This window comes from Streptomyces racemochromogenes (assembly GCF_044129415.1).
GTDB classification, from domain to species: domain Bacteria; phylum Actinomycetota; class Actinomycetes; order Streptomycetales; family Streptomycetaceae; genus Streptomyces; species Streptomyces racemochromogenes_A.
The window spans coordinates 56740-114410 of record NZ_JBBDHD010000005.1 but is presented as its reverse complement, the minus strand read 5'-3'; the positions used below and the strand labels follow the sequence as shown (position 1 = coordinate 114410).

Here is a 57671-nt window from a genome sequence, read left to right as displayed (position 1 = left end):
CCTCGTTGAGGGACTGGCGCTCCCAGCCGTTGGGCACGGCGATCGTGAAGTGCGCGGGGTCCTGCTGGAGGGTGTAGCCGTCGGGGGCCTGCTGCGCGGGCGGCTGGCCGCCGGAGGGCGGGGCGGCCGGGGACGGCGACTGCTGCGGGGGCTTCCGGGTGCCGGACGGGGCCGAGGAGGGGGGCGCCGGGCTCTGGGCGGCCGTGTGCTGCTGGGACCGGCCGGCCTCCTGGTCGTCGGAGCCCGGCAGGAACAGCATCGCGTACCCCACCCCGGCCGCGAGCAGCGCCAGGACCCCGACCAGCAGGGTCCGGCCGAGGGAACGCGGCGTGCGGGGGGCGTCGGGGTTGCGGTGGCGGCCGTGCAGTTCCCCGCGCCGGCGCACCTCGGGCAGGCGGGCGGGGTCCGGCTCCGGGAGCGGGAAGACGAAGTCGCCCTCGGGTTCGGGGGCGGAGCGGACCAGTGAGCGCAGCCAGCCGCGCAGCTCCTCGAAGTCGGGCCGCTCGGTCGGGTCCTGGCGCAGCAGGGACTCCACCACGGGGCGCAGCGGCCCGCATTCCTCGGCGAAGGCGGGGGGCTCGGCGCAGACCATGTCCACGAGCTCCGCGACGCTCTCCTCCGGGTACGGGGCGTGGCCCTGGACGGCCCGGTACAGCAGGGCGCCGAGGGCCCAGAGGTCGGTGGCGGGGCCGACGGGCGCGGCCAGCTGCCAGGGACCGCCGTGGACGGGGCCGCCCTGTTCGGGGGCCCAGCGCTCGGTGACGGCCCCGACGACGGCCATCCGGGTCTGCCGGGCCCGCTCCGCGTCGAGCCCGGTCCGGGGCCCGCCGCCGCCCTGTCCGGGGCTGCCGCCCCAGGCCCCGGCGGCGGGGCTCCGCGGGACGACGGGCAGCGCGGCGGTGGTCTCGGACGGGTTCCCCCCGGAGCCGCCGCTGCCGGGCCGCTCCCGGCCCTCGCCCGGGCGGGCGGCGGGCGCCGGGGGGTCGGCCTGGTGGTACCCCTGCGGGAGGGTGAGGGCCGCCGGCAGCGCGGGGCGGTGCGGCTCGGCGGGGGGCTCGGGCGGGGAGGGGCTCCCCTCCGGCTGCCGGGGCTCCGGCCGCGGTTGCGGCGGCTGGTCGGGGTCCGCCGGGCGGCGGGGGGCGGCGCCGTGCCAGGGGGTGGCGGCGGTGTCCGGACCGCCGTAGGGGTACGCGTACTCCTGGGGCAGGTTGGCCCCGGTCGGCGGGAGCTTCGGGACGACCACCGGCCCCCGCGCCCCGCGCTCCTGGGCCACCTTCTCGGCGGCGGCCCGGGAGCCGGCCCGGTAGGCGGCGATGGTCCCGGCGCGGGCGGCGGCCAGGGCGTCGTCACGGGTCCCGGCGGGCCGGGCGGGGGGCCCGGACGGGGCCGGCGGGGCCGCCTCGGGGGGTGCGGCGGGCGGGGCCGGCTCGGGGAGGACGTGGTCGGAGTGGCGCGGCCCGGTGTCGTACCCGGGCGCCACGAGCGGGGCGTACGCGGGTTCCCGTCCGCCGGGGCCGTGGGGCGGTGCCTCCCAGGGCGCGGCGGGGCCCGTACCGCCGCCGTCGCCGGGCTCCTCTTCCGGGACGGGGTCGTAGCCGCACAGGGCGTCCTCGGCGGCTCCGGCCGCGAGCCCGGTGAGGACGACCCGGCCGTCCTCGCATATCAGGACCGTGCGGACGGTGATGTTGCGGTGCGTCCAGCCGTGCGCGTGCAGCACCCGCAGCGCGGTCAGCACGTCCGAGGCGACCTCCGCCGCCCGGTAGGGGTTCAGCGGTTCGTCGGCGATCAGCGCGGCCAGCGGCCTGGCGGGGACGAGTTCGCTCACTATCCACAGCGAGCCGTCCTCGGCGAACACGTCGAAGACCTGGTCGAGGCGCGGATGGTCCGGTACGGACGCGGCGGCCTGTGCGGCGGCGATCGCCCGCCGCACCGCGGGGAGTTCCCCGGTGGCGGCCGGTGCCGCACGGGTCCCGTCGAGCAGTTCGGCGTCCACGACCTCGGGCAGCGGCACGTGCCGGACGAGGACCTCCTGCCCGGTGCGGGTGTCGAAGGCGCGGGTCTCCACCAGCTCGTACGCGTCGGACGGCGGCAACGGCAGACGGTAGCGGTCGGCCAGGATCCGGCCGGCGTAGTCCTCCACATCGCCTCCCCCGAGTGCGGTGGGTCCCCCCGGGGCACCCGCTGACACGATACGTCGCCGGGGCCGCCCGCGTCCCGGGCTTGCGAGGGCCGTCAGCCCAACTGCTGGAAGGTGTCGAAGGCGGTGTTGCGGATCTGCGTGCATTCGGGGCCGTCCCACTGGTCGGCCGGGCAGCTGATCATGATGGCGTAGCCGTTCCTGGCGTCCGCCCTGAAGCCGCGGTCCAGCACGCGGACCTTCATCCCCTGCTCCTCGCGCTCGAACTCCAGGTCCGCGACGGTCGGGTAGCCGCGGTACTCGACGGGTTCGAGGCGGATCTGGTGGTAGTTCCTGCTGCTGCCGGACAGGCCCGGGACCATCTCGGCCCAGGCGGCGCGGGCGTCGCGGCCCGGGGTGTTGGTGTGGTCGACCTGGATGCGGGGGTAGCCGCCGGAGCGGCTGTATATCGCACCCGAGTTGTCGCCGGCGATGCCCGTCTGGTGGAAGCCCTCGGGCATCGCCATGGCGAACTGGAAGCTCAGGTCCGTCACCTTGGTGAACCCGGCGGGCAGTGCGCCGCCGGAGCCGGAGCCGCCCGGGCTGGCGCCCTGGCCCTGGCTCTGGCCCTGGCCCTGGTTCTGGGCGGGGTCGGCCCCGGGGCTCGCGCCGGACGCGGCCGGGCCCGGGCTCGCGACCCCGGCCGGGGTCGGCGCGGGCGAGGAAACCTGTGACGCGGCCGGCGAGTTGCCCGGGGACCGGGCGGCGGAGGCCGACGGGGTGGCGCCGCCCTTGCCCTCGTTCTTCCGGCCGCCCTCGTCGTCCTGGCCGCTGACCGCGTAGGCGATGAGCGAGCCGATGACCGCCAGGACCACGAGCACGCCGGCTATGGCGAGGGCGATGGTGCGGCGCGGCATCACGTCGGTGAGGGACGCCGGGGCCACCGTCGAGGGCCGCTGCGGGGCCTCGGCGGCGGAGGCGGCCGCGGCCTGGGCCGCCGCCGCCTTGCGGGTGGCCTTCAGCGCGGCGCGCGCACGGTCGCGCTGCTCGCGCTCGCGGCGCTCGCGCTCCTTCCTCGCCGCCTTCTCGGCGGCCTTGTCCGCCTCCGTCTCGGCCTTGGTGAGGGAGATCGGCCGGGTCTCCTCGACGGCCGGGACGGGCTCGGGCACCGGCGCGGGCTCGGGGGCGTTGATCACGGCGGTGAGCATCGACCGGGCGCGGTCCTCGTCGAGCCGCAGCGCCGGGTCCTTGACCAGCAGCCCGTAGATGACCTCCGTCAGCGCCGGACCGGCGTTCTTCGGCGGGTCGACGGCCTCGGTCATCACCGCGGTGAGGGTGGCGAGCGCGGAACCCTTGTCGTACGGGGGCACCCCCTCGACGGCGGCGTACAGGAGTCCGCCGAGGGACCACATGTCGGCGGGCGGGCCGGGCTTGTACCCGCGGGCGCGCTCGGGGGAGATGTACGAGGGGGCGCCGACGAGCATGCCGGTGGAGGTGATGGAGGGGTCGCCCTCGACCTGGGCGATGCCGAAGTCGGTGAGGACGACGCGGCCGCTGGCGGCGATGAGCACGTTGGAGGGCTTCACGTCGCGGTGCAGGATGCCCTGGCGGTGCGCGGCGCGCAGGACGTCGAGCACGGCGAGGCCGACCTCGGCGGCGCGGCGCGGGGTCAGGGGGCCGTTCTCGCGGACGAACTCGGCGAGGGAGGGGCCCTCGATGAGCTCCATGACGATCCAGGGCCGGGCGTCTTCGTCGACGACGTCGTAGACGGTGACCGCGCCCTCGTTGCGGATGCGGGCGATGGCCTTGGCCTCGCGAAGGGTGCGGGTGATGAGGCGGCGCTTCTCGTCCTCGTCGACGCCGCTGCTGAAGCGGAGTTCCTTGACGGCGACGGTCCGGCCGAGCACCTCGTCCTCGGCCCGCCACACGGTGCCCATGCCGCCCTTGCCGAGCACGGCCCCGAGCCGGTAGCGGCCCGCGAGCAACCGCCCCCTGCGCTCTCCGTCGGCGGGGCCCTCCGGGTCCGCGCCGGACGCGCCGTCCTCGTCCCGCGCCGCCGAAGCGCCCTTCCCGGCCGCGGCCCGCTTCCCGGACGGGGACGGCCCGGCGGGCGCGGTCTCCGCCTTCGGCTGCGCCGCGGGGGGTATGTCCGTCGCGGCGTCAGGAGCCTTGTCCGCGACGGGCGGCGCGTCCTCGGGCTCCTCGGACGCGGACGTGGCGGACCTCGGCCGGGGCACGGACGCGGCGGACCGCCCCCCTTCCGCCGCTTCGGTGGAGCCGGCCCGCACGGCGTCAGAATCGGGCCCGGCGGGCGACTTGGCGGCTCCTCCGCCCCCGGAGGCACCCGCACCCTCGGGCTTCGCCGCAGGCGTGCCGGCAGGCGGCCCGGCAGGCGCCTCGGCAGGCGACTCGGTGTGCTCCGGCTTCGACATGCGTCCCCTCTGCGATCGTGCAGCCTGCCCCGGCTGCCCCCGGCAGCCACCGGGGGCAAGGTAACCCACCCCGGCAGAAACCTCATTGTTGCTCACTCCGCATCGGACGGGAGCCCCGGGTCCGGCGGTTCCCCCTTCCGGATCCGGAGTCACAACGGCACGATGTCGGGCGCTCCGAGCCGTGCCGCGTCTGCCGTCTGGTCGTCCGGCTGGCGCTGGGATTCGCGTTCCGCCTGCACCCGCTTCTCGTAGTGCTCCACTTCGTTCTCGATCTGCCTCTTGTCCCACCCCAGCACCGGAGCCATCAGTTCCGCGCACTCGCGCGCCGACCGCGTCCCCCGGTCGAAGGTCTCGATCGAGATCCTGGTCCGCCGGGTCAGGACGTCGTCCAGATGCCGGGCGCCCTCGTGCGACGCGCCGTAGACGACCTCCGCCCGCAGGTAGTCCTCCGCCCCGGTCAGCGGCTCCCCCAGCGCGGGGTCGTCCGCGATCAGGGCGAGCAGTTCCTCCGTCAGGGATCCGTACCGGTTCAGCAGGTGCTCCACCCGCACCACGTGCAGCCCGGTCCGCACGGCGATCCGGGCCCGGCCGTTCCACAGGGCCCGGTAGCCCTCCGCGCCCACCAGCGGCACGTCCTCCGTGACGCACTGGGCCACCCGCTGGTCCAGCCCGTGCACCGCCTCGTCGACGGCGTCCTTGGCCATGACCCGGTACGTCGTGTACTTGCCGCCGGCCACCACCACCAGCCCCGGCACCGGATGGGCCACCGTGTGCTCGCGGGAGAGCTTGCTCGTGGCGTCCGACTCGCCCGCCAGCAGCGGCCGCAGGCCCGCGTACACCCCCTGGACGTCGTCCCGGGTCAGCGGCACCGCCAGCACCGAGTTGACGTGCTCCAGCAGGTAGTCGATGTCGGCGCTCGACGCCGCCGGGTGCGCCTTGTCCAGGTCCCAGTCCGTGTCCGTGGTGCCGACGATCCAGTGCCGGCCCCACGGGATCACGAACAGCACCGACTTCTCGGTCCGCAGGATCAGGCCGCTGTTCGAGTGGATCCGGTCCTTCGGCACCACGAGGTGGATCCCCTTGGACGCGCGCACGTGGAACTGTCCGCGCTCCCCGATCAGCGCCTGGGTGTCGTCCGTCCACACCCCGGTGGCGTTCACCACCTGTTTGGCGCGGATCTCGTACTCCCCGCCGCCCTCCACGTCCCGCACCCGGGCCCCGACCACCCGTTCGCCCTCGCGCAGGAAGCCGATCACCTTCGCCCCGTTGGCGCAGTGCGCCCCGTAGGCGGCGGCCGTCCGGACCAGCGTCGTCACGTAGCGGGCGTCGTCCATCTGGGCGTCGTAGTACTGGAGGGCGCCCACCAGGGCGTCCTTGCGCAGGGCCGGCGCGATCCGCAGTGCCCGCTTGCGCGACAGGTGGCGGTGGGTGGGCAGGCCGCGCCCGTGCCCGCTGGAGACCGACATCGCGTCGTACAGGGCCACGCCCGAGCCCGCGTAGAACCGTTCCCACACCTTGTGCCGGAGCGGGTAGAGGAACGGCACCGGCTTCACCAGGTGCGGGGCGAGGCGCTCCAGCAGCAGTCCGCGCTCCTTGAGGGCCTCACGGACCAGGGCGAAGTCGAGCATCTCCAGATACCGCAGGCCGCCGTGGACGAGCTTGCTGGAGCGGCTCGACGTGCCCGACGCCCAGTCCCGCGCCTCCACCAGCCCGGTCGACAGGCCCCTGGTCACCGCGTCGAGCGCGGTGCCCGCACCCACCACCCCCGCGCCGACGACCAGCACGTCCAGTTCCCGCTCGGCCATGCCGGCGAGGGCTTCCGCGCGCTGCGCGGGCCCCAGTGTCGCTGTCCTCACGGCTGCCTCCCGTTGGTGCGGGCCGATCCCGCTCGGTGCGGGTGATCCCGCTCACATCTCCCGATTTCCGATTCTGACCGGCCGCACCGACATCAGCCACCGGCTGTGGACAACACAGGGTGGCCACAACCCCACAATGCGACATATCTGTCATATATACGCCTAGTCTGACATTGCGCCAGCTCCATTCGTCCACAGGACTTGCGCGCACCGCCCCCTCATGCATGCCAGGGAAGGGAAGGGACGGCCCCCCATGCCCGCAGATCTCGCCGTCATCGGACTCGGCCACCTCGGCCTCCCCCTCGCCCAGGCGGCCGTCGCCGCCGGGATCGAGACCGTCGGCTACGACAGCGGCCCCGCGACGGACAGCCCCCTCACCGCCGCCGAGATCCGACGCATGTCGGCGGCCGGCTTCCGGGTCACCACCAACCCCGCCGAACTCGGCCGGGTCCGCACCGCCGTCATCTGCGCCCCCACCCAGCTCGGCCCCGACCGGGCGCTCGACCTCGGCGCCGTCGGCACGGCCGGCCGCACCCTCGCCGCCCGCCTGCGGCCGCACACCACCGTGATCCTGGAATCCGCCGCCCACCCCGGGGTCACCGAGGACTACCTGCGGCCCATTCTCGAAGAGGGCTCCGGCCTGCGCGCCGGCCGCGACTTCCACCTGGCCTACTCCCCCAGCCGCCTCGACCCCGGCAACCGGACCCACACCATCGCCAACACCCCCAAGGTCATCGGCGGCCTCACCCCCGCCTGCACCGAGTCCGCCCACGCCTTCTACGCCCGCCTCACCGAGAAGGTCGTCCGGGCCCGCGGACTGCGCGAGGCCGAGACCGTCCAGCTCCTGGAAACCAACTACCGGCATGTGAACATCGCCCTCATGAACGAGATGGCGGTCCTCTGCCACGACCTCGGCGTCGACCTCTGGGACGTCATCCGCTGCGCCGAGACCAAGCCGTACGGGTTCCAGGCCTTCCGCCCCGGCCCCGGCGTCGGCGGCCACGGCGTCCCCCTGGACCCGAACTACCTCCCCCACACCACCCGCACACCCGGCCACCCCCTGCGCATGGTCGGCCTGGCGCAGGAGATCAACGACCGGATGCCGCAGTACGTGATCCAGCGCTGCGCCACCCTGCTGAACGAGCACGGCAAGTCCGCCCGCGGCGCCCGCGTCCTCCTCCTGGGCGTCACCTACAAGCCGGACCTCCCGGACCAGGAGGGCTCACCCGCCCCGGAGATCGCCAGCCGCCTCCTCGACCTGGGCGCCCTGATCAGCTACCACGACCCGTACATCCCGGGCTGGCGGGTCCGCGACCGGCCCGTCCCCCGCGCCGACTCCCTCTACGAGGCCGCGGCCAACGCCGACCTGACGATCCTCCTCCAGCACCACCGCACGTACGACATGCAGGGCCTGGCGGTGAAGGCCCAGCTCCTCCTCGACACCCGGGGCGCCAGCCCAGCGGGCGCGGCCCACCGCCTCTGAGCAGGTACTTCCCTCCCGGACCGGCTCCCCGGAACCCCTGTCGGAATCCGCTGCGCCGGTCATATGATCCGCCGCGTGTCTGCTCTCACGCCGCCGGGCCACCGGCCGCTCACCGAACCCGCCGAGTACTTCCGGGACCTGGCCGCACTGCGCTCGGCAGTCCGGCTCCGCGACGCCGGGGCCGTCGCCGCCGCCTTCGACGCGCTCACCGACGAGGACGACCGCGCCCTCGCCTCCTGGACCGTGGCCGAGACCGCCGACTGCGGGGACTTCCTCCGCGAGGCCTCGGCCGGCCGGCCCGGCGAGCCGCTCTTCCGCACCCTGTACGCCCACCACCTGATCCGGACCGGCTGGAACATCCGCAGCGGCGCGCGCGCCGAGCACGTGAGCCGGCAGCAGTTCGACTCCTTCCACGCCCACCTGCGGCGGGCGGAGGTCCTGCTCATCGACGTCTGCGCCGAGTACCCGGCGTACGCCCTCGCCTGGTACCTGCGCGTCACCACCGCCCGCGGGCTGGAACTGGGCCAGGGCGAGGCCCGGCGCCGCTACGAGCGCCTCGCCGAACACCACCCCCACCACTACTCCGGCCAGTCCCAGCTGCTCCAGCAGCTCTGCCCGAAGTGGAGCGGCAGCTGGGAGGAGGCCGAGGGCTTCGCCCGCGCCTGCGCCGAAGCCGCACCCGAGGGCGGCCCGCAGGGGGCGCTGGTCGCCATCGTCCAGCTGGAGCGGTACCTGGAGATCGAGCGGGACCAGAACACCCGCGCCGCCGAAACGTACCTGCGCGAGCCCGAACGGCACACCGCGCTGCGGGAGGCCGCCGCCCGCTCGGTCCTGCACCCGGCCGCCCGCACCGGCGCCTTCCAGTACGTCGGCGCCCACAACGCCTTCGCCGCCGCCCACAGCGCGGCGGGCCGCCCCGCCGACGCCGCCCCGCACTTCCGCGCCCTCGGCGACCGCGCCACCGAGTTCCCCTGGGGCTACGTCGACGCGGACCACTCGGCCGCCTTCGCCCGCCACCGCAAGAACGCCCTGGCCAAGGGCTGAGGAAGACCACCATGACCACCGACACCCCGCCGCGGCACGTCACCGAAGACGGCGTCACCCACACCACCGTCGACGGCATCCGGACCGTCCTCGCACCCGGTTCCGGTCCCGTGACCGCAGGCCTGCTCTTCCGCGTCGGCCGCGCCGACGAGACCCTCGCCACCAGCGGCGTCACCCACCTCGTCGAGCACCTCGCCCTCCACCAGCACGGGCTGGGCGACCTGCACTACAACGGGGCGACCGCCTCCGCCTACACCCACTTCCACGTCACCGGCACCCCCGCCGACGTGGTCGAGTACCTCAACGGCGTCTGCGCCGCCCTGCGCAACCTGCCCCTGCACCGGCTGGCGACCGAGAAGGAGATCCTGCGCACCGAGGCCGCCCACCGCTCCCAGGGCCCCGCGCACGACATGCCCCTGTGGCGCTACGGCTCCCGGAGCTACGGCCTGACCAGCTACGCCGAGACCGGACTGCCGGGCCTCACCCCCGCCGACGTCCACGACTGGGCCGCCACCTGGTTCACCGCCGAGAACGCCGTCCTGTGGATCACCAGCGACACCCTCCCCGAGGGGCTCGACCTCACCCTCCCCACCGGCCAGTGGCGCCCCGCGCCGCAGCCCACCTCCGCCCTGCCCGCCACGCCCGCCTACTTCCAGGGCCCCGACGGCGTGGCCGTCCTGACCTCCGTCATCCCCCGCTCGACCGCGGGCAGCCTGTTCGCCGAACTCCTCGGCAAGGAGCTCTTCCGCGCACTGCGCCAGAAGGGCGGCTACTCCTACACCGCGGCCGCCGACTACAGCCCGCGCGACACCGACTGGGCGACCGTCACCGCGTACGCCGACGCCCTGCCCGAGAAGCAGGACGCGATGATCGGCGCTTTCATCGACGTCCTCGCCACGCTCCGCGCCGGCCGCATCGAGCAGGCCGACCTGGCGGCCGTACGCACCTCCGTGCTGAGCCAGTTCGACCATCCGGAGCCGGCCGTGGCCAAGCTCCCCTCCGAGGCGATGAACCTGCTGCTGCGCCACCCCTCCCTCAGCTACGCCGAGTCGCGGGCGGAGATCGAGGCCGTCACCGTCGCCGACCTCCAGCGGGTCGCGCGCGAAGTGTGGGCGAACGCCCTGATGCAGGTCCCGGGCCGGGGCGTGGACTGGGCGGGGCTCACCGAGGCCCCCACGCAGTCAACCGACCTGGTCACCGGACGGCGCTACTCCGCGCTGGACGACCGCAGGACCAGCCTGCTCGTCGCGGGCGACGGAATCAGCCTGGTCCGCCCGAACGGCCACCTCACCGTCCGGTACGCCGAGTGCTCCCTGATGCAGGTCTACCCGGACGGCGCGCGCCACCTCATCGGCCACGACGGCTTCAGCATCGCGGTCGAGCCGACCCTGTTCGGGATCACGGCGGCCGAGCTGGCCCCCGTCGACGCCGGCGTCCCGCCCACCGCCGTGGTCCGCATGCCGCCCCGCGACCCCGCCCGCATCCCGCGGCCCCGCCCGGCGGAAGCGGGCGCGCCGAAGGGACCGCAGCCCCGCAAGGCCTGGCTCACCGCGGTCCTCTGGCTGCTCGGGATACCCGCGCTGCTGTCCGGCGCCTTCGCGGCCATCGGCGTCCTCGCCGCCCTCTCCGAGCCGGACGCCCAGACCTCCGACGACTGGGTGGGCCTGGCCGTCATCTGCGTCTTCGCGGCGGTGATCCTGATCCCGTGGGGCGTCCTGCTGCGCCGCCGGCAACGCGGACTCGGCTGAGGTACGCCGGAGGGGGGGGGGCCCCCCCGCGGGGGGGGGGCCCCCGCGGGGGCGCGGGGGCCGGACGGGGGGGCGGCGGGGGGGGGGGGGGGGGGGGCGGGGGGGGGGGGGGGGGGGGGGGGGGGGGGGGGGGGGGGCGCGGGGGGGGGCCGCCCCCCCCCCCCCCCGGTGCGGTCAGGGCGGTCGCGGCCGGGCCGCCGACGGCCAGTGCGATGCCGAGGAGTACGGCGGCCGCGCGGGGGGGCACGCCGCGCGCGGGGGTGAGAGGAGGCACGGGTGGAGCCTTCCTGGGCGGGAGAGGGAGAGTGGGAGCGCTCCCAATCAAGCCAGCGGCTGGACGGGCCCGTCAAGTGGCGGTGCACGTACGGTCGTTGGCGCCCCTCCGCTGCGCATGGCCGCCGGCGCACGGGCTGCCGGCCGGAGCGCGGAAGCGCAGCGGGTCGAGGCCGGCCGCCACCGCGGTACCGGCGTCGCGCATCGGCGCCGCATGGCGTGCCCACCGGGCGGGTCGCGCCCTGCGGGCGGCGTGCGGCGCCGGGACCCCCGCCCGGCCCCGGCCGCGCGACTGCGGGTGCCGGGCCCCGGGGCGGCCTCCGGGAGGCGCACCGGCTCCACCGTCCGCCCCGGCCCGGCCCGCCCCGGCCGGTCGCCCGGAGGCGCCGCCTCTCCGACGCCACGCCGGCGAGGCGGCGCCCGCGCACCGCACGAGGCGGCACACGGGGTGGCACGAGCGGGCGCGCGGCCTCAGCTTCCCGCAGTGCGGGAGGCGTTGCCGTAGTAGGCGTCCGGTCCGTGCTTGCGGGTGAAGTGCCGCTCCAGGAGGTGCCTCGGCGGCTCGGAGGCACCCCCGAGGCGGAACCCCAGCGCCAGCGTGTGCAGCGCCATCTCCGCGACGGCCTCGCAGACGATGGCGTTCTCCAGCGCGGCCTTCGCGTCGGCACCCCAGGTGAAGGGGCCGTGCCGCGAGACGAGCGCGCCGGGGACCTCGTCGGCCCGACGGGCGTCGCCGTCGAGCCGGGCGACGATCACCTGGCCGGTGTTGTACTCGTAGTCCTTCGCGCACTGCGCGGCGGTGAGGTCCTCCGTCACGGGGACGGGGCCGTTGAAGGTGTCGGCGTGCGTGGTGCCGAGCACGGGGATCGGCCGGCGCGCCTGGGCGAAGGCGACCGCGTGCGCCGAGTGCGTGTGGGTGACGCCGCCGATGGAGGGGAAGGCCCGGTAGAGGCACCGGTGGGTCTCGGCGTCGGTGGACGGCCTGAGGCGCCCGTCGACGACCTTCCCGTCCTCCAGCGCCACCACCACCAGGTCCTCCTCGGTGAGGTCGGCGTAGGAGACCCCGGACGGCTTGATGACGAACACCCCGGCGTCCCGGTCCACTCCGCTGACGTTTCCCCAGGTGAGAGTGGCCAGACCGGCCTCCGGGATGCGGAGGTTGGCCGCGAGTACCTCGCGACGGAGCTTCTTGAGTCGGGTCTCGCCCACTGCGTCCTCACCATCTTTCCGCCGCTGGACTGATCGCAGGCAATTGTGAGCGCTAACAAGCGGTAAGCTCAAGAGAATACGAGAAGATTCCCGCCCACTCCTCGCGAAGAACGCTGCATAATGTGAGCGCCAACATCGACACCCGTCGACCATCTCCCGATCGGTCCGGGACGTGTGCGGGCCGTGGCCGGTTCGGTACCTTGGGGGAAGGCCGCTCGATGAGGAAAGGAAGAGAGTTGACGCAGCTCCCGGACGTCTCGCGAGCGCCCACGATGACGGACGTCGCCCGCGTCGCCGGCGTGTCCCACCAGACCGTGTCGCGCGTGCTCAGCGACCACCCGAACGTCAGCGCCAAGACCCGGGCCGCGGTGACGCAGGTCATCGAGCAGCTGGGGTACCGGCGCAACTCGGCAGCCCGGGCCCTGGCCACGCGCCGGACCCACACGCTGGGTGTCATCGCGGTGAACACCACTCTGCACGGACCCGCCAGCACCGTGGCGGGAGTGCAGGAGGCGGCCCGCGACCGCGGCTATCTGACGTCGGCCGTCACGCTCCGGACGGCCACCCAGACGGCCCTCGCCGAAGCCATGCAGCACCTCGCCGGGTGGGGGGTGGAGGGGATCGTCGCCGTCACTCCGCAACGCGCCGCGGTGAGGGCGCTGGCGGCGCTGGAAGCACCGTGCCCGGTGGTGACCGTGGAGGGCGGCCACACGCTGGCCCTGCCCGGGGTGTCGCTGGACCAGAACCTCGGCGCCCGTATGATCACGGAACACCTCCTCGCCTCGGGCCACTCCACCGTGTGGCACGTCGCGGGCCCTTCGGACTGGCTTGAGAGCGAGGCCCGCACCCAGGGCTGGGAGGACGCACTGCGGGATGCCGGAGCCGAGGTGCCGCCCCTGCTGCGCGGCGACTGGAGCCCCCTGTCGGGATACCAGGCCGGCCAGCAGCTGGCGGGGCGGGTACGGGCGTCCCGCGGAGGCGGAGCGGGCCTCACGGCGGTGTTCGTCGCCAACGACCAGATGGCCCTCGGAGTCCTGCGGGCCCTGCGGGAAGCGGGACTGCGCACGCCCGAGGACGTGGCGGTCGCCGGCTTCGACGACATCCCCGAGGCGGAGTTCTTCCCGCCCCCGCTGACGACGATCCGCCAGGACTTCGCCTCGCTCGGCCGCGACAGCATCGGACTGCTCCTGGACCACATCGAGGGCCGGGCGCAGGAGCCGACGCACCTGGTGGTGGCGCCCGAGCTCATCGTGCGCGCCAGCACCGCCCGGAGGATCGCGCTGCCCGGCGCGTGACCCCGGCATGCCCGGTGCCCGGCCCTCCTGCGAGGAGCCGGGCACCGGGCTCAGCGCGCGGCGTGACGGCGGCCGCCCATCAGGCGTTGCAGCACGATGAACACGAGCAGCAGGGCGCCGATGACGATCCGGGTCCACCAGGAGCTGAGCGTGCCCTGGAAGTTGACCAGCGTCTGGATCATTCCGAGGACCAGCACGCCGAGGGCCGTGCCCAGGACGAAGCCGGAACCTCCGGTCAGCAGCGTGCCGCCGATCACGGTGGCGGCGATCGCGTCGAGTTCCATGCCCATGGCGTGGAGGGCGTAGCCGGAGAGCGTGTAGAAGGTCAGCAGCAGTCCGCCGAGCGCGGAACACAGGCCGCTGACTCCGTATGCCGCGATCTTGGTGGTGCCCGTCGGCAGGCCCATCAGGCGTGCGGAGGACTCGTTGCCGCCCAGCGCGTAGAGGTTGCGGCCGAAGCGCGTGTGGTGCAGGACCACGAAGGCGGTCAGCAGCACGGCCACGGCGACGAGCACGGGGATCGAGACGAACAGTCCGCCCGGGCCGTAGAGCCTGGTCTGGGCGACGGCCGTCGTGGCGGGATCGGTGATCGTGACGGATTCGGTGCTGATCGTGTAGCAGAGCCCGCGGGCGAGGAACATGCCGGCCAGGGTGACGATGAACGGCTGGATCTCGAAGGTGTGGATGACCCAGCCCATGAGCGCCCCGCCGGCGGCGCCGACCAGCAGGACCAGGGGAATCACGGCGGCCAGGGGCCAGCCGTGCGACTCGACCAGCCACGCGGTCAGCATGGTCGAGAGGGCCACCATGGAGCCGATCGACAGGTCGATGCCCCCGGTGAGGATGACGAAGGTCGCGCCGACCGCGACGACGAGCAGGAATCCGTTGTCGATCAGCAGGTTCAGCACGACCTGCGCGGAGAGGAACCCGTCGTAGCGCACGGATCCGACGGCGAACATGACGGCCAGCAGGACCGCGGTGACGATCAGCGGGACACGGGCCCGGGTGCCCGGGGAAACGGCCGCCACGCGGCGGGCCGGTCGTGCGGCGGCGTTCACGGTACCGGTACTCATGCGCGTACTTCCTGCTCCTGGGGGGTGGCGCCCGCCGTGGCGGGGGGCCGGGGAGTGGTCGCCCTCCGGCGGCGTATGACCTTGGCCCGGAACACCGGGGACTGCACGAGGCAGACGATGACGACGACGAAGGCCTTGAAGACCAGGGTGGTCTCGGGCGGGACGCCGAGGGTGTAGACGGTGGTGGAGAGGGTCTGGATGACCAGGGCTCCCAGGACGGTCCCGCCGAGGGAGAAGCGCCCTCCGGTCAGAGCGGTCCCTCCGACGACGACGGCGAGGATCGCGTCGAGCTCGATCCACAGGCCGGCGTTGTTGCCGTCGGCGCTGGAGACGTTCGAGCTGATCATCAGCCCGGCGACGGCGGCGCACAGGGCACTGAAGACGTAGACCAGGGCGAGCAGGCCGCCGGCCCGGATGCCCACCAGGCGGCCGGCGGTGGGATTGCCGCCGACGGACTCGATCAGCATGCCGAGGGCACTGCGGCGGATGACGAAGGCGGTGAGTGCGACGAGGACGGCGGCCAGCAGGACGGCGAACGGAAGGAGCAGCCAGTAGCCGCCACCGATCGTCTTGTAGGGGGCGCTGGTCACCGTGACGATCTGACCGTCCGTGATCAGCTGGGCGACCCCGCGGCCCGCGACCATGAGGATCAGGGTCGCCACGATGGGCTGCACCCCCAGCCCGGACACCAGCAGGCCGTTGGCCAGGCCCAGTACGAGGGCGACCGCGAGCGCGAGCGCGACGGCCGTGAGCGTGGTGGCGACACTGTCCGGCCGCGCCGCGGTGGAGAGGTGCCCGCAGGCGAGGGCGCCGGCGATGGCGACGGTGGAACCCACCGAGAGGTCGATCCCGCGGGTGGCGATGACCAGGGTCATGCCGAGCGCCACGAGGACGAGGGGCGCGCCGAACCGCAGGATGTCGACGAGGCTGCCGTAGAGGTGGCCGTCGCGTACGCGGACCGACAGGAAGTCGTGGTGGAACGCGAGGTTGCCGAGGAGCAGGGCGAGCAGGACGAGCGCGGGCCACAGCAGGCGGTGGCCGGCCGGCCGTCGCCCGTTGCCGCCGGCTGCCCCGGACGGGGCGGGCTGGGATGTCATGAGTCCGTTCCGGTGGCGATGGTCGTCAGGAGGCGTTCGGGCGTGACGGTGTCGTCGTTGGCCAGGGTGGCCACCATGCGGTGGTCGCGGAGGACGGCGATGCGGTGGCTCAGGCGCAGGACCTCTTCGAGTTCGGCCGAGATGAACAGCACGGCGGTGCCTTCGTCCGCCAGGCGGGCCACGAGCTTCTGGATCTCCGCCTTGGCGCCGATGTCGATGCCGCGGGTGGGTTCGTCGAGGATCAGGAGCCGGGGCTCGGTCAGCAGCCAGCGTGCGAGGAGGACCTTCTGCTGATTGCCCCCGCTGAGGTGGCGCACCTGTGCTTCGGGTTCGGCGGGGCGGATGTCGAGGGCCTCGATCCAGTGCCGCGCCAGTTCGTCCTGCTTCGCGCGGGTCAGCGGCCTGGTCCAGCCGCGGGCGGCCTGCAGGGCGAGGACGATGTTCTCGCGGACCGTGAGCTCACCCACCAGCCCCTCGGACTTGCGGTTCTCGGAGCAGAAGGCGATGCCCCGGGCGATGGCGTGGCGGGGGCTGCGCAGGAGCACCTTCCTGCCCTCGACGCTCACCTCCCCGGCGTCCGCGCTGTCCGCGCCGAACAGCAGGCGCGCCGCCTCGGTGCGGCCGGAGCCCAGCAGGCCGGCCAGTCCGATGACCTCGCCGGGGTGGATGTCGAGGTCGTAGGGTTCGATCGAGCCGGTGCGGGCCAGCCCCCGCGCCCGCAGGAACGGCTCCGCGGCCGCCCGCTGGGCCCCTTCCCCCTGGCCGCGGCCCGACAACCCGTCCAGGGTGGCCAGTTCTCCGCCGATCATGCGCTGGACGAGCGTCATCGGGGTGAGCTCGGTGATGGGGTACTCGCCTTCCAGCCGGCCGCCCCGCAGGACGGTGACGCGGTCGCAGAGGTCGAAGACCTGGTCGAGGAAGTGCGTGACGAACAGGATGGCCACCCCGCGGTCCCGCAGGCGCCGCACCAGGGTGAAGAGCTGGGCCACCTCTTCGCGGTCGAGGCTGGAGGTGGGCTCGTCCAGCACGAGCACCTTCGCCGAGACGTCCACCGCCCGGACGATGGCGACCAGTTGCTGCACCGCCAGGGAGTGCGCGTCGAGCAGGCCGGTGACGTCCAGGCCGAGCTCCAGCTCGGTCAGCAGACGGGCCGCCCGCTGCCGCACCTCGGACCAGCGGATGAGACCGAACCGGCGCGGTTCGCGCCCGATGAGGATGTTCTCGGCGACCGACAGGTTGGGGCAGAGGTTGACCTCCTGGTAGACGGTGCTGATTCCGGCGCGCTGCGCCTGCAGGGGGTCCGTGAACGTGTGGGGCCGGCCGTCGACGAGGACGGTGCCGCCGTCGGCGGGGTGGACTCCGGTGAGCACCTTGATCAGGGTGGACTTCCCGGCGCCGTTCTCGCCCATCAGGGCGTGCACTTCGCCGGGGAAGAGCCGCAGGGCGACCCCGTCGAGGGCGAGCACGCCCGGGAACCGCTTGCTGATGCCGTGGGCTTCAAGGACCGGCCGCGGGCCGTCGGCGCCCGTGGGCGCCGCGGTGGACGGAGGTGTCATCCGCCCTCCTCTCGTGTGTGGGTGGAGCGGGCCCCGGTGCCGGGCCTCGCGGGCCGGCGCGGTCCGGAGGGGAGGTCCGGTCCCGCCGGGACCGCGGCGGCGGAGGCCGCCGCGTCAGTACTTCCGGGACGGCAGCGCGGCCGCGGCCTTGTCCTGCGGGAACACGCCCTCCTGGGTCTCGACCCGGGCCGGCACGCTCTCCCCCGCGACGACCTTCTTGGCCAGGTCCATCAGCTGGTCACCGAGGAGCGGGTTGCACTCCACCACGACGTTGATCTTGCCCTCGGTCATCGCGACGAAGGCGTCCTTGATCCCGTCCACCGAGATCACCTTGATGTCCGTGCCGGGCTTCCTGCCGGACTCCTCGATGGCCTGGATGGCGCCGAGGGCCATGTCGTCGTTGTGGGCGTAGAGGACGTCGATGTCCTTCTGGGACTTCAGGAAGGCCTGCATGACCTCCTTGCCCTTGGCGCGCGTGAACTCGCCCGACTGCGAGGCGACGATCCTGAACCTGCCGTCGCCGCGGATGACGTCGGCGAAGCCGGCCTTGCGGTCGTTGGCGGGTGCGGAGCCGGTGGTGCCCTGGAGTTCGACGATGTTGACCGGACCCTGCTGGTTGGCGTAGGCGGCGGTCAGCCACTCTCCCGCGGACCTGCCCTCCTTGACGAAGTCCGAGCCCAGGAAGGTCTTGTAGAGGGAGGTGTCCTTCGTGTCCACCGCGCGGTCGGTCAGGATGACCGGGATCCCCGCGTCCTTGGCCTCCTTGAGCACCGTGTCCCAGCCGGACTCCACGACCGGGGAGAAGGCGATCACGTCGACCTTCTGCTGGATGAAGGTACGGATCGCCTTGATCTGGTTCTCCTGCTTCTGCTGCGCGTCGGAGAACTTGAGTTCGATCCCGGCCTTCTTCGCCGCCTCCTGGACGGACTTGGTGTTGGCGGTGCGCCAGCCGCTCTCGGCGCCGACCTGGGCGAAGCCCATGGTGATCCTGCCGCCGGATCCCGCCTTGGCCCCGGAGGCCGGGCCCGGTGCGGGGCCGGAGGCGGGGCCCTGGGTCGAGCAGGCGGTCAGCGCCGAGGAGGCGAGGAGGGCGGCGGTGAGGACGAGGGCTGCTCTGCGAGCCATGACGCGTGTCCTTTCGGGGTGTACGGAAGGGGCTCCGCACGGCCGTGGGTGCGGCGGGCCGGGTTCGGCCGCCAAGGGCTGTCCGGGAGAAGGGGAGCCGTCGCATTGTGAGCGCTAACAAGCGCGCTTCTCAACCCCCTTGCCCGCGTTACCTGTCCGTTATCGCGCCGGATAGCCCACCCAGCGGCTCGCGGCGCGATCTGGACAGACCCCTTGCTCCTCAACATTGTTAGCGCTCACACTGCATGGCGTCGGACGCACGCCCCTCCTTCGAAAGGCATTCTGTTGACGTCACCCCACCCCCTCACCCCCACACCCCGTCCCGGGGAGCCGGAGCGGTACACGGTCGGTGTCGACTTCGGCACCCTGTCGGGCCGCGCCGTGGTGGTACGGATCCGCGACGGGAAGGAGCTGGCGGCGGCGGTCCACACCTACCGGCACGGCGTCATCGACCGGCACCTGCCGCAGGGCGGTGCGCAACTGCCCCCGGACTGGGCCCTGCAACACCCCGAGGACTGGCGGGACGTACTGCGCCGCGCCGTCCCGGCGGCCGTGGCGGCGGCGGGCATCGATCCCGCCGCGGTGATCGGCATCGCCACCGACTTCACCGCCTGCACCGTCCTGCCCACCCTGGCCGACGGGACCCCCCTCGCCGAGACGGAGCTCGCCGGACGGCCGCACGCGTGGCCCAAGTTGTGGAAGCACCACGCGGCCCAGCCGTACGCCGACCGCATCAACGAACTCGCCCACGCCCGCGGGGAGAAGTGGATCGCCCGCTACGGCGGCCGGATCTCCGCGGAGTGGCAGTTCGCGAAGGCCCTCCAGGTCCTGGAGGAGGACCCGCTCGTGTACGGCGCCTGCGCGCGGTGGATCGAGGCAGCCGACTGGATCGTGTGGCAGCTCACCGGAAGCGAGTCCCGCAACGCCTGCACCGCCGGCTACAAGGGCATCCACCAGGACGGCGCCTACCCGAGCGAGGAGTACCTGGCCGCCCTGAACCCCCGCTTCGCCGACTTCGCCCGCACCCGCCTCGAATTCCCGCTCTCCGCGCTGGGCTCCCGCGTGGGCTCGCTCAGCACCCGGGCGGCGGCCTGGACCGGCCTGCGCCCCGGGATCGCCGTGGCCGCGGGCAACGTCGACGCCCATGTCACCGCGGCCGCGGCACGGGCCGTCGGGGACGGCCAGCTGCTCGCCATCATGGGCACCTCCACCTGCCACATCGTCAACGCCCCCGTGCTCGCCGACATCCCCGGCATCTGCGGGGTCGTGCACGGCGGGGTCGTCGAGGGAACCTACGGTTACGAGGCCGGCCAGAGCGCCGTCGGCGACATCTTCGCCTGGGCCCTGGACCAGGGCGTCCCGCCGGACTACCTCGCCGAGGCCGCCGTGCGCGACGAGGACCTGCACACCCTGCTGAGCCGCAAGGCCGCCGGCCAACCGGTCGGAGGCCACGGACTGGTCGCCCTCGACTGGCAGGGCGGCAACCGTTCGGTCCTCGTCGACCACCGCCTCTCCGGAGTCATCGTGGGCCTGACCCTGGCGACCCGCCCCGAGGACGTCTACCGCGCGCTGCTCGAAGCCACCGCGTTCGGCACCCGCGTCATCGTGGAAGCCCTGGAGGGGGGCGGCGTACCGGTGGACGAGTTCATCGTCGCCGGCGGGCTGGCCAAGAACGAACTGCTGATGCAGATCTACTCCGACGTGCTGCGCCGCCCGGTCTCCCTCGCCGCGTCCACCCAGGCCCCCGCCCTCGGGTCGGCCATCCACGCCGCCGTGGCGGCGGGCGCCCACCGCGACGTACGGGAGGCCGCCGCCGCCATGGGCCGCCGGCTGCCCGCCGTCTACACGCCGGACGCCTCCAGGGCCGACGCCTACGACGCCCTCTACGCCGAATACCGGCTCCTGCACGACCGCTTCGCCGCCGACGGCCAGCTCCACCGCCTCAGGCGCATCCGCGACACGGCGAACACCGCGAACTGACCCCCGCCCCGCCCCTCTTCCCCCGGCCCCGAACACCGTCGCGGGAACGCCACCCCCAGGAGTCCACGTGCCCAGCCCCACGCCTCCCGCCCAGGAAATCTGGTTCCTCACGGGCAGCCAGCACCTGTACGGGGAACACACCCTGAAGCAGGTCGCCGAACAGTCACGGCAGCTGGCCGCCGCGCTGGCCGCCACATCCGGCATCCCCGCACGCATCGTGTGGAAGCCGGTGCTCACCGACGCCGGCGCCATCCGCCGCCTGTGCCTCGAAGCGAACGCCGATGACCGGTGCACCGGGCTCATCGCCTGGATGCACACCTTCTCCCCGGCGAAGATGTGGATCGCCGGACTGGACGCGCTGCGCAAGCCGCTGCTGCACCTGCACACCCAGTCGAACGTGGCCCTGCCCTGGGACACCATCGACATGGACTTCATGAACCTCAACCAAGCCGCGCACGGGGACCGCGAGTTCGGGCACGTCCAGGCCCGCCTCGGCGTGCCCCGCAAGACCGTGGCCGGCCACGTCACCGATCCGGTGACCACCTCACGGGTCGCCGTCTGGGTGCGGGCGGCCGCCGCGCGATCCGAACTGGCCACCCTCAGGGTCGCCCGCTTCGGCGACAACATGCGCGACGTGGCCGTCACCGAAGGGGACAAGGTGGAGGCCCAGCTGCGCCTGGGCGTCTCCGTCAACACCTACGGCGTCAACGACCTGGTGGAGCTGGTCGACGGCGCGCGGGAGAGCGAGGTGGCCGCCCTCGTCAAGGAGTACGGGGACCTGTACGAGCTGGCGCCGGAGCTCCGGCCGGGCGGCGAACGGCACGGGTCGCTGCGCTACGCGGCCCGTATCGAAGCCGGCTTGCGCACCTTCCTCGAAGCCGGCGGTTTCCGGGCCTTCACCACCAACTTCGAGGACCTGGGCGGACTGCGCCAGCTGCCCGGCCTCGCGGTCCAGCGGCTCATGGCCCAGGGGTACGGCTTCGGAGGGGAGGGCGACTGGAAGACCGCCGTCCTGCTGCGCGCCCTCAAGACGGCGGCCGCCGGTCTCCCCGGCGGCACCTCCTTCATGGAGGACTACACCTACGACATGACGCCGGGCGACGAGCTCATCCTCGGCGCGCACATGCTGGAGGTGTGCCCCACCCTCACGACCGCCAGGCCCGCCTGCGAAATCCACCCCCTCGGCATCGGCGGCCGGGAGGACCCGGTCCGCCTGGTGTTCGACGCGGCCCCCGGCCCGGCCGTGGTGGTCGGCCTCGCCGACCTCGGCGACCGCTTCCGCCTGGTGGCCAACGACGTCGAGGTCGTGGCGCCGCCCCACCCGCTGCCCGCCCTGCCCGTCGCCCGCGCGGTCTGGCGGCCCCGCCCCGACCTGCGGACCTCCACCGAATCCTGGCTGACCGCCGGCGGACCCCACCACACCGTCCTCAGCACCGCCCTGACCTCCGACCACCTCGACGACCTCGCGGAAATGCTCCGCGTGGAACTGCTCCTCATCGAGGAGAGCACCACCCCGCGGCAGTTCCGGCGGGACCTGCGCTGGAACCAGGCGTACTACCGGCTGGCCCAGGGGTTCTGAACCGGCCGGAGACCGGTGGGGGCGGCCGTGCGGCATGCCAGGGCCGGGCGGGGTCTCCCTCTCTGCCCGGCCCCGTCGTACGCGGACCCGTCCTCCGCGGGGGACGGGCCGTCCGGAGCGTTGCCGTTCCAGCCGCTGGTGGCGCCGGTCGCCGGAGTGGTCGCAGGTCGGCGTCGAGCCGTCACGTGCGGCCGTGAACCGGTCGGTGAGGGTGAGCTCGACGGTGAGGGCGGACCCCCGCAGGGACAAGGCGGTGGCCCACGCGGCCGGCGGCCTGCGTCCTGCGGGGAACCGCGGAGGGGACGTGCCTGCATGCCGGTGGTTCTCCTCGCGGCTCGGGGGAGACGGATGGGGCGGGACGGCCCTGCACAGGACCTGAACCAGTGGGAGCGCTCCCACTGTGCGGAGGGGGCCAGCTCGCGTCAAGACACGTGAAGGGTCGAAAGCGTTTCGCTCAGGAATTCACCCGGGCCCCCTTTCCCTTCACTCCGGTTGACGCTACGGTCTGGCCGAACCAGTGGGAGCGCTTCCATCAGCCGGCGCACCGCGGAAACGCGACCCTGCCCGCCAGGGCCCGCTCATGTGACATCCCAAGCGCCACAGCGCCGCCCGGCACCGCCCCGCCCTCGCCTCGGCCGCCCTGCGGACATGCGTTCCCCGGCCACGCCACGGCCCGGTTCCGACGCCCGTGCCCTCCCCGCACGACGCAGTGCCCCCGCCGGCGCCAGGCTCCGCCTGCGCGCCCCGACCCGAAAGGTCCCCCGCGAAATGAGCCGCATACTCCCCCGCACCGCGTTACTGGCCGCCCTCGGCCTCGTCACGGCCGCGGGCGCCACCGCCACCGCCTTCGGCACCCCCGCCGGCGCCGCCACCGCCGGCTGCAAGGTCGAGTACCAGATCACGAACCAGTGGAACACCGGCTTCGGTGCGAACGTGGTCGTCACCAACACCGGTGACCCCCTCGCCGCCTGGACCCTGGAGTGGACCTACGCGAACGGCCAGCAGGTCACCCAGGGCTGGAACGCCGCGATCACCCAGTCGGCCGCGGCCGTGACGGCCAGGAGCCTGTCGTACAACGGGTCGCTGGGCACCGGCGGTTCGACGTCCTTCGGGTTCAACGGCTCCCACACCGGCACGAACACCGTGCCCGCGACGTTCAAGCTCAACGGCGTCACCTGCAACGCGGCCCCCGATCCGACCCAGCCCCCCACCACGCCCCCGACCACCCCGCCCACGACGCCTCCGCCCTCGGGCGGCAAGGTCGACAACCCCTACGCCGGCGCCAGGATGTACGTGAACCCCGAGTGGTCCGCCAAGGCTGCCGCCGAGCCGGGCGGCACGAGGGTGTCGAACCAGCCCACCGCCGTCTGGCTGGACCGCATCGCCCTCGTCACGGGCACCAGCGGCAAGATGGGCCTGCGCGACCACCTCGACGCGGCCCTGGCGCAGAAGGGAAGCGGCGAACTCGTCGTCCAGCTGGTGGTCTACGACCTGCCCGGACGGGACTGCTCCGCACTCGCCTCCAACGGTGAACTGGGCCCGACCGAGATCGACAGGTACAAGACGCAGTTCATCGACCCGATCGCCGCGATCCTCGCCGACCCCAAGTACGCCGGTCTGCGGATCGTCACCGCCGTCGAGATCGACTCGCTGCCGAACCTCGTCACCAACGTCTCGGGCCGCCCGACGGCCACCCCCGCCTGTGACGTGATGAAGGCCAACGGCAACTACATCAAGGGGGTCGGCTACGCGCTCAACAAGCTGGGCTCCATCCCCAACGTCTACAACTACGTGGACGCGGGCCACCACGGATGGCTCGGCTGGGACGACAACTTCGGCGCCTCCGCGGAGATGTTCAAGCAGGCCGCGACCGCCGAGGGGTCCACCCTCTCCAAGGTGCACGGCTTCATCGTGAACACGGCCAACTTCAGCGCGTTGAAGGAGGACAACTTCAAGATCGACGACTCGGTGGGCGGGACCTCCGTACGCCAGTCGAAGTGGGTCGACTGGAACCGCTACACCGACGAGCTGTCCTACGCCCAGGCCATGCGGGCCAAGGTGGTCTCGCTGGGCTTCGACCCCGGCGTCGGCATGCTCATCGACACCTCCCGCAACGGCTGGGGCGGCACGGCCCGGCCGACCGGACCCGGCGCGACGACCAGCGTGGACTCCTACGTCAACGGCGGCCGCTACGACCGGCGTATCCACCTCGGCAACTGGTGCAACCAGGCGGGCGCCGGGCTGGGCGAACGGCCGCAGGCCGCACCGGCCCCCGGCATTGACGCCTACGTGTGGATGAAGCCGCCGGGCGAGTCCGACGGGGCGAGCAAGGAGATCCCGAACAACGAGGGCAAGGGCTTCGACCGGATGTGTGACCCCACCTACACGGGCAACGTCCGCAACGGCAACAGCATGTCGGGCGCGCTCCCCGACGCGCCGCTCGCGGGACAGTGGTTCTCCGCCCAGTTCCAGGAGCTCATGAGGAACGCCCACCCGGCCCTGTGACCGAGCCGCCGGTGAAGGTCCCGGAACCGTACGGAGCCGCCCGGCTTCCGTACGGCTCCGGCCCGTGCCGTGCTCAGGCCCGGCGGCCTACGGAACCGGTGCCGGTCTCCCACCGCTCAGGAGGACTCCCGCACGATCAGCTCCGTGGGGAGGACACGCCGCTGCTCCTCCCCCGCCGCGGAACCGGCTCCGGGCCCCTCCGCGATCTTCTGCAGCAGCAGCCGCGTCATCGTGCGGCCCATCTCCTCGATCGGCTGGCGCACGCTCGTCAGGGGCGGATCCATCAGGCGCGCCACCACCGAATCGTCGACGCCGACGAGGGCCACGTCCTCCGGGACCCGCCTCCCGGCCTCGCGCAGCACCCCGCGCGCCCCGGCCGCCATCACGTCGGAGGCGGCGAAGACCGCGTCCAGCCCGGGGGCGCGCTCCAGCAGGGCGCGCATCGCCAGCCTGCCGCCCTCCTCGGTGAAGTCCCCGGTCGCGACGAGCGATTCGTCGGGCGCGATCCCGGCCTCGGCGAGGCCCGCCCGGTAGCCTCCGAGACGGGCGCGGGCCACGTACATGTCGGCCGGACCGCTGATGGTCGCGATCCGGCCGCGGCCCCGGCCCACCAGGTGGGCGACGGCCGCGCGGCCGGCGCCGATGTTGTCGGAGTCCACGTAGTCGATGGGTTCGGCCTCGGAGCGCCGGCCGTTCATGACGACCGGCAGGCCCAGCCGCGCCACCCGGTCGGGCAGCGGATCGTCCCCGTGGACGGACGCCAGCAGCACGCCGTCGACCCGCTGGGCGGCCAGGTAGTGTTCGAACCGCCGCCGCTCCGCTTCGGTCCGGACGAGGGTGAGCAGCAACTGCTTGTCGGCCGCGGCGAGTTCGGCGCTGAGCCCGCGGATCAGATCCAGGAAGTACGGCTCCGAGAACACCCGGGCCTCGGTCTCCGGGATGACCAGGGCCACCGCGTCGGTCCGGCTGCCGGCCAGCGCCCTGGCCGCCTGGTTGGGTACGTATCCGAGCTCCGCGACCGCTCGGGCGACGGCTTCCCTGGCCTGCTCGCTCACCCTCGGCGAGCCGTTGATGACCCGGGACACCGTGCCCCGGCCGACGCCGGCCAGGGCCGCGACCTCCTCCAGGGTGGGTCTGCCGTTCCGCCGTCCGCTCACGCCTCTCGAACTCCCCTCGCGCATCGCACTCCGCGCCGCCCCGCTCCGGTGGTGGGCCGGGCGGGAACGGCGGACCCCACCGCCTCGCGCGGCACACCTTACGCTTAGGGGACCGCGTGGGAGCGCTCCCACACTACCCTTGATTCCCCCAACTCGCCACGCACGAATCGGCGTTCGGCTCTTGACACCCGCACCCGCCGGACAGCAACCTTCCGGCAGCGACGTGGGAGCGCTCCCATCCGGGGGTGCGACAACGTCCTTCACTTCAGGTCCGCGCGGATCCTCGCCGAGCCGCGAACAACCGCCGGACCCCTGGCGCACGACGAGCACCGCCTTGGACGAGGAGAGTGGACATGCGCACTTCCAGCAGCAGACGTGGCAGCGGCCGCCCCACCGCGAGCCGCGCACTGGTCGCCGCCGCCGTGGTGACCGGCGCGGCCCTGCTCACCGGTTGCGGAGGCGACGGCGGCGGGGACGACGGCGCGGCCTCCGGCGGGCGGATCACGCTGCGGATCGCTACCTTCGGCTCCTTCGGCTACGACGACGCGACCGGGGCGAAGCTCTAGGCCGCATACGAGAAGTCCCATCCCCACATCAAGATCGAGGAGTCGAACGTCGCGGACGGCCAGAAGTACTGGGACACGCTGAAGCTGCGCCTCTCCCGCGACAGCGGCCTCGCGGACATCCAGGCCCTGGAGGTGGGATACATCGCCGAGGCGACCGGCCCCGCGATGGCGGACAAGTGGGTCGACCTCGGCAAGACGGGCGGCGCGGACCTCGGCGCGTTCCTCGACTGGAAGGTCAAGCAGGCCACCACGGGCGACGGCAGGGTCATCGGGCTCGGCACGGACATCGGCCCGATGGCCATCTGCTACAACAAGGACCTGTTCGCCCGGGCCAAGCTGCCGACCGAGCGCTCCGAGGTGGCCCGGCTCTGGGCGGGCGACTGGGCGAAGTTCCTGGCGGTCGGGGAGACGTACAAGAAGAACGCCCCCGCCGGGACGGCCTTCCACGACTCCGCCAGCGGCCTGTTCAACGCCGTGATCTCCAGCGAGGCCGTGCAGTACGCCAACGCCAAGGGGCAGCTGGACTACGAGAACAGCCCGGGTGTGAAGAAGGCCTGGGACACCGCCGTGGCGGCGGCACAGGGCGAACTGACGGCCAAGCTGCGCCAGTTCGACGAGAAGGGCACATGGAACGCGGCCTTCAAGAACTCCAGGTTCGCCACCGTCGCCTGTCCCAGCTGGATGACGGGCATCATCAGGGAACAGGCGGGCCCGGAGAACCAGGGGAAATGGGACATCGCCGCGCCGCCCGTGGCCGGGAACTGGGGCGGCTCCTTCCTCGCCGTGCCGAAGTCGGGCAAGCACGTCAAGGAGGCGGCCGAGCTCGCCGCCTGGCTCACCGCCCCGGCCCAGCACGCGAAGGTCTTCGCCGTGAACGGCAACATCCCGTCCTCCAAGGACACCCTCGCCTCCCCCGCCGTCCAGGACGCGAAGCTGCCGTACTTCGGTGACACCCCGGTCGGCAGGATCTACTCGCAGGCCGCGGCCGGCATCACGCCCGCCCCGATCAGCCGCTGGGACGGGCAGGTCAAGACCTTCCTCACCGACAACGGCATCCTCGACATCGAGCAGCGCGGCACCGATCCGGCGAAGGCGTGGGAGAACGTCGGGAAGCTGGTCGCCGACAAGATCGACCGGTAGCGGGGGGTGTGACGGCCCGCGTCCGCCCGCCGCCTCCCCGGTGGCGGGGCCGGCCGCCGGTCCCCGGCACCACCGCAGCACCGCAGCACCGCAGCACCGCAGCACCGCACGCATCGACCTGGAAGGAAGCCCCCGTGGCCACCTCCGTACGGGCGGCGGGCGACGGCTCCGCGCCGCCCGCCGCACCAGCCCCGGGGCCCGGCGCCGGCCCCGGCCCGCACCGGCAGCGGCCCTCCGGCCGCAGCGGTTGGCGCAGCACGCTCCACCGCCTCGATCTGAAGGCGGTCCCGTACGTCTTCGTCGCCCCCTTCTTCCTCACCTTCGCCGCCTTCGGCCTGTTCCCCCTGATCTACACGGGCTGGCTCTCGCTCCACCGGGTCGAGCTCGGGGGCACCGCCCAGTGGAGGGGGATGGAGAACTACGGTTCCCTGGCGACCAGCGAGTTCTTCTGGAACGCGCTGGCCAACACCTTCACCATCGGCCTCATCTCGACCGTGCCCCAGCTGCTGATGGCCCTGGGCCTGGCCCATCTGCTCAACCACGAGCTCCGCGGCCGCGGTTTCTTCCGGGTCGCGGTCCTCGCCCCCTACGCCACCTCCATCGCGGCGGCGACGCTCGTCTTCGCGCAGCTCTTCAACACCGACTACGGTCTGATCAACACGGTCCTGGGCTGGGCCGGCTTCGCCCCGGTCGACTGGGAGTCCTCGAAGTGGCCCGCGCAGATCGCGATATCGACGATCGTGACGTGGCGCTGGACGGGCTACAACGCGCTCATCTACCTGGCGGCGATGCAGGCCGTACCGCAGGACCTGTACGAGGCCGCGGCGTTGGACGGGGCCTCGCGCCTGCGCCAGTTCCTCAGCGTGACCGTCCCGTCCATCCGGCCGACGATCCTGTTCACCGCCGTCGTCTCGACCATCGGCGCCACCCAGCTGTTCGGCGAGCCGCTGCTCTTCGGCGGCAGCGTGGGGATCAGCGGCGGCAGCGGCAACCAGTTCCAGACCCTGAGCCTGCTCATGTACGAGAAGGGCTGGGTGACCGGGGCGCTGGGCCAGGCCTCGGCCATCGCCTGGGTCATGCTCCTGCTCCTCCTGCTCATCGGCGGTCTCCGGATCCTGATCTCCCGACTGCGCACGAAGGCGGGGAGCTGAACCCATGGCCCGTACCGTCGACACGACCACCTCCGGGGCGCCGCGCGTCAGGCGCCCGCGCCCGTCGGCCGGCCGTCAGCACCACGCGGGACCGCTGACCTACGTCCTGCTCGGCCTGGCCGCCCTGCTCTCCCTCTTCCCCCTCTACTGGAACCTCGTCGCCGCCTCCCACACGGGCGAGCGGGTGGTCAAGGCCCCGGCGCCGCTGCTGCCCGGCCCCCGGCTGCTCGACAACCTCTCCTTCGCCTGGAACCAGGTCGACATGGGCGGGGCGCTGGTCAACACGACCCTCGTGGCCGGCCTGGTGGCCCTGTCCACCGTCCTGTTCTCCACCCTGGCCGGATTCGCCTTCGCCAAACTGCCCTTCAGGGGCCGGGGCGCCCTGCTGGCCCTGGTGGTGGCCACCATGACCATCCCGCCGCAGCTCAGCGTGATCCCGCTGTACCAGATCATCACGGACCTCGGCTGGGTGGATCAGCTCCAGTCGGTCGTCCTGCCGTCGCTGGTCGCCGCGTTCGGCGTGTTCTTCATGCGCCAGTACCTGATCGAGGCGCTCCCCGTGGAACTCGTGGAGGCGGCCAGGGTGGACGGCGCCCACAGCCTCCGCATCATCTGGCACGTGGTGTTCCCCGTGGCACGGCCGGCGATGGCGGTCCTCGGGATGCTCGTCTTCGTCCAGGCCTGGAACGACTTCTTCTGGCCGTTCATCGCGCTGACCCCCGACGGCAACCCGACCCTCCAGGTCGCCCTGGCCGGCCTCGGAGCGGGAAACCACACGGTCGACCAGGCCGTCGTGCTGACCGGCGCGCTCATCTCCACGCTGCCGCTGCTCGTGGTCTTCGCCGTCCTCGGCAAGCACATCGTGGGCGGCATCACCGCCGGCGCCGTCAAGAACTGACGGCGCCCTCACGACTCCGTCCGAACCCGCGTTGGGAGCGCTTTCCTATGACCGTGCCCGAGACCCGGCCGCTCACCGCCGCCCGCACCTTCCCGTCCGGTTTCCTGTGGGGCACGGCCACCGCCGCGTACCAGATCGAGGGCGCCGTACGTGAGGACGGCCGGACCCCGTCCATCTGGGACACCTTCTCGCACACCCCCGGCAAGGTCTTCGCGGGCCACACCGGTGACGTGGCCGTGGACCACTACCACCGGTTCCCCGAGGACGTCCGCCTCATGTCCGAACTCGGCCTGGGGGCGTACCGGTTCTCCGTCTCCTGGTCACGCGTGCAGCCGACCGGCCGGGGTCCGGCCGTCCAGCGCGGCCTGGACTTCTACCGCCGGCTCGTCGACGAACTGCTGGCCGCGGGCATCGAACCGGCGCTGACGCTCTACCACTGGGACCTGCCCCAGGAGCTGGAGGACGCGGGGGGCTGGCCGGAGCGCGCGACCGCCGAGCGGTTCGCCGTGTACGCGGGCCTCGTGGCCGACGCCCTCGGAGACCGGGTGAAGCGCTGGACGACGCTCAACGAGCCCTGGTGCAGCGCCTTCCTCGGCTACGGCTCCGGCGTCCACGCCCCGGGGCGGACCGACCCGGTCGCCGCCCTGCGCGCGGCCCACCACCTCAACCTCGGCCACGGCCTCGCCGTCCGGGCGCTGCGGGCCTCGCTGCCCGGCGACGCGCAGCTCGCGGTCTCCCTCAACCTCCACGCGGTCCGCCCCCTGACTTCCTCTGCCGAGGACTGGGAGGCGGCCCGCCGCATCGACGCCGTCGGCAACCGGATCTGGCTGGGGCCGATGCTGGAGGGCGCGTACCCCCGGGACCTGTGGGCGGACACCGCGCACCTGACCGACTGGTCCTTCGTCCGGGACGGCGACCCCGCGACGATCCACCAGCCCCTGGACCTCCTCGCCGTGAACTACTACACCCCGACGGTCGTCTCGCACGTCGTGGAGGGCGCCGCGCGGCCGCAGGACGACGGCCACGGCGACAGTGCGCACTCGCCCTGGCCGGGCGCGGACGACGTCGCCTTCCACCGGGCGCCGGGTGAGCGCACCGCGATGGGCTGGTCGGTCGATCCCGACGCGCTCTACGACCTCCTCACCCGTACCGCCGCCCGCCATCCCGGCCTGCCGCTCGTCATCAGCGAGAACGGAGCCGCGTACGAGGACGAGGTCGGCCCCGACGGCACGGTGCACGACCCGCGGCGCGCCGCCTACGTCCACGCGCACCTCGAAGCCGTGCACCGGGCGATCACGGACGGGGTGGACGTCCGCGGCTACTTCCTCTGGTCGCTGCTCGACAACTTCGAGTGGTCCTACGGCTACGCCAAACGCTTCGGCGCCGTCCACGTGGACTACGCCACCCTGAAGCGCACGCCCAAGTCGAGCGCGCTGTGGTACTCCCGGGTGGCCCGGACGGGACGGCTGCACGCCCCCGGCGAGGCGTAGCCCGCGGCAGCCGCGGACGGCTCACGCGGCCCGGCGGACGGGCAGGCGGGCGGGATCGGCGATGATCCGCTGCACGGTGGACCACGCCGCGCCGAGCACCGGTCCGCGGCGCCCCAGGGCGGCGGGCCGTACCGCCTCCGGGGGCCAGGGACGGACGGTGACCCGGGCGGCCAGCTCGGCGCGGATCGGCGGGAGGAGCCAGTCGGCGAGCTCGGCGTAGGCTCCGCCCAGGACGAGGCCGTCCGGGTCGATCAGGTTCACCGCAGAGACGAGGGCGAGGCCCAGGGCCCGTCCGGCGCGGTCGAGGGCGCGCAGGGTCGCCGTGTCCCCGGCTCCCGCCCGCTCGGCCAGCAGGGCCACCGGGTCGCCGGCGCCCGCCAGGCCGGCCTCGCGCAGTACGGCCGCTTCGCCCGCGTACTGCTCCAGGCAGCCGCGTGCGCCACAGGGGCACGGTATGCCCCGCGGGTGGACGGGCAGGTGGCCGAGTTCGCCCGCGAACCCGCGGGCGCCGCGGAAGAGCCGGCCCCCGATGACCAGCGCGGCGCCGATTCCGGCCTCGGCGGAGACGTGCACGAAGGTCTCGGCGGGGTGTCCCCCCTGCCACTGCTCGGCGAGCGCCCCGAGGTTGGCCTCGTTCTCCGGCTCGGGCACGGCGGCCGGGTCGGGCCAGTGGTCCGCGGGGCGGACGGCCTGCCAGCCGAGGTTGGGGGCGTTGGCCACCAGTCCGCCCGGGGTGTTGGGCACCACCCCCGGCACGGCCAGGACGCGGCCCTCGACGCGCAGGCCGAGGGCGGCGGCCTCGGCCTGCGCGTCGGCGCCCAGCGCGGCGGCCTCCTCCAGGACCCGTCCGGCCGGCCGGCCCGCGTTGGCCCGTTCCACCCGGCGCCACACCCGGGGTTCGCCGCTCAGGTCGACGACGCACGCGGCGAGGTGGCCGACGCCGATCTCCAGGCCGAGGCCGGCGGGACCCCGGTCGTTCAGGGCCAGGGCCCGCCCGGGGCGGCCGACGCGTCCGCTGGGGGCGGTCTCCGTCTCGGTCAGGGCGGCGCGGCCGATCAGCTCGTCGACCAGGGAGGAGACGGCCGGTCTGGTCAGGCCGGTGCGTCCGGCGACGTCCGCCCGGGAGAGCGGGCCGTGCGCGGCGACCGCGCCGAGCACCGCGGCGAGGTTCTGGCGGCGCATCCCCTGCTGTGAGGCGGTCGCGGTCGCCGCGCCCGCGCCCCGCCCGCCGAGCGCGGTCATCGGCCCCGCCCCTCCTGTCGTTCGTCCGCCGGGGCCTCCTGGAGGGCCCGTGCCCGCCGCAGCGTACCGGTGATCCGTTCGAGCGCGTCGTCGTCACGGGGTACGGGCTCCAGCAGCCGGCCCTCCGTGGTCCGCCAGCGCCGGGCGACGGCGTCGGCGGGCTCACCGGTGAGCAGGGCGGCGGCCTGCGCGGCGGCGCCGAGCGCGACGAGTTCCCGGGCCACGGGCACCTGGACGGCCCGGCCGGACAGCCGCAGGACCGTGTGCTGCCAGGCCCGGCCCGCGGCCCCGCCGCCGATGAGCAGCAGGGGCTCGTCCGCGGCGGGGGTCTCGCCCCCGGCGCGCAGTACGTCGTCCAGGGCCGTGAGCAGGGCGTGTGCGGCGCCGTCGTAGGCGGCCTGGAGCAGCTGCCCCGGTGTCGTGTCGTGGCGCAGCCCGTGGACCAGGCCGGAAGCGCCCGGGAGGTCGGGGGTGCGCTCGCCGTCGAGGTAGGGAAGCACCACCACCGTGCCGCCTCCCTCGACGTCCTCGCGGTCGCGGCCGGTGAGGGCGGCGAACCGGTCGACGGCGAGGGTGCAGTTGAGCGTGCAGGCGAGCGGCAGCCAGCCGCCGAGGGCGTCGGCGAAGCCGGCGACGGTTCCGTCCGGGTCGGCGGGCCGGGTCCGGCCGACGGCGTAGACGGTGCCCGAGGTCCCGAGGCTCAGCACCGGACGTCCGGTGGTCAGGCCCAGCCCGAGGGCGGCGGCCATGTTGTCTCCGGTCCCGGTGGCCACGAGCGCGCCCTCGCGCAGTGGCGTCCCGGCGCGGACGAGGCCCGCCCGGGCGGCGGGCGGCAGGACTTCCGGCAGCAGAGCGGGGTCGAGCCCGATCGCGGCGAGGACCTCCCGGTCGTAGCCGTCGGGGCCCCACCAGCCGGTTCCCGACGCGTCACCGCGGTCCGTCACCGCCTCGCCGGTGAGCCGCTCCGTGAGGAAGTCGTGGGGCAGCCGGACCGCGGCGACGCGGTCGGCGGCCGCGGGGTCCTGCGCGCGCAGCCAGGCCCACTTGGCGGAGGTGAAGGCGGCCGTCGGGACGCTGCCGGTGCGGCGGGCGAGTTCCGCCGGGCCGAAGGCGGCGGCGAGCCCGGCGGCCTGCGGGGCGGAGCGGACGTCGTTCCACAGCAGGGCCGGGCGCACGGGCCGGCCGGCCGTGTCCAGGGTGACCAGGCCGTGCTGCTGGCCCGCGACCGAGCAGGCGGCGGCCCGGTCCGACCAGCCGGTGGCCGCCGTGGCCTCGCAGAACGCCCGCCACCACTGCTCGGGGTCGCTCTCGCGCCCGGGGCCCGCACTCACGGTGTGCGCGGCGCGTCCCTCGCCCAGGACGGCGCCGGTCTCGACGTCGACGGCGAGGGCCTTGGTGGACTGGGTCGAGCTGTCGACACCGATCACGACACGCTGTGCGGGCATGGGGTCCCTCCGGTGGGGTTCCTTCTGGCGTCTCGGCATACTAATTTGTTTTTTGCCCTTACAAATAGATCTCGGCCCGATCCGGAGCGCCTCATGAGCAGCGACCCGCTCGTCCCCACTCCCGCGCACAGGTTCACCTTCGGCCTGTGGACCGTCGGCTGGCAGGGGCGGGACCCCTTCGGCGACGCCACCCGGCCCGCCCTCGACCCGGTCGAGAGCGTGCACCGGCTGGCCGAGCTCGGCGCCTACGGTGTCACCTTCCACGACGACGACCTGATCCCCTTCGGCGCCGGCGACGCCGCCCGCGAGCAGGCGGTCAAGCGCTTCCGCGCCGCGCTCGACACGGCCGGGCTGAAGGTGCCGATGGCCACCACCAACCTCTTCACCCACCCGGTGTTCAAGGACGGGGCGTTCACCGCCAACGACCGCGACGTACGCCGGTACGCGCTGCGCAAGACGATCCGCAACATCGACCTGGCCGTCGAACTCGGCGCCTCGGTCTACGTCGCCTGGGGCGGCCGCGAGGGCGCGGAGTCGGGGGCGGCCAAGGACGTGCGCACGGCCCTCGACCGGCTGAAGGAGGCCTTCGACCTGCTGGGCGAGTACGTCGAGCGGCAGGGCTACGACCTGCGCTTCGCGATCGAGCCCAAGCCCAACGAACCGCGCGGGGACATCCTGCTGCCCACCATCGGCCACGCCCTGGCGTTCATCGACGCGCTGGAGCGGCCCGAGCGGGTCGGCCTCAACCCGGAGGTCGGCCACGAGCAGATGGCCGGGCTGAACTTCCCGCACGGCATCGCCCAGGCCCTGTGGCACGGCAAGCTCTTCCACATCGACCTCAACGGCCAGAGCGGGATCAAGTACGACCAGGACCTGCGTTTCGGCGCGGGCGATCTGCGCCAGGCCTTCTGGCTGGTCGACCTGCTGGAGTCGGCGGGCTACGACGGCCCCCGCCACTTCGACTTCAAGCCGCCCCGCACGGAGGACCGCGCCGGCGTCTGGGCCTCGGCGGCCGCCTGCATGCGCAACTACCTGCTCCTGGCGGAGCGCGCCCGGGCCTTCCGGTCGGATCCGGAGGTCCGGGCCGCGCTCGCCGCCTCCCGGCTGCCCGACCTCGCGCTCCCCACCTCCGAGGACGGCCTGGCCGGACTCCTGGCCGACCGGGCCGCCTTCGAGGAGTTCGACCCCGATGCCGCCGCCGGCCGCGGCATGGCCTTCGAACAGCTGGACCAGCTGGCCCTCGAACACCTCCTCGGGGCCCGCTGACCCCTGGTGTCGACGATCCGGGCCGCGGCCTTTCGCGGCCCGGATCCGCCACCCCGAGGACCCGGCCCCGGGGCGGCTTCCCGGCCCCAGAGAATGTTAGCGCTAACAATCACTGCGCACCGGCGCTTCACCACCATCCTGAACCCAACCGGTCCGGAGGGGCCGCAGCAGGGAAAGCCTTCCACTGCACCGCAGTTGCTCCGAAGCCGTGATCCGTACAGACCCTTGACGGCGCACTTGTGAGCGTTAACACTCAGGATCGCCAGGCCGGAGCCACCGCCGCCACCACCTTCGCGCGGTGCGAGGACGCGGCACCCGGCCGGCCCCGCCCGACCGTTTCCGGTTCTCCCTGCCGGGGCGCACCGTGCCGGTCGCGGACCATCACTGGAGGAACTGTGCGGAAGCTTTCAGCGGGCCTCGCCGCCCTGGGCCTGTCGCTGGCGCTGGCGGCCTGCGGCCAGAGCGCCAACGGGGCGGGCGGTGGAGGGAGCGGCGGCGGCGCCGAAGGCGGCCTCGTCGGCATCGCGATGCCCACCAAGTCCTCGGAGCGCTGGATCAACGACGGCGCCAACATGGTCAAGGAGTTCCAGGCCAAGGGTTACAAGACGGACCTCCAGTACGGCGACAACGTCGTGGAGAACCAGGTCTCCCAGGTGGAGAACATGATCACCAAGGGCGCCAGGCTGCTGGTGATCGCCGCCATCGACGGCTCCTCGCTCACCAACGTCCTGCAGCGGGCCGCCGACGCCCACGTCCCCGTCATCTCCTACGACCGGCTGATCCGCGGCACCGGCAACGTCGACTACTACGCGACCTTCGACAACTACAAGGTCGGTGTCCTCCAGGGCGGCTACATCGTCGACAAGCTCGGCCTCAAGGACGGCAAGGGGCCCTTCAACATCGAGCTGTTCGCCGGCTCGCCGGACGACAACAACGCCGCGTTCTTCTACAACGGCGCGATGAGCGTCCTCCAGCCGTACATCGACGACAAGAAGCTGGTCGTGCAGAGCGGCCAGACCTCCCTCGCCCAGATCGCCACGCTGCGCTGGGACGGCGGCCTCGCCCAGTCCCGGATGGACAACCTGCTGAGCAAGTCGTACACGGCCGCCCGCGTCGACGCCGTGCTCTCGCCGTACGACGGCATCTCGATCGGCGTCATCTCCTCCCTCAAGGGCGTCGGCTACGGCACACCGGGCCGGCCCCTGCCCGTCGTCACGGGCCAGGACGGCGAGCTGGCCTCGGTGAAGTCGATCATCGCGGGCGAGCAGACCCAGACCGTCTACAAGGACACCCGGTAACTGGCCAAGGCCGCGGTCCAGATGGGCGACGCGCTGCTGACCGGCGGCAAGCCCGAGGTCAACGACACCCGGCAGTACCACAACGGCGTCAAGACCGTTCCGGCGCAGCTGCTCCAGCCGGTCAGCGTCGACAAGGAGAACTACCAGAAGGTCCTGGTGGACAGCGGCCAGTACACGGCGGACCAGCTCAAGTAGCCCGCGGACCCGGCCGACGGGTCCGGCGACGCCCCACCGGCGGTGCGGGGCCGGCGAGACCGGCCGGTACCGCGCCGCCCCGACGATACGGATGCACAACCATGGCCCGACCCGTTCTCGACATGCGCTCGATCAGCAAGACGTTCCCCGGCGTCAAGGCCCTCTCCGAGGTCAACCTGACCGTCGCCGCCGGCGAGGTGCACGCCGTCTGCGGTGAGAACGGCGCCGGCAAGTCCACCCTGATGAAGGTGCTCAGCGGGGTGTACCCGCACGGCGGCTACGAAGGCGAGTTCTCCTTCGAGGGCGCCCCCTGCCGGTTCCGGGACATCCGGGCCAGCGAGCAGCGCGGCATCGTGATCATCCGCCAGGAGCTCGCCCTGGTGCCCTACCTGTCCATCGCCGAGAACATCTTCCTCGGCAACGAGCACGCCACCCGGGGCGTGATCGACTGGCACCGGACCCTGACCCACGCCGCCGACCTGATGCGGCAGGTCGGACTCGACGAGAACCCGCACACGAGGGTCGCCGATCTCGGCGTGGGCAAACAGCAGTTGGTCGAGATCGCCAAGGCGCTCGCCAAGAGGGTCCGGCTGCTCATCCTGGACGAGCCGACGGCCGCCCTCAACGACGCGGACAGCCGCAAGCTGCTCGACCTGATCCTCGGGCTCAAGGACCGCGGCATCTCCTGCATCCTCATCTCGCACAAGCTGAACGAGATCGCCCGGGTCGCCGACGCCGTCACCATCCTGCGCGACGGGCGGACCATCGAAACCCTGGCGATCGGCCCCGAGGGCATATCCGAGGAGCGGATCATCCGCGGCATGGTGGGCCGCGACCTGGAGCACCGCTACCCCGAGCGCACCCCCGTGGTCGGCGAGGTCGCCTTCGAGATCGAGGACTGGACCGTCCGGCACCCGATCGACCACCGGCGCAAGGTGGTCGACGGGGTCTCGCTGAACGTGCGGCGGGGTGAGATCGTCGGCATCGCGGGCCTCATGGGCGCCGGCCGCACCGAACTGGCCATGAGCGTCTTCGGCCGCTCGTACGGGCGCTGGACCGGCGGCCGGGTGCGGCGGGACGGGCGCGAGGTCCGGACCCGGACGGTGCCGGAGGCGATCGGACACGGCATCGCGTACGTGACCGAGGACCGCAAGCAGCTCGGCCTCGACCTCAACGCCGACATCAGCCGCAACATCTCGCTGAGCGCCCTCGGCAGGGTCGCCCGGCGGGGCTGGGTCGACCGGCACGAGGAGGCGCGGTCCGCCGAATCGTTCCGTCGGTCCATGAACATCAAGGCCCCCTCGGTGTTCGCGAAGACCGGCAGGCTCAGCGGCGGCAACCAGCAGAAGGTCGTCCTCAGCAAATGGATCTTCGCCGAGCCGGGGGTGCTGATCCTCGACGAGCCCACCCGGGGCATCGACATCGGCGCCAAGGCGGAGATCTACGCCGTCGTCGCCGAACTGGCGGCCCAGGGCAAGGCGGTCCTCGTCATCTCCTCGGAACTCCCCGAACTCCTGGGTCTGTGCGACCGGATCTACACCATGGCCGCGGGCCGGATCACCGGTGAGGTCAACCGTGCGGACGCCACCCAGGAATCCCTCATGCGGCTCATGACCATGAGCGCGGCATCCCCCGACAAGCAGGTGTGAGGCATGGCACAGACCACGACCACCGCGGACTCCGCGCCCGGCGCGCCCGAGACCGGCCGACGGCCCTCGGCCGCCGCCGTACTGGCCCGAGCGCTGAGCGGCGACCTGCGCCAGTACGGGATGCTGCTCGCGCTGGCGCTGATCGTGCTGCTGTTCCAGTTCTGGACGGGCGGCATCCTGCTCCAGCCGCTCAACATCACCAACCTGATCCAGCAGAACGGCTACGTCCTCATCCTGGCCATCGGGATGATGATCGTCATCATCGCCGGGCACATCGACCTGTCGGTCGGGTCGCTCGCCGCCTTCGTCGGAGCGGCGGCGGCGGTGATGATGGTCGAGCACCGGATCCCCTGGCCCGTGGCACTGGCGGCCGCCCTGCTGATCGGCGCCCTCGCGGGGGCCTGGCAGGGGTTCTGGATCGCCTATCTCGGGATCCCCTCGTTCATCGTCACGCTGGCCGGCATGCTGCTGTTCCGCGGCGGGACCCAGATCCTCCTGCAGGGCCAGTCGGTGGCCCCGTTCCCCAAGGGCTTCCAGAACATCAGCAGCGGGTTCCTCCCCGCGGTCGGCCCCGACACCGACTACCACAACCTCACCCTGCTGCTGGGCCTCGCGGTGCTGGCCGTCACGGTCCTGCAGGAGGTGCGCGGGCGGCGGCGGGCCGCCTCGTACGGGCTGCGGCCGCTCCCCGCCGGGCTGTTCCTGGTGAAACTCGGCGCGATCACAGCGGCGGTGGTCACCTTCACCCTGCTGCTGGCCAGCTACCACGGCGTGCCGATCGTCCTGCTGCTCCTCGGCGTCCTGCTGGCCGTCTTCGGATACGTGATGCGCAACTCGGTCCTCGGACGGCACACCTACGCCATCGGCGGCAACGAGGCGGCGGCGCGGCTGTCCGGGGTGAAGAGCAAGCGGGTCGTCTTCCTGGCCTTCGTGAACATGGGGGTCCTGGCGGCCCTGGCCGGGATGGTGTTCGCCGCGCGGCTCAACGCCGGTACGCCGCAGGCCGGCATCAACTTCGAGTTGGAGGCGATCGCCGCCGCCTTCATCGGCGGCGCCTCCGCGAGCGGCGGTGTGGGGACCGTCCTCGGCGCGCTCACGGGCGGACTGGTGCTCGGCGTGCTGAACAACGGCATGTCGCTGGTCGGCGTGGGTACCGACTACCAGCAGGTGATCAAGGGCCTGGTGCTGCTGGCGGCCGTGGGCTTCGACGTCTACAACAAGCGCAAGGCCGGAGCCTGACGCTCGGGCGAGGGCGGCGCGGGCTTCACGGTTCGGGGGGCGTGGTGGGCTCGTCGGTCAGACGGGCCCGCCAGTCACTGACGTAGGCGTCGGGCAGGGAGGCCAGGCGGGCGATCTCGGCGTCGCCGCGGCCGTCGGACCAGGCCAGGATCCGCGTCATGGTGCGGTTGCGTGCCGCACGGAACTCCTTGAGCGCGTTCTCCAGGCGTTCGACCTCCTCGCCCTCGAAGACCAGCTGGCGGTCGACGGCGGCGCGTTCCTCGTCGCGCAGCCGCCGGAGGTGGGCGCTCAGCCCCGTCAGGGCCAGCCCGTGTTCGTGCGCGGCGCCCTGGAACCTCTCCGCCAGGGAGCCCAGCACGCAGTCGGGGACGTCGGCGAGGGTGGCTCCGAGGGGTTTGGCCGCTTCCCAGGTGTCCCGCCCGGCCTCCGTCGTCTCCAGCCAGGTGCGGGCGTCCGTCGGAGCACGGTCGCCGCAGGCCCTTGCCCGATAGGCGTACAGGGCGGCGCGGTGGCCGTAGAAGGTGAAGCCGTCCTCCATCCGCCGGTCGGCGGCGAGGCACACCCGCCCCGGCACGCCGCCGTAGCCGGACGGGGGACGGTAGTCGGCGTAGGCGTCGAGTTCCTCGTCCGTAGCCAGGCCCCAGGAAGGTTCGCAGAGCTCGGGGTTGGCGGTCAGGAAGTCGTCGACCTCGACGCGCCAGGCCGGGACCGGTGTCGTGTGCGGCCGGGGCCACAGGAGTTCCCCGGAGGGGTCGAAGGCGGGGGTCGCCGCCTGCTCGATGTCGTCCCATGCGGTGGCCGCCTCGGCCGACCACTCCAGATCGCCCTCGGGCCCGATCCGGTGGATCGAGTCCACGAGCCGCTGGACGGCGGGCAGGACGCGCAGTGCGAGCGCGTGCAGTTCGGCGGCGCTGAAGAAGCGCCACGTGCAGCCGCGTTGTTCGTCGTGGGTCAGGTGGCCGAGCAAGTGCACCATGATGCCGGGGGCAGGGACGGCCCCGTCACCGAGCGCTCTGCGGGGGACGCCGGGGAGCCGGCTGCCGAGGGGTTCCCCCGGGGCCCGCCAGTCGGTGTCACCGAACCAGACGGCGCCGTCACGTGCGTCCACGGCCAGCCACTGGTGGTAGCCCACTCCGGGGCCGTACCGGTGGTCCTGCTGCTCGGCGTGCTCGTCGTGCCACACGTACTCGGCCGGGGGCGGGTCCAGCTCCACGGCCATGAAGCCGTCCTCGGGGCGGTAGCCGGTGAGGACGCGGGCCGTTCCCGGCGCGCTGTCGGCTGCGGTCATGAGGGGTTTCCTCTCGGTGGAACGTCAACCGCGGCAAACGTAGTGTGCCGGTCAGACAATAGTTTAACTTTCAGCCACCGTGTCCGGTAGTCGGACACGGTGGGAAATCCGGCGAGCCGGCCGGGTCTACGCGCGTGCGGCGGCCGGCAAGTTGGCCGTTTTTCACGTGGCCGCCCCCTTGCGTCCGCCCGCGCGATGGCCGTACGCCCTACGAGAGCGCGGCCAGCGCTTGCGCGGCGAGCATCTGTTCCAGGTCCAGGACGGCGCGCGGGGTGTGCCGGGTGTCGATGCGGACGGCGTAGATGAAGCGCGTCAGCTGCGGCTCGGCCAAGGGGCGGGCCACGACCTGGGTGTTGGCGCGGGGGAGGGCGAGTCGTGGCATGACGGCCACGCACAGGCCCGCGGCCACGAACCCGAGCACGGTGTTGAAGTCGTCCCCCTCGTACTGCAGGCGGGCCTGGAAGCCGGGCGTCTTGGCGATCTGGGAGAGCAGTTCCAGCCGCAGCGCGGCCTCCGGAGCCGCGATCCACGTCTCGGACGCGAGGCTGGCCAGGTCGATGACCTCCCGGTCCGCCAGCCGGTGGTGCTCCGGGACCACGGCCACCACCGGATCCCGTGCGACCAGCGTCCGGCGCAGCGTCCTGGGCGGCGGGACGGGGATGAAGTCGTAGTCGTAGCTGAGGGCCAGGTCCATGTCCCCCCGCTTGAGCCGGTTGTAGCCGGCCTCGGGCTCCAACTGGCTCAGGCTGACCTGCACATGGGGGTAGGCCGCGTGGAGCCGGGCCAGCGCCTGGGGAACGATGCCGGTGGCCGCCGAGGCGAAGGCACCGAGCCTGATCCGTCCGGCCGTACCGGCGCGCATGGCCCCGAGTTCGGCCGACGCCGCCGCCAGCGTGCTGCGGACGCCCTGCTCCGCGTCGAGGAGGACTTCGCCGGCCGGCGTGGCGCGCACGGGACGGCGTTCGAGCACGCGCAGACCCGTGCGGCGTTCGAGTTCGGCGATCTGCTGGGAGACGGCGGGCGCGCTGTAGCCGAGCTCGCGGGCGGCGGCGCTGAAGGAGCCGTGCCGCACGACGGCTTCGAGGGTGGCGAGCAGGCGGGGGTCGAGTGCGTGCACGGAGTTAAGGCTCACTTATCTGTCGCGAAGATGTGTTTTCTTGTGATTGGAGATGAACGCCAGCAGGATTCTTGCTCGCGGCAAGAAAAACGCAAGCCTGCGCTCTTGGGCCGCGAACACCCTCCCCCGCCGTCTCGGCGCCCTCCGCCAGTACCGCCCCCACCGCCCGCCGCAGCCTGCCGCGGCGGGGGCGGACGGTCCGGCTCCGGCCGTCGTCGGGTCACCCCTCATGCCCCAAAGGAAGTGGTATGCGCCAGCCACCACTCATCGGACTCACCACCTACCTCACCACCGCACAGTGGGGCGAGTGGGACCTGCCCGCCGCGGTACTGCCCGCGGCCTACGCGGACTGCGTCCGCGCGTCCGGCGGCCGCGCCGTGCTGCTGCCGCCGGACGCGCCGGAGGCCGCGGCCGACGTGGTCGAGCGGCTGGACGCGATCGTCCTGGCGGGAGGCGAGGATCTCGATCCCGCACTGTACGGGGCCGTGCCCCATCCGCGTACCGGGCCGCCGGTGCGCGAGCGCGACAGGTGGGAGCGGGCCGTGCTGGCCGCCGCCCTCACCCGCGACATACCCGTGCTCGGGGTGTGCCGGGGGATGCAGTTGATGAACGTACACGCGGGCGGCACCCTCATCCAGCACCTGCCCGACAGTGTGGGCCACGACGGCCACAACCCCTACCGGGGCCACTTCTGCGCCCACCCCGTCACCACCGTCCCCGGGACGCGGATCGGCGCCCTCCTGCCGGGGACGCACCATGTCGCCACGCACCACCACCAGGCGGTGGACCGCCTCGGCGCGGGGCTGATCGTCGCGGCCCGGGCCGCGGACGGCACCGTCGAGGCGATCGAGAGCACCGGGCACCGCTTCGCCGTGGGCGTCCAGTGGCACCCGGAGATGGGCGCCGAGGCGCCGGTCGTGCAGGCCCTGGTGGCCGCGGCGGGCTCCGAGGCGGATCCCGATCCGGACCATGTGGCCGGACGGACGACGCGCACGGTGCGAAGCCTGCCGGGCCGGATTTTCCCGACAGAGGTGTCTTGACACCCTGCGGCACACCCAGCAGGATCACAGCGTGAACCTGTCAGACAGCCAGACAGGTGGCCCCACTCCGCGACGCGTCAGCGCGATGGAAGCGGTCTTCGGCCACCTGCGCAGCGCCATCGAGCGCGGTGAGTACGCCGTAGGCGACAAGCTCCCCTCCGAAGCCGAGTTGTGCCGTACCCTCCAGGTCAGCCGGCCCGTACTGCGGGAGGCGCTCCGGGCCCTCCAGGCCATGGGGCTGACCGTCTCCAGGAGCGGCAAGGGCACGTTCGTCCTGGCCAACACGGTCGAGGACCCCACCTTCGGCGACTACGCCGCCAGCGACCTGCTGGAAGTGCGCCGGCACGTCGAGATCCCGGTCGCCGGGTACGCCGCGCTGCGGCGCACTCCCGAGGACCTGGACCACCTGGGCCATCTGCTGGACCGGATGGAGCAGGAGACCGACACCACCGCGTGGGTGGCGATGGACACCGTCTTCCACCTGGCGGTGGCCGAGGCCTCCCGCAACCCCGTCTTCCGCCGCGTCATCGAGGAGATCCGCGACGCACTGGCGCGTCAGTCGACCTTCCTCAACGAACTGGGAGGCCGTCGCGAGCAGTCCAACTGCGAGCACAGGGCGATCTTGGAGGCCCTGGTCGACGGCAGCGAGCACGACGCGGTGGAAGCCATGTCCCACCACCTGCTACGGGTCGAGACGACCCTCACCGACATCGTGCGCCCCCAGCGCACGGCCGCCCCTACGGAAGGCAGAGCCGAGGCGTGAGCGAGCAGTTCCTCAAAGACGAGAAGCGCACCACGACCCGTCACGTCGACGCCGGTGACACCGGCTACAGCAAATCCTTGAAAGCCCGGCACGTCAACATGATCGCCATCGGAGGTGCGATCGGTACCGGGCTCTTCCTCGGCGCGGGCGGCCGCCTCGCCGACGCCGGTCCCTCACTGTTCGTCGCCTACGCCGTGTGCGGGATCTTCGCGTTCCTCGTCGTGCGCGCGCTCGGCGAGCTGGTCCTCTACCGGCCGTCCTCCGGCGCCTTCGTCTCCTACGCCCGGGAGTTCCTCGGGGAGAAGGGGGCGTACACCGCGGGCTGGATGTACTTCCTCAACTGGGCGACCACCGGCATCGCCGACATCACCGCCGTCGCCACGTACACCCACTACTGGCACCTGTTCTCCGACATCCCGCAGTGGGTGATCGCCCTCATAGCCCTGGCCGTGGTCCTCACCGTGAACCTCATCTCGGTGCGGATCTTCGGCGAACTGGAGTTCTGGTTCGCCATCGTCAAGGTCGGCGCGCTGGTGGTCTTCATGGGGATCGCGATCTTCCTCCTGGTCACCCGGCATCCCGTCGACGGCGCGGTCCCCGGTCCTGCCCTGATCACCGACCACGGCGGGATCTTCCCCAACGGCCTGCTGCCGATGCTGCTGATCATCCAGGGCGTCGTCTTCGCCTACGCCTCCGTCGAGCTGGTCGGCGTGACGGCCGGTGAGACCGAGAACCCCGAGGAGATCATGCCCAAGGCGATCAACTCGATCATGTGGCGCGTGGGCCTCTTCTACGTCGGCTCGGTGATCCTGCTGTCGATGCTCATGCCGTGGAGCAGCTACAGCGCCGGCCAGAGCCCGTTCGTCACCGTGCTGTCCCACATCGGCATCCCGGCGGCCGGCGACGTCATGAACCTGGTCGTCCTGACCGCCGCCATGTCCTCGCTCAACTCCGGCCTCTACTCCACCGGCCGCATCCTGCGCTCGATGGCCGTCAACGGCTCCGCGCCGCGCTTCACCGCCCGGCTCAGCCGCACCCAGGTCCCCTACGGCGGCATCCTCCTCACCAGCGGTATGTGCGTCCTGGGCGTGGGGCTCAACTTCGTGGTCCCCGCGGACGCGTTCGAGATCGTGCTCAACCTCGCCGCGATCGGCATCCTCGCCACCTGGGGCATGATCATGCTCTGCCACCTCCTCTTCTGGCGGAAGACCCGCAACGGGGAGCTCACCCGCCCCTCCTACCGCCTGCCCGGCTCCCCGTGGACCGAACTGGTGACGCTGGCCTTCCTCGCCTCCGTCCTGGTCCTCATGTACGCCGACGGAGGAGCGGCGCGGACCACCGTGCTGTGCGTTCCGCTGATCGCCGCGGCACTGGTGGCGGGCTGGTACGCGGTCCGCGGCCGCGTGGCACGGGCCGCCGCCGGGAGCGACGACTGAGCCGGACGCCCGCCCGTCCGTCTGCGCCGGGGTGGCGGAGCGCCTTCCGCCATCCCCGGTCGGCATCGACCCACCACCGAACGAGGCAGTGATGCGCAGTCCTCTCCTCGCGGACGCTCCCGCGGTCCGCGAGCCCCGGCACGCCCCCGTCGCCCATGTGGTGCGGGGCGGCGTGATCGAGGGAGTCCACTACGGCTCCGTCGTCGTCCTCGACGGCGCGGGCGAGATCCGTTTCGCCATCGGAGACATCGAGGCCGCCTGCCATCCGCGCTCGGCGCTCAAGCCGGTCCAGGCCGTCGCGATGGTCCGGGCCGGACTGCCGCTCGACGGAGCCCTGCTCTCCCTCGCGATGGGCAGCCACTCCGGCGAGGAGCACCACCTCGCGGGTACCCGGCTGATCCTTCAGCTGGCCGGTCTCACCGAGGCCGACCTGCGCAACGTCCCCGACCTGCCCTACGCGCCGGCCGTCCGGGACGCCTGGCTGCGAGAGGGCCGCGGGCCGTCCCGGCTCGCCCAGAACTGCTCCGGCAAGCACGCGGCGATGCTGTACCTGTGCACGCTGGCCGGGTGGCCCCTGGAGAGCTACCTCGATGCGGACCACCCGCTCCAGAGGACGATCGCCGAGGTCGTCGAGGAGCTCACCGGTCAGCACGTCGCGGACGTCACCGTCGACGGGTGCGGGGCCCCGCTGTTCTCGGTGTCCCTGCACGGCCTGGCCCGGGCCGCCGCCCGCATCGCCACGGCCGCGCCGGACACCGCCGAGCACCGGGTCGCGAACGCGCTGCGCCTCCATCCGGAAATGGCCTCCGGGACGGGGCGCGACACGGCCGCACTGATGCGCGCGGTGCCCGGGCTGCTGGTGAAGGACGGCTTCGAGGGCGTCCAGCTCGCCGCCCTGCCGGACGGCCGGGCCGTCGCCGTGAAGATCGCCGACGGGGCCGACCGGGCGCGCGTCCCGGTGACGGCCGCCGCCCTCGCACGTGCGGGAGTCGAGCCCCGGTCGCTGGCCGGATTCGCGGGCGCGCCGGTGACCGGCGGCGGCCGGACGGTCGGCGGCATCCGGCCGGTGGCGGCACTCCACCCGCCCGGCGCCCCCGCCTGAGCCCCCCTTTCCCGTTCCCCCCCCTTGATCCGCCCACCTCAGGAAGAGGACCCGCACACCCATGACCGCCTCCAGCCGCAGTGAACACGACCTGCTCGGAGACCGCGACGTCCCCGCCGACGCCTACTGGGGCGTCCACACCCTGCGCGCCACCGAGAACTTCCCCATCACCGGCACGCCCATCTCCGCCTATCCGCACCTGATCGACGCCCTCGCCGCCGTCAAGGAGGCCGCCGCCCTCGCCAACGGGGAACTCGGGCTGCTGGATCCCACGAAGGCGGCCGTGATCGTCGCCGCCTGCCAGGAGATCCGCGGCGGCAAGCTCCACGACCAGTTCGTCGTCGACGTCATCCAGGGCGGCGCGGGCACCTCGACCAACATGAACGCCAACGAGGTCATCGCCAACCGCGCGCTGGAGCTGCTGGGCCACCCCAAGGGCGCGTACCTGCACCTGCACCCCAACGAGGACGTCAACCTCGGCCAGTCCACCAACGACGTCTACCCGACCGCCGTGCGGATCGCCACCGTCTTCGCGGTGCGCGGCCTGCTGGACGCCATGGCCGTCCTGCAGAACGCCTTCGCCCGCAAGGCCGCCGAGTTCCACGACGTGCTGAAGATGGGCCGGACCCAGCTCCAGGACGCCGTGCCGATGACGCTCGGACAGGAGTTCTCCGCCTTCGCCGTCATGCTCGACGAGGACCGCAGCCGGCTCGCGGAGGCCCTCGGACTCATCCACGAGATCAACCTCGGCGCCACCGCCATCGGCACCGGCCTCAACGCCCCGGCCGGATACGCCGAGGCCGCCCGCCGCCACCTCGCCGACATCACCGGTCTGCCCCTGGTCACCGCCCCGGACCTGGTCGAGGCCACCCAGGACTGCGGCGCCTTCGTCCAGATGTCCGGCGTCCTCAAGCGCATCGCCGTCAAGCTGTCGAAGACCTGCAACGACCTGCGCCTGCTGTCCTCCGGGCCGCGCGCCGGACTCGGCGAGATCAACCTGCCGCCGGTCCAGGCCGGTTCGAGCATCATGCCGGGCAAGGTCAACCCGGTGATCCCCGAGGTCGTCAACCAGGTCGCCTTCGAGGTGATCGGCAACGACATCACCATCACCATGGCCGCCGAAGCCGGACAGCTCCAGCTCAACGCCTTCGAACCCGTCATCCTGCACTCGCTCTCGAAGTCCGTCACCCACCTGCGCGCCGCCTGCCTCACCCTCGCGGAACGCTGCGTGAGCGGCATCACCGCCAACACCGAGATGCTGCGCGCCACCGTCGAGAACTCCATCGGCCTCGTGACCGCCCTGAACCCGCACATCGGATACACCGCCGCCACCGACATCGCCAAGGAGGCCCTCGTCAGCGGCCGGGGTGTGGCCGAACTCGTCCTGGAACGGGGACTGCTGCCGGCCGAGCGGCTCGCCGCCCTGCTGCGGCCCGAGGTCATCGCGGGAACCGGCCCGGCCCGCACCTGACCCGGTCCGACCCGGCGCACACCTCCCAGGCGGTCGCCGCCCGCACCACCTCCGCCTGCCGGGGCGCCGTTCAGCGCTCGTGCGGAGGGTGCGGCGGCGGCTGCGGGATGGTGGCCACGGACGGGGCGCTCTCCGGCCAGACGAGCAGGACCGGACAGGGGGCGTGATCGACGATGAAGCGGCTTTCGGGCCCCAGGCTGCGGGGGCCCAGGTGGGTGCGGTCGCCGTCGCGGGCGAGGATGAGCAGGTCGGCTCCCTCCGCCGCCGCCACGACTTCGCGTTCGGGGCGGCCCGCGCGTTCCCGCCGGGTGCACGGACGCCCCAGCCGCTCGGCCGCGTCGGCCAGGAGCTCCTCGCCCGCCGCGTGGGCCAGGTGCTCGACCCGCGTGCCTGGATCGCGATCGGGACGGGCCCGGCCCAGCAGCCCGGCGTAGGCGCCGTGCGCGAGACCGGGCGTCTGGGGGGCGCTGACATGGAGCAGGACCGGCTCGGCGTCCGCGGGAGTGTGCGCGCGTGCGGCGTCTACACAGGCGGGCCAGGTGCCCTCGACGATCCAGACGATGACGGTCACCGTGTTCAGCCTCCGATCGTGTGGAGTGACACCCACAGTGCCAGGACCGAGAGCACCAGGGCGGCCGGCGTGGCGAGCAGGCCGAGCCGGGTGAACTCCCCCAGTTCCACGTCGGTGTCGTGTTCGCGGACGATGCGCCGCCACAGCAGCGTGGCGAGGGAGCCGGCGTAGGTGAGGTTGGGGCCGATGTTCACCCCGAGCAGCACGGCCAGGACGGCGCCCGGACCGGTGGGGGCGGTCAGCGGGAGCAGCACCAGCACGGCGGGCAGGTTGTTGATGACGTTCGCCAGAACGGCCGCCAGCCCCGCGATGGCGAGGAGGGCCGGCAGGTCGGTCCCGGTCGGAATCACACGGCCCAGCACGTCCGCGAGGCCGTTGTCGACCACGGCCTGGACGACGATGCCCAGGGCCAGCACGAAGACGCAGAACGGCAGCGCCGCGGCCCGCACGATCGCCACCGGGGTGGTGCGCCGCCGTGCCAGGGCGCGGGTGGCCAGGACGGCGGCGCCCGCGGCTGCCGCCCAGGCCGGGTCGATGCCGAGTACCGAGGCCAGGACGAATCCCGCGAGCGTGCCCGCCACCGTGAGCAGGGCGAACAGGGGCAGCTCCGGGGGGTCGGCGGCGGGCGGGGCGTCGGCGCCCGCGTCCAGGTCGGTGGCGAAGAAGCGGCGGATCACCACGTACTCGGCGGCGATCGCGGCCAGCCAGGGCAGCGTCATCAGCGCGGCGAACCGGGTGAAGGCCAGGCCGCTGGCGGCGAACGCCAGCAGGTTGGTCAGGTTGGAGACCGGCAGCAGCAGCGAGGCGGTGTTCGACAGGTGGGTGCAGGCGTAGACGTGCGGCTTGGCGCGGGCGCCCAGCCGGGCGGCGGTGGCGAAGACCACCGGAGTCAGCAGCACCACGGTGGCGTCGAGGCTGAGGACCGCGGTGATCAGGGAGGCCATCACGAAGACGAGGACCAGCAGGCGGCGGGGACGGCCGGCCGCCCGGCGCGCCATCCAGGCGCCGCAGGCGTGGAAGAGCCCCTCGTCGTCGCAGAGCTGGGCCAGGACCAGAACGGCCGCGAGGAAGCCGATCACCGGGCCGAGGCGTGCGGCCTCGGCCGCCGCCTGGGCGGGAGTGATCGCTCCGGCGGCGATGACCACCCCGGCGGCGGGGACTGCCACGACCGCCTCCGGCCAGCCCCAGGGCCTGATCACCGCACAGGCCAGAACCGCGAGGAGCAGGACGACGGACAGTGCTTCAGCGAGCGAGGCGTTCAGGGTCGGAGCCTTTCGGGGGTGCGGTGCGGGCGCGGGAGGAGGGGTCCGCGTACAGCTTCACCCACTCCGGCCCGCCTACCGTCATCGCCCCCCGCGGCCGGGCCGCGGCATCCCGCCCGGTCGGGCCGGCGCGCGGAGAGGGCCCCGGCGGGCGGCTTCGACGGGCGGGGGTGCGTCAGGGGGCCGCGCAGATGGTCTCGACGAAATGACCGACCTGCTCCTCCGTGAGGTGCCTCGCCAGGTCCGCCTCGCTGATCATGCCGACCAGCCGGTGGTCTTCGATGACGGGCAGGCGCCGGATGCGGTGTTCCTGCATGATCTGCAGGATCTCTTTGCTGTCCGCGTCCGCCGCGACCGTGTACGGCTTGCCCTGCGCGAGCATTCCCGCCGTCATGTGGTCGGGGTCCTTGCCCTTCGCGAGGCACTTCACGACGATGTCGCGGTCCGTGATGATCCCGTGGAGCCGGTCGTCCGGCCCGCAGATGGGCAGTGCCCCGACTCCCAGCTCGCTCATGCGGCGTGCCGCTTCCATGAGCGTCTCGTCTTCCTTCACACAAGACGCGCCTTCGTGCATGATCTCTCGTGCGGTCGCCACGGCGGCCTCCTCGTGTGTGAGGCGGCAGCGCCGCGAACCCGGAGCCCGGGCGCTGTGGACGGCTCCGAGCAGCGTGGTGTCCTGCATCGGATCCGTTGGCTCCATTCTCCTTCCCTCCGTGCGGCGGCGCGAGCGCGGTGGCCGTACGGTGGCTGGAGGGGGCGGTTGCGCCGTCCGCGGCGGCGTTTCGCGCAGTGCCTGCCGGCGGATCCGGGCCGTGACAGGAGGCCGCTCATGTTCTTTCCGGATCGCACCGCCGCCGGCCGGCTGCTGGCCGGGGAAGTGGCCCGGCTGGGTCTGGCGCGGCCGGTGGTCCTGGGGCTGCCCCGCGGCGGGGTACCGGTCGCCGCTGAGGTGGCGCGTGTCCTGGGGGCGCCGCTGGACGTGATCGTGGTCCGCAAACTCGGGGTTCCGTTCCAGCCCGAGGTGGCGTTCGGCGCCATCGGCGAGGGCGGCGTACGGGTGCTCGATCGCGAGACGGTCCGGGCGGCCCGTCTGGAGGAGCGGGACTGCGAGCGGGTCGAGGAGGCTGAACGGGCCGAGCTGGAGCGGCGGCCGGCACGCTACCGCCGAGACCGGGAGCGGACCCCGCTCGCCGGGCGCGCCGTGGTGATCGTGGACGACGGAATGGCCACCGGGTCGACCGCGTCCGTGGCCTGCGCGGTGGCGCGGGCGCAGGGGGCCGCGCAGGTGGTCCTGGCCGTGCCCGTCGCGGCGCCGCAGGCGTGGGAGCGGCTCCGGCGCGAGGCCGACGCGGTGGTGTGCCTGTCGGCTCCCCCGCACTTCTCCGCCGTGGGCCAGTGGTACGAGGACTTCGCGCAGGTCGGTGACGAGGAGGTCTCGGCCCTGCTGGCGGCCGCGGCGCGGTCCGGCACGCAACCGGCGGAACCGGCACGGACGCGCCGGCCGAGCCCGGCCGGGACGGGAGAGGTGCTGGTGGACGCGGGCGGAACGGTCCTGCCGGGTGTGCTGGCCGTGCCGGAGGACGCGGCGGGCGTCGTCGTCTTCGCGCACGGCAGCGGCAGCAGCCGTCTGAGCACCCGCAACCGCCGGGTGGCCGAGGTCCTCGGCGAGGCGGGACTCGCGACGCTGCTCTTCGACCTCCTCACCCCGGCCGAGGCGCACGACCGTGCGAAGGTGTTCGACATTCCCTTCCTCGCGCTGCGCCTCACACAGGCCACGCGCTGGCTCCGGCTCCGGCTTCCCCTGCACGTCTGCTACTTCGGAGCGAGCACGGGGGCCGCGGCCGCGCTCGTGGCCGCGGCCGAACCGCGGTCGGACATCGCGGCGATCGTCTCCCGGGGCGGCCGCCCCGACCTGGCGCTCACCCGGCTCGGGGCAGTACGCGCTCCGACCCTGCTGATCGTCGGCGGGGCGGACTCCCAGGTGCTGGACCTGAACCGCGAGGCCGCGGCGCACCTGCGGTGCGAGCACCGGCTCGCCGTGGTCGCCGGCGCGACCCACCTGTTCGAGGAACCGGGAGCCCTCGACGCCGTGGCCGACGCGGCGCTGGACTGGTTCACCCGCCACCTCGCGCCCCTGAGCAACGCGACCGGGCGTTCCGGCGGGGGCGGGACCTGACGGCGGCCGGGCGGCGCGCGGCCCTGGTGTGCGGATGCGTACCGTCCCCGTGCTGAGACAATACGGGGGGAAGCACGCCCAACGAGGTGCGGATCAGGCGGCGAACATGTCCGACGTACCAGGCGGCCCCTCCGAGGCGCCGATCAAGGTGTTCCTGCTCGACGACCACGAGGTGGTCCGGCGGGGGCTGCGGGACCTCCTCGACGCGGAGGCGGACATCACCGTGGTCGGGGAGGCGGGTACCGCGGAGCAGGCACTGGCACGCGGCCCCGCGCTGCGCCCGGACGTGGCGGTCCTCGACGTCCGCCTGCCCGACGGTGACGGCATCACCGTGTGCCGGGAGCTGCGCTCCCGGATGCCGGACCTGGCGTGCCTGATGCTGACCTCGTTCGACGACGAGGACGCCCTGCTGGACGCCATCATGGCGGGGGCGGCCGGGTACGTGCTCAAACAGATCAAGGGCTCCGACCTGGTGTCCGCGGTGCGTACCGTCGCCACCGGCCAGTCCATGCTCGACCCGGCGACCACGGCCCGCCTGATGCACTCGCTGCGCGACCCCGAGCCCGCCAGGGAACCCGCGGACACCCGGCTGACCAGCCTGTCCGAGCGGGAACGGGCGGTACTGGAACTGATCGGGGACGGCCTCACCAACCGTCAGATCGCCAAACGGCTCTACCTGTCCGAGAAGACCGTCAAGAACCACATCTCCCGGCTGCTGGGGAAACTGGGAGTCGAACGCCGCGTCCAGGCGGCGGTGATCGCCGCACAGGTCCGCGACCAGGGACACCCGGGCACCACCCCACCGCCCGACCACTGACCGGACACACCGAATGGTCCGGAGGGGCGACCGCCCGACGGCGACGGCGTGCCCGGCGACGAAGGGAAGGAGCACACGGTGAGGCACAGGGAAGTGGGCGAGCTGATGACCCGCGAGGTCGTCACGGTCCGCGGGCGCGCGACCTTCAAGGACATCGTGCGCACACTCGGCGAGAACGGAGTCTCCGCGGTGGCGGTCACGGACGCCGCCGGCCACCCGGTCGGCGTGATCTCCGAGGCCGACCTCCTGCCGAAGTCCGCCGACCAGGGCGACTGGTTCCGCTCCCTGCCGCGCCCCGAACCGTGGGAGAGCGACAAGGCCGCCGGTACGACGGCGGAGGAGCTGATGTCGGCGCCGGCCGTCTGCGCCCGCCCCGACTGGACCGTGGCGGAGGCCGCCCGGCTCATGGAGGGCCAACGGGTCAAGCGACTCCTCGTCGTCGATGACGCCGACGTCCTCGTGGGCATCGTCACCCGGGGGGACCTGCTGCGGATCTTCCTCCGCGACGACGAGGCCATCCGCCGCGAGATCACCGGCGACATCCTCGACCGGACCCTCCACCTGGATCCCGCGGCCGTCTCCGTCGGCGTCGAGGAAGGCAAGGTGACCCTCGGGGGCACGGTGCCCTTCAGGAGCCTCGTTCCCGTCCTCGAACGGCTCTGCCGTAGCGTCGACGGCGTCGTCGCGGTCACGGAGCGGCTCGCCTGGCAGACGGACGACGGCCGGGAACGCCCCTGAGCCGAGCCGGCCCGTCACTCCTGACCGGCCGGCTCACGAGGCCCGTTCAGCCGGCGGCCCGCGTCGGCACCCCGTCCGTCCTGCGCGGTGCCGCGGAGGCGATCGGCCAGGGGGCGAAGGGAGTCGAACCTCCGGCGCGGACGGCGTCCACCGCGCTCTGGTGGACCGAGCGGCCGGCCTCCGCGGACGGGCAGGGCACGGGGCTGCCCGCCAGGGCGTGCCACTCGGCCCCGCCCACGTACTGGACGGCGACGTGTGCCCGCTCCGGCTCCCACGTGGTGCGCACCGCCAGTTCCCCCGTGAGCGTTCCGGCCGTCTCCGTGAGCGTCCCGCCCGGGCCCGTGAAGACCCCGGTGGTGGTCCAGGTCGTGGTTGCCATCTCGGATCACCTCGGCGACGGGAGTACTGGTCGCTTTCCGCTTGTCATGGTGGCGGACCCGCGCGGTGCCGCCCAGGGCCATGCGGTCCCGCGCCGCGGGTCCGCATGGCCCTCCCCCGGCCTTCTCCCCGGGCCTACGGTGAGCTCACGGATCCGGCCGGAAGGAGCGGGGCGATGAACGTTTCGGCCTGCATGTCCACGCCCGCGGTGTCCGTCGCCGCCACGGCGACCATCGGAGAGGCGGCCCGGCGGATGGGCGTCCACGGCGTCGGCTGCCTGGCCGTGACGGAGGGCGGAGCCCTGCGCGGCATCGTCACCGATCGTGACATCGCGGTCCGGGCGGTGGCCCCCGGGCTCGACCGCGACGCCCCCGTGCGGGAGGTCATGACGACTCCCGCCGTCACGGTCGGCGTGGGCGACGACATCCACGCCGCGTACCGGACCTTCCGCAACGCCGGGGTCCGGCGCCTTCCCGTGCTCGACGGACAGCGAGTCGTGGGCATGCTGACCGTGGACGATCTGCTGATGGACGTGTTCCGGAGAGTGGCGGACCTGCTCGGCCCCATCGCCTGGAGCGTCCTGGAGGAGCCTCCCGGCCCCCGGGACGAGATCGGCACGCGCGCACAAGGGGGCGGAAAGAGTCCAACCGCTTCTCGCGGATCCTGATCGTGCGGTGCGCGGCCCCCGACCGCTCCTCCGCATCCTCACGGAACTCTTTCCGTCACCTTCATCACAGCACCACCCGCCCGGGCGGGACAGGGCCGAACGGTACCTTTCCGGCCCCGGACGGCCCTGGATCCCGAGCCGCGGCGGCGCCGCGTACGCCCGGCTTCGGTCACACCGCCGGCGCGACCAGGGGCACCTGCCACTCCAGGCGGGTGCCGCGCGTCCCGTCCCCGCGCGCGGAGGCTTCCATACGGCCTCCGAGCCTCTCGGCCCGTTCGGCGAGGTTGCCCAGTCCGCTGCGCCGGCCGCCTTCGGGCAGGCCGACGCCGTCGTCGGTCACCGTGAGCGTCAGCACCCCGTGCGCCGCGACGATCGCGACCTCCGCGCGCGTCGCCCGGGCGTGCCGGGCGACGTTGCTGAGGGCTTCACCGAGGACGGCGAGCGCCTCGTCCGCCACGGCGGGCGGTACGTCCGTGTCGATCAGGCCTTCCATGCGCAGCGCGGGGGCGAAACCGAGGCCGGATGATGCCTCGTCCAAGGTCTGGACGGCGCGGGAGCGCAGTTTCGAGCCCGTCCCCGCCTCGTGCTCGCGGAGCCCGAAGATGGTCGAGCGGATGATCTTGATGGTGGCGTCGAGGTCGTCGACCGCCCTGGCGAGTCGCTCGTGCGCCTCGGGGTGGTCGACGAAGCGCTGGGCGCTCTGGAGGGTCATGCCGGTGGCGAAGAGGCGTTGGATGGCGAGGTCGTGGAGATCGCGGGCGATGCGGTCGTGGTCCTCCAGCATGCTCATCTGCTCGGCGTCGCGCCGCCGGTCGGCGAGCTCCAGGGCCAGGGCCGCCTGCCCGGCGAAACCGGGCAGCGCGGCGACCTCCGCCGGGGCGAACGCCGGTCGGCCGTGCCGCCTGGCCAGCATCAGGACGCCGCTCAGCCGCTCCTTGGTGCCGACGGTCACGGCGACGGCCGGCCCGAAGCCGGTCCAGCGTTCCCGCTGCACCGTGACCCGCGGGTCGGACTGGACCTCCGCGACCGTGATGAAGCCGTCCTGGGCCAGGGCGGCCTCGGCAAGGGTGCCCCGGGTGCTGGGGAGGACGATCCCGCGGTGGGCTTCGGCGCCGTCCCCGAGAGCGAGGGAGCCGCGCAGCTCGCCGGAGGCGCCGAGGAGGTAGAACACGCCCATGTCGGCGCCGGTGATGTCCTTGGCGCGTTCGAGCATCCCCTCCAGGACCTCGGCCTCGGGGGCGCCGGACAGCAGGGCGCTGGTGATGTCGGAGCTGGCCGCCAGCCAGCGCTCGCGCAGCCTGACCTCCTCGAACAGGCGGGCGTTCTCGATGGCGATGCCCGCTGCGACGGCGAGGGTGGCCAGCACCGCCTCGTCCTCGGCGTCGAAGTCGGCGCCACCGCGCTTCTCGGTCAGATAGAGGTTCCCGAACACGTCCTCGCGGACCCGGATGGGAACCCCGAGGAACGAGTGCATGGGCGGGTGGTGCGCGGGGAAGCCGTACGAGGCCTCGTGCTCCGACAGCTCGGACAGGCGCAGGGGCTCCGGGTGGCGGATCAGCTCGCCGAGGATGCCGTGCCCGGAGGGCAGGTCACCGATGCGGGCACGGAGCTCGTCGCTGATGCCGACGGGCAGGAACTGGGCGAGCCTCTTGTCGTCGCCGATCACGCCCAGGGCCCCGTACTCCGCGTCCACGAGGACCACGGCGGCTTCGACGATGCCGCGCAGCACCTGGGGCAGGTCCAGCTCGCGCCCCACCGACATGACGGCTTCCAGGAGACCGTTCAGCCGGTCCCGGGTGCCCCTGACCTCGTCGATCCGGGCCTGGAGCTCGTCGAGCAGTTCGTCCAGCCGCAGCCGTGGCACACCCGGCCGGGCAGGCGCGTCACCCGCGCTCATGTCCCACCTCCGGCCGGAGGCACCGGTGAGGCAACCATGAGAGGACCACGAGTCCACGGTAGCTCCAACCGCGGACGCCTTCTTCCCTTTCGGCCCCGGGACGGGACCGTTCGGCCCTCGATTCCTCCCCCCGCTCCGGCGGAGGGTGAAGGCACAGGGAGGGCCCCATGGAGCCTCGGGGTGGATGACGCCGGGCCACCGCGCGAAGGAGCTGGTCATCGTGGACAACCATGTGGCGGTCGGGGTCGACGGCTCCGCCGAGAGCCGGGCGGCCGCCCGCTGGGCGGCGCGGGAGGCCGTGCTGCGGCAGGTACCCCTGCGGCTGGTCCACGCCGTCGACTGGCCACTGGACCCGGTGCTCCCCGGCCTGGGCAGGCAGGACGTGGACCGGTGGGCGGACCAGGCCCTGGCCGAGGCGGCCGAGGAACTGCGCCGGCGCCACCCGGGCCTGGAGATCACGTCCCGGTGCCCGACGGGCCGGCCGGCGGCCGCCCTCGCAGCCGAGGCCGCCGATGCCGCGCTGCTGGTCCTGGGCTCACGCGGACTGGGCGGCCTGGTCGGCTTCCTCATCGGCTCGGTGGCGCTGTCCACCGTGACAGCGACCGACACCCCGGTCGTCCTCGTCCGCGTCGCCGACGATCCGGACGGCCCCGGCACCGGTGCCGCCGAGCTGGTCGTGGGCGTCGACATCCACGAGGCCGGCGACCGGATGCTCGCCTTCGCCTTCGAAGAGGCGGACCGACGCGGATGCCCGCTGCGAGCCGTACACGGGTGGAAGATGCCCCCCGCCTACACGTACGTCCCCTTCTTCGATCCGGACAACGAGCGGGACGTCGAACTGAGCGTCACGCACATGGTCGACGACATGCTGCTGCCCTGGCGCCACAAGTTTCCGGACGTACGGGTCACCACCAGCGTGTTCCTGGGATCCGCGGGCGGGCGGCTCGTCCAGGCCTCCCGGGAGGCGGGACTGGTCGTGGTGGGCCGCCGTCTTCGCCGCTCGCCGCTGGGCGTGCACCTGGGGCCCGTCGCCCACGCCGTACTCCACCACGCGGCGGCGCCCGTCGCCATCGTCGCGCACGCCTGAAGAGTGACCGACAGCAGAGGACAGACCATGAAGCACCTGCGCACCGTCGACGACGTGATGACCCACGCCGTGATCTCCGTCGGCCAGGACACCGCGTTCAAGGACGTCGTGGAAGCGCTGCGGATGTGGAACGTCAGCGCCCTCCCCGTGCTGGCCGGCGACGGACGGGTGACCGGCATCGTCTCGGAAGCCGACCTGCTGCTCGACGCGCGGGACACCGACCCCCACCGTGCGACGACCGCGGAGCGGCTGATGACGCGTCCGGCCGTGACGGTGTCGAAGGACGCCACGATCCCGGCCGCGGCACGTCTGATGGCCCGCCGCCACCTGAAGCGGCTTCCGGTGGTCGACGGCGAGGGCCGCCTGATCGGCGTCGTCAGCCGCGGCGACCTGCTGAAGGTGTACCTGCGTCCCGACGCCGACATCGCTGCCGAGGTCCGTGAACTGATCATGTACCAGCTCATCCCGCGCGGCTCGGCCGAGATCCACGTCCACGTCGCGAGCGGTGTCGCCCACCTGTACGGCTCGCTGACGGATCCCACGCTGGAAGACGTGGTGGTACGCGCCGCCGGCACCGTACCGGGAGTCGTCGACGTGACAGCCGACTTCACGGTCCCCGTGGCCTCCTGAGGAAGGCACCCATGAGGCACCGCAGCGTCGCAGAACTGATGACACCGACGGCCATCACGGTCCGTCCCGCCACCGCGTTCAAGGAAATCGCCCGGCTCCTCCAGGAGTTCGACATCACGGCCGT

At 73.1% G+C, this 57671-nt stretch carries 43 protein-coding genes and 2 pseudogenes (2 of these 45 only partly in view); 27 read left to right on the top strand and 18 right to left on the bottom strand.

The genetic code is table 11. From position 1 onward, the window contains the following. The 3 genes from WDV06_RS03630 to WDV06_RS03620 all read right to left on the bottom strand — a co-directional run. Positions 1-2140, bottom strand: partial view of a protein kinase gene (locus tag WDV06_RS03630; RefSeq protein ID WP_395508120.1) — the 5' portion only. The gene continues 368 nt to the left of window position 1, outside the view; only the first 2140 of its 2508 coding nucleotides appear in the window; the start codon lies at positions 2138-2140; its stop codon lies beyond the left edge, outside the window. Between the two features lie 92 nt (positions 2141-2232). After that, positions 2233-4548, bottom strand: coding sequence for a serine/threonine-protein kinase (locus WDV06_RS03625; RefSeq protein ID WP_395508119.1), 2316 nt, complete (start codon positions 4546-4548; stop codon positions 2233-2235). Between the two features lie 149 nt (positions 4549-4697). Further along, positions 4698-6404 (bottom strand): glycerol-3-phosphate dehydrogenase/oxidase, encoded by a 1707-nt coding sequence (locus WDV06_RS03620; protein WP_395508118.1) that lies wholly within the window; start codon positions 6402-6404, stop codon positions 4698-4700. 253 nt (positions 6405-6657) lie between these two features. Here WDV06_RS03620 and WDV06_RS03615 point away from each other — a divergent pair, with 253 nt between their 5' ends. The 3 genes from WDV06_RS03615 (at position 6658) to WDV06_RS03605 (ending at position 10679) form a co-directional block, all read left to right on the top strand. Then, positions 6658-7887, top strand: coding sequence for a nucleotide sugar dehydrogenase (locus WDV06_RS03615; protein WP_395508117.1), 1230 nt, complete (start codon positions 6658-6660; stop codon positions 7885-7887). Between the two features lie 75 nt (positions 7888-7962). Beyond that, positions 7963-8931, top strand: coding sequence for a hypothetical protein (locus WDV06_RS03610; RefSeq protein ID WP_395508116.1), 969 nt, complete (start codon positions 7963-7965; stop codon positions 8929-8931). A gap of 11 nt (positions 8932-8942) precedes the next feature. Next, a complete protein-coding gene (locus WDV06_RS03605) occupies positions 8943-10679 on the top strand; it encodes a M16 family metallopeptidase (protein WP_395508115.1) in 1737 nt (578 codons plus the stop codon). A 744-nt stretch (positions 10680-11423) separates the two neighbouring features. Here the strand turns inward: WDV06_RS03605 and araD are convergent. Beyond that, entirely contained in the window at positions 11424-12161 is a 738-nt protein-coding gene (gene araD / locus WDV06_RS03600; protein ID WP_395508114.1) for an L-ribulose-5-phosphate 4-epimerase AraD, read from the bottom strand. Between the two features lie 218 nt (positions 12162-12379). Between araD and WDV06_RS03595 the strand changes: the two genes are divergently transcribed. Continuing rightward, positions 12380-13456 (top strand): LacI family DNA-binding transcriptional regulator, encoded by a 1077-nt coding sequence (locus WDV06_RS03595; RefSeq protein WP_395508113.1) that lies wholly within the window; start codon positions 12380-12382, stop codon positions 13454-13456. A gap of 50 nt (positions 13457-13506) precedes the next feature. On the opposite strand, the gene yjfF is transcribed toward WDV06_RS03595, so the two are convergent. The 4 genes from yjfF to WDV06_RS03575 form a co-directional block, all read right to left on the bottom strand. Further along, the gene (gene yjfF / locus WDV06_RS03590; protein WP_395508112.1) at positions 13507-14529 is read right to left on the bottom strand and encodes a galactofuranose ABC transporter, permease protein YjfF; all 1023 of its coding nucleotides are present in this window, start codon (positions 14527-14529) and stop codon (positions 13507-13509) included. Continuing rightward, positions 14526-15626 (bottom strand): ABC transporter permease, encoded by a 1101-nt coding sequence (locus WDV06_RS03585; protein WP_395508111.1) that lies wholly within the window; start codon positions 15624-15626, stop codon positions 14526-14528. The genes yjfF and WDV06_RS03585 overlap by 4 nt, the downstream gene beginning before the upstream one ends. Next, entirely contained in the window at positions 15623-17182 is a 1560-nt protein-coding gene (locus WDV06_RS03580; protein ID WP_395508110.1) for a sugar ABC transporter ATP-binding protein, read from the bottom strand. Before WDV06_RS03580 ends, WDV06_RS03585 begins: the two co-directional genes overlap by 4 nt. Before the next feature lie 114 nt (positions 17183-17296). Further along, positions 17297-18307, bottom strand: coding sequence for an ABC transporter substrate-binding protein (locus WDV06_RS03575; RefSeq protein WP_395508109.1), 1011 nt, complete (start codon positions 18305-18307; stop codon positions 17297-17299). A 285-nt stretch (positions 18308-18592) separates the two neighbouring features. On the opposite strand from WDV06_RS03575, the gene araB reads away from it, so the two are divergent. From araB to WDV06_RS03560, 3 genes are all read left to right on the top strand, one after another. Continuing rightward, entirely contained in the window at positions 18593-20287 is a 1695-nt protein-coding gene (araB, locus tag WDV06_RS03570; RefSeq protein WP_395508108.1) for a ribulokinase, read from the top strand. Between the two features lie 67 nt (positions 20288-20354). Beyond that, on the top strand, positions 20355-21866 hold the full coding sequence (gene araA, locus WDV06_RS03565; protein ID WP_395508107.1) for an L-arabinose isomerase: 1512 nt from the start codon (positions 20355-20357) through the stop codon (positions 21864-21866). 768 nt (positions 21867-22634) lie between these two features. Next, the gene (locus WDV06_RS03560) at positions 22635-24371 is read left to right on the top strand and encodes a glycoside hydrolase family 6 protein (RefSeq protein ID WP_395508106.1); all 1737 of its coding nucleotides are present in this window, start codon (positions 22635-22637) and stop codon (positions 24369-24371) included. A 116-nt stretch (positions 24372-24487) separates the two neighbouring features. Here WDV06_RS03560 and WDV06_RS03555 read toward each other — a convergent pair whose 3' ends face one another. After that, a complete protein-coding gene (locus tag WDV06_RS03555) occupies positions 24488-25552 on the bottom strand; it encodes a LacI family DNA-binding transcriptional regulator (protein ID WP_395508105.1) in 1065 nt (354 codons plus the stop codon). 329 nt (positions 25553-25881) lie between these two features. Between WDV06_RS03555 and WDV06_RS03550 the strand changes: the two are divergent. From WDV06_RS03550 to WDV06_RS03535, 4 genes and pseudogenes are all read left to right on the top strand, one after another. Beyond that, positions 25882-27234, top strand: a pseudogene (locus WDV06_RS03550) (ABC transporter substrate-binding protein). A 134-nt stretch (positions 27235-27368) separates the two neighbouring features. After that, entirely contained in the window at positions 27369-28385 is a 1017-nt protein-coding gene (locus WDV06_RS03545) for a carbohydrate ABC transporter permease (RefSeq protein WP_395508104.1), read from the top strand. A 4-nt stretch (positions 28386-28389) separates the two neighbouring features. Next, entirely contained in the window at positions 28390-29283 is an 894-nt protein-coding gene (locus tag WDV06_RS03540) for a carbohydrate ABC transporter permease (protein WP_395508103.1), read from the top strand. A 47-nt stretch (positions 29284-29330) separates the two neighbouring features. Further along, on the top strand, positions 29331-30773 hold the full coding sequence (locus WDV06_RS03535; RefSeq protein WP_395508102.1) for a GH1 family beta-glucosidase: 1443 nt from the start codon (positions 29331-29333) through the stop codon (positions 30771-30773). A gap of 21 nt (positions 30774-30794) precedes the next feature. On the opposite strand, the gene WDV06_RS03530 is transcribed toward WDV06_RS03535, so the two are convergent. Continuing rightward, a complete protein-coding gene (locus WDV06_RS03530; RefSeq protein WP_395508101.1) occupies positions 30795-32015 on the bottom strand; it encodes an ROK family protein in 1221 nt (406 codons plus the stop codon). Beyond that, complete coding sequence (gene xylB, locus WDV06_RS03525; RefSeq protein WP_395508100.1) at positions 32012-33460, bottom strand: xylulokinase; 1449 nt, start codon at positions 33458-33460, stop codon at positions 32012-32014. The genes WDV06_RS03530 and xylB overlap by 4 nt, the downstream gene beginning before the upstream one ends. 93 nt (positions 33461-33553) lie before the next feature. Between xylB and xylA the strand changes: the two genes are divergently transcribed. The 4 genes and pseudogenes from xylA (at position 33554) to mmsB (ending at position 39107) form a co-directional block, all read left to right on the top strand. Then, positions 33554-34726: a xylose isomerase gene (gene xylA / locus WDV06_RS03520; RefSeq protein ID WP_395508099.1), complete on the top strand. Its 1173-nt coding sequence runs from the start codon at positions 33554-33556 to the stop codon at positions 34724-34726. Between the two features lie 395 nt (positions 34727-35121). After that, positions 35122-36219, top strand: a pseudogene (gene chvE, locus WDV06_RS03515) (multiple monosaccharide ABC transporter substrate-binding protein). 101 nt (positions 36220-36320) lie between these two features. After that, complete coding sequence (mmsA, locus tag WDV06_RS03510; RefSeq protein ID WP_395508098.1) at positions 36321-37868, top strand: multiple monosaccharide ABC transporter ATP-binding protein; 1548 nt, start codon at positions 36321-36323, stop codon at positions 37866-37868. Between the two features lie 3 nt (positions 37869-37871). After that, positions 37872-39107, top strand: coding sequence for a multiple monosaccharide ABC transporter permease (gene mmsB, locus WDV06_RS03505; protein ID WP_395508097.1), 1236 nt, complete (start codon positions 37872-37874; stop codon positions 39105-39107). A 25-nt stretch (positions 39108-39132) separates the two neighbouring features. Here mmsB and WDV06_RS03500 read toward each other — a convergent pair whose 3' ends face one another. Continuing rightward, a complete protein-coding gene (locus tag WDV06_RS03500) occupies positions 39133-40395 on the bottom strand; it encodes a hypothetical protein (RefSeq protein WP_395508096.1) in 1263 nt (420 codons plus the stop codon). Between the two features lie 208 nt (positions 40396-40603). Next, the gene (locus WDV06_RS03495; protein WP_395508095.1) at positions 40604-41512 is read right to left on the bottom strand and encodes a LysR substrate-binding domain-containing protein; all 909 of its coding nucleotides are present in this window, start codon (positions 41510-41512) and stop codon (positions 40604-40606) included. Positions 41513-41760: 248 nt separating this feature from the next. On the opposite strand from WDV06_RS03495, the gene WDV06_RS03490 reads away from it, so the two are divergent. The 5 genes from WDV06_RS03490 (at position 41761) to aspA (ending at position 47324) form a co-directional block, all read left to right on the top strand. Further along, positions 41761-42552, top strand: a complete 792-nt coding sequence (locus WDV06_RS03490) for a gamma-glutamyl-gamma-aminobutyrate hydrolase family protein (protein WP_395508094.1) — start codon at positions 41761-41763, stop codon at positions 42550-42552. Between the two features lie 31 nt (positions 42553-42583). Continuing rightward, positions 42584-43315 (top strand): FadR/GntR family transcriptional regulator, encoded by a 732-nt coding sequence (locus WDV06_RS03485; protein ID WP_395508093.1) that lies wholly within the window; start codon positions 42584-42586, stop codon positions 43313-43315. After that, positions 43312-44751: an amino acid permease gene (locus WDV06_RS03480; RefSeq protein ID WP_395508092.1), complete on the top strand. Its 1440-nt coding sequence runs from the start codon at positions 43312-43314 to the stop codon at positions 44749-44751. The genes WDV06_RS03485 and WDV06_RS03480 overlap by 4 nt, the downstream gene beginning before the upstream one ends. Positions 44752-44842: 91 nt before the next feature. Then, entirely contained in the window at positions 44843-45853 is a 1011-nt protein-coding gene (locus WDV06_RS03475) for an asparaginase (RefSeq protein ID WP_395508091.1), read from the top strand. Positions 45854-45914: 61 nt separating this feature from the next. After that, on the top strand, positions 45915-47324 hold the full coding sequence (gene aspA / locus WDV06_RS03470) for an aspartate ammonia-lyase (protein ID WP_395508090.1): 1410 nt from the start codon (positions 45915-45917) through the stop codon (positions 47322-47324). A gap of 70 nt (positions 47325-47394) precedes the next feature. Here the strand turns inward: aspA and WDV06_RS03465 are convergent, their stop codons facing one another. The 3 genes from WDV06_RS03465 to WDV06_RS03455 all read right to left on the bottom strand — a co-directional run bounded on the left by WDV06_RS03465 (position 47395) and on the right by WDV06_RS03455 (position 49752). After that, entirely contained in the window at positions 47395-47895 is a 501-nt protein-coding gene (locus WDV06_RS03465; protein ID WP_395508089.1) for a universal stress protein, read from the bottom strand. Between the two features lie 5 nt (positions 47896-47900). Continuing rightward, the gene (locus WDV06_RS03460) at positions 47901-49157 is read right to left on the bottom strand and encodes an SLC13 family permease (RefSeq protein ID WP_395508149.1); all 1257 of its coding nucleotides are present in this window, start codon (positions 49155-49157) and stop codon (positions 47901-47903) included. A gap of 175 nt (positions 49158-49332) precedes the next feature. Then, positions 49333-49752, bottom strand: a complete 420-nt coding sequence (locus WDV06_RS03455; protein WP_395508088.1) for a CBS domain-containing protein — start codon at positions 49750-49752, stop codon at positions 49333-49335. A 234-nt stretch (positions 49753-49986) separates the two neighbouring features. On the opposite strand from WDV06_RS03455, the gene WDV06_RS03450 reads away from it, so the two are divergent. From WDV06_RS03450 to WDV06_RS03440, 3 genes are all read left to right on the top strand, one after another. After that, complete coding sequence (locus WDV06_RS03450; RefSeq protein WP_395508087.1) at positions 49987-51333, top strand: phosphoribosyltransferase family protein; 1347 nt, start codon at positions 49987-49989, stop codon at positions 51331-51333. 106 nt (positions 51334-51439) lie between these two features. After that, entirely contained in the window at positions 51440-52150 is a 711-nt protein-coding gene (locus WDV06_RS03445; RefSeq protein WP_395508086.1) for a response regulator, read from the top strand. Positions 52151-52228: 78 nt separating this feature from the next. Further along, the gene (locus WDV06_RS03440) at positions 52229-52888 is read left to right on the top strand and encodes a CBS domain-containing protein (protein WP_395508085.1); all 660 of its coding nucleotides are present in this window, start codon (positions 52229-52231) and stop codon (positions 52886-52888) included. A gap of 46 nt (positions 52889-52934) precedes the next feature. Here WDV06_RS03440 and WDV06_RS03435 read toward each other — a convergent pair whose 3' ends face one another. After that, a complete protein-coding gene (locus tag WDV06_RS03435) occupies positions 52935-53267 on the bottom strand; it encodes a hypothetical protein (RefSeq protein ID WP_395508084.1) in 333 nt (110 codons plus the stop codon). 174 nt (positions 53268-53441) lie between these two features. On the opposite strand from WDV06_RS03435, the gene WDV06_RS03430 reads away from it, so the two are divergent. Further along, the gene (locus WDV06_RS03430; RefSeq protein WP_395508083.1) at positions 53442-53933 is read left to right on the top strand and encodes a CBS domain-containing protein; all 492 of its coding nucleotides are present in this window, start codon (positions 53442-53444) and stop codon (positions 53931-53933) included. 169 nt (positions 53934-54102) lie between these two features. On the opposite strand, the gene WDV06_RS03425 is transcribed toward WDV06_RS03430, so the two are convergent. Next, complete coding sequence (locus WDV06_RS03425) at positions 54103-55830, bottom strand: sensor histidine kinase (protein WP_395508082.1); 1728 nt, start codon at positions 55828-55830, stop codon at positions 54103-54105. A 184-nt stretch (positions 55831-56014) separates the two neighbouring features. On the opposite strand from WDV06_RS03425, the gene WDV06_RS03420 reads away from it, so the two are divergent. The 3 genes in view from WDV06_RS03420 to WDV06_RS03410 are tightly spaced (at most 27 nt apart) and all read left to right on the top strand, a layout consistent with a single transcriptional unit that may run on beyond the window. Further along, on the top strand, positions 56015-56917 hold the full coding sequence (locus WDV06_RS03420) for a universal stress protein (RefSeq protein WP_395508081.1): 903 nt from the start codon (positions 56015-56017) through the stop codon (positions 56915-56917). 27 nt (positions 56918-56944) lie between these two features. Then, entirely contained in the window at positions 56945-57547 is a 603-nt protein-coding gene (locus WDV06_RS03415; protein WP_395508080.1) for a CBS domain-containing protein, read from the top strand. An 11-nt stretch (positions 57548-57558) separates the two neighbouring features. Then, positions 57559-57671, top strand: the 5' portion of a protein-coding gene (locus WDV06_RS03410; RefSeq protein WP_395508079.1) for a CBS domain-containing protein. 487 nt of this gene lie beyond the right edge of the window; 113 of the gene's 600 nt are visible here — the first part of the coding sequence; it begins with the start codon at positions 57559-57561; its stop codon lies off the right edge, out of view.

Excerpts from the sequence above, each read along its gene's own strand:
- WDV06_RS03530 (WP_395508101.1), bottom strand. The coding sequence starts at position 32,015 with ATGACCGCGCTCGGCGGGCGGGGCGCGGGCGCGGCGACCGCGACCGCC.
- WDV06_RS03560 (WP_395508106.1), top strand. The coding sequence starts at position 22,635 with ATGAGCCGCATACTCCCCCGCACCGCGTTACTGGCCGCCCTCGGCCTC.
- xylA (WP_395508099.1), top strand. The coding sequence starts at position 33,554 with ATGAGCAGCGACCCGCTCGTCCCCACTCCCGCGCACAGGTTCACCTTC.
- mmsA (WP_395508098.1), top strand. The coding sequence starts at position 36,321 with ATGGCCCGACCCGTTCTCGACATGCGCTCGATCAGCAAGACGTTCCCC.
- WDV06_RS03435 (WP_395508084.1), bottom strand. The coding sequence starts at position 53,267 with ATGGCAACCACGACCTGGACCACCACCGGGGTCTTCACGGGCCCGGGC.
- WDV06_RS03425 (WP_395508082.1), bottom strand. The coding sequence starts at position 55,830 with ATGAGCGCGGGTGACGCGCCTGCCCGGCCGGGTGTGCCACGGCTGCGG.
- aspA (WP_395508090.1), top strand. The coding sequence starts at position 45,915 with ATGACCGCCTCCAGCCGCAGTGAACACGACCTGCTCGGAGACCGCGAC.
- WDV06_RS03430 (WP_395508083.1), top strand. The coding sequence starts at position 53,442 with ATGAACGTTTCGGCCTGCATGTCCACGCCCGCGGTGTCCGTCGCCGCC.
- WDV06_RS03500 (WP_395508096.1), bottom strand. The coding sequence starts at position 40,395 with ATGACCGCAGCCGACAGCGCGCCGGGAACGGCCCGCGTCCTCACCGGC.
- WDV06_RS03445 (WP_395508086.1), top strand. The coding sequence starts at position 51,440 with ATGTCCGACGTACCAGGCGGCCCCTCCGAGGCGCCGATCAAGGTGTTC.
- WDV06_RS03420 (WP_395508081.1), top strand. The coding sequence starts at position 56,015 with ATGACGCCGGGCCACCGCGCGAAGGAGCTGGTCATCGTGGACAACCAT.
- WDV06_RS03625 (WP_395508119.1), bottom strand. The coding sequence starts at position 4,548 with ATGTCGAAGCCGGAGCACACCGAGTCGCCTGCCGAGGCGCCTGCCGGG.
- WDV06_RS03585 (WP_395508111.1), bottom strand. The coding sequence starts at position 15,626 with ATGACATCCCAGCCCGCCCCGTCCGGGGCAGCCGGCGGCAACGGGCGA.
- WDV06_RS03580 (WP_395508110.1), bottom strand. The coding sequence starts at position 17,182 with ATGACACCTCCGTCCACCGCGGCGCCCACGGGCGCCGACGGCCCGCGG.
- WDV06_RS03595 (WP_395508113.1), top strand. The coding sequence starts at position 12,380 with ATGAGGAAAGGAAGAGAGTTGACGCAGCTCCCGGACGTCTCGCGAGCG.
- WDV06_RS03490 (WP_395508094.1), top strand. The coding sequence starts at position 41,761 with ATGCGCCAGCCACCACTCATCGGACTCACCACCTACCTCACCACCGCA.
- WDV06_RS03615 (WP_395508117.1), top strand. The coding sequence starts at position 6,658 with ATGCCCGCAGATCTCGCCGTCATCGGACTCGGCCACCTCGGCCTCCCC.
- mmsB (WP_395508097.1), top strand. The coding sequence starts at position 37,872 with ATGGCACAGACCACGACCACCGCGGACTCCGCGCCCGGCGCGCCCGAG.
- yjfF (WP_395508112.1), bottom strand. The coding sequence starts at position 14,529 with ATGAGTACCGGTACCGTGAACGCCGCCGCACGACCGGCCCGCCGCGTG.
- WDV06_RS03555 (WP_395508105.1), bottom strand. The coding sequence starts at position 25,552 with ATGCGCGAGGGGAGTTCGAGAGGCGTGAGCGGACGGCGGAACGGCAGA.
- WDV06_RS03575 (WP_395508109.1), bottom strand. The coding sequence starts at position 18,307 with ATGGCTCGCAGAGCAGCCCTCGTCCTCACCGCCGCCCTCCTCGCCTCC.
- WDV06_RS03605 (WP_395508115.1), top strand. The coding sequence starts at position 8,943 with ATGACCACCGACACCCCGCCGCGGCACGTCACCGAAGACGGCGTCACC.
- WDV06_RS03535 (WP_395508102.1), top strand. The coding sequence starts at position 29,331 with ATGACCGTGCCCGAGACCCGGCCGCTCACCGCCGCCCGCACCTTCCCG.
- xylB (WP_395508100.1), bottom strand. The coding sequence starts at position 33,460 with ATGCCCGCACAGCGTGTCGTGATCGGTGTCGACAGCTCGACCCAGTCC.
- WDV06_RS03415 (WP_395508080.1), top strand. The coding sequence starts at position 56,945 with ATGAAGCACCTGCGCACCGTCGACGACGTGATGACCCACGCCGTGATC.
- WDV06_RS03475 (WP_395508091.1), top strand. The coding sequence starts at position 44,843 with ATGCGCAGTCCTCTCCTCGCGGACGCTCCCGCGGTCCGCGAGCCCCGG.
- WDV06_RS03450 (WP_395508087.1), top strand. The coding sequence starts at position 49,987 with ATGTTCTTTCCGGATCGCACCGCCGCCGGCCGGCTGCTGGCCGGGGAA.
- WDV06_RS03540 (WP_395508103.1), top strand. The coding sequence starts at position 28,390 with ATGGCCCGTACCGTCGACACGACCACCTCCGGGGCGCCGCGCGTCAGG.